Origin of the sequence: Aquimarina sp. EL_43 (assembly GCF_943422735.1) — a bacterium.
Classification (GTDB): Bacteria; Bacteroidota; Bacteroidia; order Flavobacteriales; family Flavobacteriaceae; genus Aquimarina; species Aquimarina megaterium.
In genome coordinates, this window is record NZ_CALSBR010000001.1 from 1,614,801 (window position 1) to 1,672,471 (window position 57,671).

43 protein-coding genes and 1 tRNA gene (2 of these 44 cut by a window edge) are annotated in these 57,671 nt (G+C 32.6%); 21 read left to right on the forward strand and 23 right to left on the reverse strand.

Going from position 1 to position 57,671, the window contains the following annotated elements:
- On the reverse strand, window positions 1–189 hold the start of the coding sequence (locus NNL09_RS07425; RefSeq protein WP_025666162.1) for an N-acetyltransferase. Its footprint begins 255 nt before the window's first position; 189 of the gene's 444 nt are visible here — the first part of the coding sequence; the start codon lies at window positions 187–189; its stop codon lies off the left edge, out of view.
- Window positions 190–332: 143 nt separating this feature from the next.
- Entirely contained in the window at window positions 333–3,593 is a 3,261-nt protein-coding gene (locus tag NNL09_RS07430; RefSeq protein ID WP_196911636.1) for a S41 family peptidase, read from the reverse strand.
- Window positions 3,594–3,966: 373 nt separating this feature from the next.
- Here NNL09_RS07430 and NNL09_RS07435 point away from each other — a divergent pair, with 373 nt between their 5' ends.
- A complete protein-coding gene (locus tag NNL09_RS07435) occupies window positions 3,967–4,992 on the forward strand; it encodes a DUF3078 domain-containing protein (protein ID WP_025666160.1) in 1,026 nt (341 codons plus the stop codon).
- A gap of 2 nt (window positions 4,993–4,994) precedes the next feature.
- On the opposite strand, the gene hflX is transcribed toward NNL09_RS07435, so the two are convergent.
- Window positions 4,995–6,203: a GTPase HflX gene (gene hflX / locus NNL09_RS07440; protein ID WP_025666159.1), complete on the reverse strand. Its 1,209-nt coding sequence runs from the start codon at window positions 6,201–6,203 to the stop codon at window positions 4,995–4,997.
- A 122-nt stretch (window positions 6,204–6,325) separates the two neighbouring features.
- On the opposite strand from hflX, the gene NNL09_RS07445 reads away from it, so the two are divergent.
- Window positions 6,326–7,309 carry an endonuclease gene (locus NNL09_RS07445; RefSeq protein ID WP_196911635.1) on the forward strand — a complete coding sequence of 328 codons (984 nt, stop codon included), beginning with the start codon at window positions 6,326–6,328 and terminating at the stop codon, window positions 7,307–7,309.
- Window positions 7,310–7,356: 47 nt separating this feature from the next.
- On the opposite strand, the gene NNL09_RS07450 is transcribed toward NNL09_RS07445, so the two are convergent.
- Window positions 7,357–8,094, reverse strand: a complete 738-nt coding sequence (locus tag NNL09_RS07450; protein ID WP_196911634.1) for a hypothetical protein — start codon at window positions 8,092–8,094, stop codon at window positions 7,357–7,359.
- Between the two features lie 344 nt (window positions 8,095–8,438).
- A complete protein-coding gene (locus tag NNL09_RS07455; RefSeq protein ID WP_035096342.1) occupies window positions 8,439–9,188 on the reverse strand; it encodes a hypothetical protein in 750 nt (249 codons plus the stop codon).
- A 269-nt stretch (window positions 9,189–9,457) separates the two neighbouring features.
- Between NNL09_RS07455 and NNL09_RS07460 the strand changes: the two genes are divergently transcribed.
- Complete coding sequence (locus NNL09_RS07460) at window positions 9,458–14,068, forward strand: DUF5689 domain-containing protein (RefSeq protein WP_196911633.1); 4,611 nt, start codon at window positions 9,458–9,460, stop codon at window positions 14,066–14,068.
- Between the two features lie 78 nt (window positions 14,069–14,146).
- Here the strand turns inward: NNL09_RS07460 and NNL09_RS07465 are convergent, their stop codons facing one another.
- Entirely contained in the window at window positions 14,147–15,544 is a 1,398-nt protein-coding gene (locus NNL09_RS07465; protein WP_196911632.1) for a metallophosphoesterase, read from the reverse strand.
- 815 nt (window positions 15,545–16,359) lie between these two features.
- Between NNL09_RS07465 and NNL09_RS07470 the strand changes: the two genes are divergently transcribed.
- Window positions 16,360–17,196, forward strand: a complete 837-nt coding sequence (locus tag NNL09_RS07470; RefSeq protein WP_025666153.1) for a M57 family metalloprotease — start codon at window positions 16,360–16,362, stop codon at window positions 17,194–17,196.
- 123 nt (window positions 17,197–17,319) lie between these two features.
- Window positions 17,320–18,159, forward strand: a complete 840-nt coding sequence (locus NNL09_RS07475; RefSeq protein WP_025666152.1) for a M57 family metalloprotease — start codon at window positions 17,320–17,322, stop codon at window positions 18,157–18,159.
- 178 nt (window positions 18,160–18,337) lie between these two features.
- Here the strand turns inward: NNL09_RS07475 and NNL09_RS07480 are convergent, their stop codons facing one another.
- The 4 genes from NNL09_RS07480 to NNL09_RS07495 form a co-directional block, all read right to left on the reverse strand.
- Window positions 18,338–19,417 (reverse strand): methyltransferase domain-containing protein, encoded by a 1,080-nt coding sequence (locus NNL09_RS07480; RefSeq protein ID WP_196926511.1) that lies wholly within the window; start codon window positions 19,415–19,417, stop codon window positions 18,338–18,340.
- Window positions 19,418–19,584: 167 nt separating this feature from the next.
- Window positions 19,585–20,154, reverse strand: a complete 570-nt coding sequence (locus NNL09_RS07485; RefSeq protein WP_025666150.1) for a transposase — start codon at window positions 20,152–20,154, stop codon at window positions 19,585–19,587.
- 74 nt (window positions 20,155–20,228) lie between these two features.
- Window positions 20,229–21,623, reverse strand: coding sequence for a DUF5689 domain-containing protein (locus NNL09_RS07490; protein WP_196911631.1), 1,395 nt, complete (start codon window positions 21,621–21,623; stop codon window positions 20,229–20,231).
- A gap of 83 nt (window positions 21,624–21,706) precedes the next feature.
- Window positions 21,707–24,592, reverse strand: a complete 2,886-nt coding sequence (locus tag NNL09_RS07495; RefSeq protein WP_196911630.1) for a carboxypeptidase-like regulatory domain-containing protein — start codon at window positions 24,590–24,592, stop codon at window positions 21,707–21,709.
- Window positions 24,593–24,830: 238 nt separating this feature from the next.
- Between NNL09_RS07495 and NNL09_RS07500 the strand changes: the two genes are divergently transcribed.
- Window positions 24,831–25,886, forward strand: coding sequence for an endonuclease/exonuclease/phosphatase family protein (locus tag NNL09_RS07500; RefSeq protein WP_196911629.1), 1,056 nt, complete (start codon window positions 24,831–24,833; stop codon window positions 25,884–25,886).
- 49 nt (window positions 25,887–25,935) lie between these two features.
- On the opposite strand, the gene NNL09_RS07505 is transcribed toward NNL09_RS07500, so the two are convergent.
- Together NNL09_RS07505 and NNL09_RS07510 are read right to left on the reverse strand one after the other, a co-directional pair.
- Window positions 25,936–26,364: a hypothetical protein gene (locus NNL09_RS07505; RefSeq protein ID WP_025666146.1), complete on the reverse strand. Its 429-nt coding sequence runs from the start codon at window positions 26,362–26,364 to the stop codon at window positions 25,936–25,938.
- A 118-nt stretch (window positions 26,365–26,482) separates the two neighbouring features.
- Window positions 26,483–28,318 (reverse strand): sodium:proton antiporter, encoded by a 1,836-nt coding sequence (locus tag NNL09_RS07510; RefSeq protein ID WP_196911628.1) that lies wholly within the window; start codon window positions 28,316–28,318, stop codon window positions 26,483–26,485.
- Window positions 28,319–28,450: 132 nt separating this feature from the next.
- Here NNL09_RS07510 and NNL09_RS07515 point away from each other — a divergent pair, with 132 nt between their 5' ends.
- The 7 genes from NNL09_RS07515 to NNL09_RS07545 all read left to right on the forward strand — a co-directional run bounded on the left by NNL09_RS07515 (window position 28,451) and on the right by NNL09_RS07545 (window position 38,310).
- The gene (locus NNL09_RS07515) at window positions 28,451–29,311 is read left to right on the forward strand and encodes a universal stress protein (protein ID WP_231389268.1); all 861 of its coding nucleotides are present in this window, start codon (window positions 28,451–28,453) and stop codon (window positions 29,309–29,311) included.
- Window positions 29,312–31,576 (forward strand): SulP family inorganic anion transporter, encoded by a 2,265-nt coding sequence (locus NNL09_RS07520; protein ID WP_025666143.1) that lies wholly within the window; start codon window positions 29,312–29,314, stop codon window positions 31,574–31,576. It begins immediately after the preceding gene.
- A 187-nt stretch (window positions 31,577–31,763) separates the two neighbouring features.
- On the forward strand, window positions 31,764–32,624 hold the full coding sequence (locus tag NNL09_RS07525) for an MBL fold metallo-hydrolase (protein WP_196911627.1): 861 nt from the start codon (window positions 31,764–31,766) through the stop codon (window positions 32,622–32,624).
- Window positions 32,608–34,314 (forward strand): S8 family peptidase, encoded by a 1,707-nt coding sequence (locus tag NNL09_RS07530; protein WP_025666141.1) that lies wholly within the window; start codon window positions 32,608–32,610, stop codon window positions 34,312–34,314. The genes NNL09_RS07525 and NNL09_RS07530 overlap by 17 nt, the downstream gene beginning before the upstream one ends.
- Window positions 34,315–34,324: 10 nt before the next feature.
- The gene (locus NNL09_RS07535) at window positions 34,325–36,154 is read left to right on the forward strand and encodes a M1 family metallopeptidase (RefSeq protein WP_196911626.1); all 1,830 of its coding nucleotides are present in this window, start codon (window positions 34,325–34,327) and stop codon (window positions 36,152–36,154) included.
- A gap of 109 nt (window positions 36,155–36,263) precedes the next feature.
- Window positions 36,264–36,641, forward strand: a complete 378-nt coding sequence (gene rnpA / locus NNL09_RS07540; protein ID WP_196911625.1) for a ribonuclease P protein component — start codon at window positions 36,264–36,266, stop codon at window positions 36,639–36,641.
- A 46-nt stretch (window positions 36,642–36,687) separates the two neighbouring features.
- Window positions 36,688–38,310: a S41 family peptidase gene (locus tag NNL09_RS07545; protein ID WP_196911624.1), complete on the forward strand. Its 1,623-nt coding sequence runs from the start codon at window positions 36,688–36,690 to the stop codon at window positions 38,308–38,310.
- A gap of 34 nt (window positions 38,311–38,344) precedes the next feature.
- On the opposite strand, the gene NNL09_RS07550 is transcribed toward NNL09_RS07545, so the two are convergent.
- The 4 genes from NNL09_RS07550 to NNL09_RS07565 all read right to left on the reverse strand — a co-directional run bounded on the left by NNL09_RS07550 (window position 38,345) and on the right by NNL09_RS07565 (window position 40,944).
- Window positions 38,345–38,785, reverse strand: coding sequence for a GNAT family N-acetyltransferase (locus NNL09_RS07550; protein ID WP_370540766.1), 441 nt, complete (start codon window positions 38,783–38,785; stop codon window positions 38,345–38,347).
- An 11-nt stretch (window positions 38,786–38,796) separates the two neighbouring features.
- Window positions 38,797–39,714 (reverse strand): cation diffusion facilitator family transporter, encoded by a 918-nt coding sequence (locus NNL09_RS07555; RefSeq protein ID WP_196911622.1) that lies wholly within the window; start codon window positions 39,712–39,714, stop codon window positions 38,797–38,799.
- 3 nt (window positions 39,715–39,717) lie between these two features.
- Window positions 39,718–40,152, reverse strand: coding sequence for a ribose 5-phosphate isomerase B (gene rpiB / locus NNL09_RS07560; RefSeq protein ID WP_025666135.1), 435 nt, complete (start codon window positions 40,150–40,152; stop codon window positions 39,718–39,720).
- A gap of 552 nt (window positions 40,153–40,704) precedes the next feature.
- A complete protein-coding gene (locus tag NNL09_RS07565; RefSeq protein WP_025666134.1) occupies window positions 40,705–40,944 on the reverse strand; it encodes a hypothetical protein in 240 nt (79 codons plus the stop codon).
- Window positions 40,945–41,491: 547 nt separating this feature from the next.
- On the opposite strand from NNL09_RS07565, the gene rnr reads away from it, so the two are divergent.
- The 3 genes from rnr (at window position 41,492) to NNL09_RS07580 (ending at window position 45,171) form a co-directional block, all read left to right on the forward strand.
- Window positions 41,492–43,693, forward strand: a complete 2,202-nt coding sequence (gene rnr / locus NNL09_RS07570; protein WP_196911621.1) for a ribonuclease R — start codon at window positions 41,492–41,494, stop codon at window positions 43,691–43,693.
- Between the two features lie 67 nt (window positions 43,694–43,760).
- Complete coding sequence (locus tag NNL09_RS07575; protein ID WP_025666133.1) at window positions 43,761–44,438, forward strand: head GIN domain-containing protein; 678 nt, start codon at window positions 43,761–43,763, stop codon at window positions 44,436–44,438.
- A 37-nt stretch (window positions 44,439–44,475) separates the two neighbouring features.
- Window positions 44,476–45,171: a LysE family translocator gene (locus NNL09_RS07580; RefSeq protein WP_025666132.1), complete on the forward strand. Its 696-nt coding sequence runs from the start codon at window positions 44,476–44,478 to the stop codon at window positions 45,169–45,171.
- A gap of 30 nt (window positions 45,172–45,201) precedes the next feature.
- Here the strand turns inward: NNL09_RS07580 and NNL09_RS07585 are convergent.
- A tRNA-Cys gene (locus NNL09_RS07585) sits at window positions 45,202–45,272 on the reverse strand.
- 95 nt (window positions 45,273–45,367) lie between these two features.
- Window positions 45,368–45,724, reverse strand: a complete 357-nt coding sequence (gene folB / locus NNL09_RS07590; protein ID WP_025666131.1) for a dihydroneopterin aldolase — start codon at window positions 45,722–45,724, stop codon at window positions 45,368–45,370.
- Window positions 45,725–45,885: 161 nt separating this feature from the next.
- Here folB and NNL09_RS07595 point away from each other — a divergent pair, with 161 nt between their 5' ends.
- Window positions 45,886–47,928 (forward strand): glutamine--tRNA ligase/YqeY domain fusion protein, encoded by a 2,043-nt coding sequence (locus tag NNL09_RS07595; RefSeq protein WP_196911620.1) that lies wholly within the window; start codon window positions 45,886–45,888, stop codon window positions 47,926–47,928.
- A gap of 53 nt (window positions 47,929–47,981) precedes the next feature.
- On the opposite strand, the gene NNL09_RS07600 is transcribed toward NNL09_RS07595, so the two are convergent.
- The 3 genes from NNL09_RS07600 to NNL09_RS07610 form a co-directional block, all read right to left on the reverse strand.
- On the reverse strand, window positions 47,982–48,491 hold the full coding sequence (locus tag NNL09_RS07600; RefSeq protein WP_206539218.1) for a hypothetical protein: 510 nt from the start codon (window positions 48,489–48,491) through the stop codon (window positions 47,982–47,984).
- 283 nt (window positions 48,492–48,774) lie between these two features.
- Window positions 48,775–49,719: an SPFH domain-containing protein gene (locus NNL09_RS07605; RefSeq protein WP_025666128.1), complete on the reverse strand. Its 945-nt coding sequence runs from the start codon at window positions 49,717–49,719 to the stop codon at window positions 48,775–48,777.
- A 70-nt stretch (window positions 49,720–49,789) separates the two neighbouring features.
- The gene (locus NNL09_RS07610) at window positions 49,790–49,957 is read right to left on the reverse strand and encodes a DUF4177 domain-containing protein (RefSeq protein ID WP_081748282.1); all 168 of its coding nucleotides are present in this window, start codon (window positions 49,955–49,957) and stop codon (window positions 49,790–49,792) included.
- Between the two features lie 191 nt (window positions 49,958–50,148).
- Here NNL09_RS07610 and NNL09_RS07615 point away from each other — a divergent pair, with 191 nt between their 5' ends.
- Complete coding sequence (locus NNL09_RS07615) at window positions 50,149–50,706, forward strand: hypothetical protein (RefSeq protein ID WP_196911619.1); 558 nt, start codon at window positions 50,149–50,151, stop codon at window positions 50,704–50,706.
- Between the two features lie 58 nt (window positions 50,707–50,764).
- On the opposite strand, the gene gltX is transcribed toward NNL09_RS07615, so the two are convergent.
- A complete protein-coding gene (gene gltX, locus NNL09_RS07620; RefSeq protein WP_196911618.1) occupies window positions 50,765–52,276 on the reverse strand; it encodes a glutamate--tRNA ligase in 1,512 nt (503 codons plus the stop codon).
- Window positions 52,277–52,388: 112 nt separating this feature from the next.
- The gene (locus NNL09_RS07625; protein ID WP_196911617.1) at window positions 52,389–53,429 is read right to left on the reverse strand and encodes an alkane 1-monooxygenase; all 1,041 of its coding nucleotides are present in this window, start codon (window positions 53,427–53,429) and stop codon (window positions 52,389–52,391) included.
- A 101-nt stretch (window positions 53,430–53,530) separates the two neighbouring features.
- Between NNL09_RS07625 and NNL09_RS07630 the strand changes: the two genes are divergently transcribed.
- The 3 genes from NNL09_RS07630 to mnmG all read left to right on the forward strand — a co-directional run.
- On the forward strand, window positions 53,531–56,920 hold the full coding sequence (locus tag NNL09_RS07630; protein WP_196911616.1) for a DUF4175 family protein: 3,390 nt from the start codon (window positions 53,531–53,533) through the stop codon (window positions 56,918–56,920).
- Window positions 56,913–57,332 (forward strand): rRNA maturation RNase YbeY, encoded by a 420-nt coding sequence (gene ybeY / locus NNL09_RS07635; RefSeq protein ID WP_196911615.1) that lies wholly within the window; start codon window positions 56,913–56,915, stop codon window positions 57,330–57,332. The genes NNL09_RS07630 and ybeY overlap by 8 nt, the downstream gene beginning before the upstream one ends.
- Window positions 57,333–57,432: 100 nt before the next feature.
- On the forward strand, window positions 57,433–57,671 hold the start of the coding sequence (mnmG, locus tag NNL09_RS07640; protein WP_196911614.1) for a tRNA uridine-5-carboxymethylaminomethyl(34) synthesis enzyme MnmG. The gene runs 1,633 nt beyond the window's last position; only the first 239 of its 1,872 coding nucleotides appear in the window; it begins with the start codon at window positions 57,433–57,435; its stop codon lies beyond the right edge, outside the window.

Below are 57,671 nucleotides of genomic sequence, written 5' to 3' on the forward strand. Positions count from 1 at the left end.
ACCTGCTCTTTGATTAGATTTTAATATCACATAAGCATTATCATATTGAAAATCTATTCTGGATAAATGTTCTTCATCTGACAAGAAAATTCCCATTTCCTCTAAGTGTTCGACCATTGTCGCTTTTCTTAATTTAAATAAGAAATCCTTATCCGATTCTTGTGCTTTAATCAATTCTAATTTTTCCATAGCAAATCATATAATACAATATCACGAATATACTTTAATTTATGAAACACATTTTTGATAATACAATACATATCATATAAAAAATAAAAGCGAGAGTAAAGAAAATACTCTCGCTTTGATTATGTATCTCTTTTGCAAGCAAATTACTTAGAACGATCCTCTGCCGCAGGCACTTTATTCTTTGGATTTTTATCACTTTCTTTAAGTGTTTTCAGCACTTCATTGATAGCTCGATCCAGTTGCACATCTATACCTTGAGCATCTTTTCCTGGGTTCTCTGGAACATGGATATCAGGTTCTACACCATGCCCTTCTGCAAACCAGGTTCCATCGGGGTTATACATCCTAAATGTAGGTACTGTTACATATCCACCGTCTATTAATTCTGGTGATCCCGAAATTCCTATTAGTCCTCCCCAGGTTCTTGTACCGATAAGCGGCCCTATTTTTCTTTTCTTAAAATAATCGGGAAAAGCATCACCTCCACTACCACTCCATCCATTGATAAGCATCGCTTTAGGACCATAATGCCCTCTTGGAGGCCAAGCCCAGTCTTTTCCTTCTCTTACTTTGTAATAGCTCAATAATGGTCTGTTTAATAATTCTACAAATCTATCAGGTATTTGTCCTCCATTATTAAATCTTTCATCAATGATTAATCCATCTTTATGATGTTGAGCATAAAACATTCTAACTAATTCTTCTTGCCCATCTATTCCTGTACTTGGTACATAAATATATCCTATTCTTCCTCCAGATTTTTCATCTACATATTTTCGCATTTTTTCAATCCAGGCAAGATTTCTCAGCCTCGCTTCACTTCTTATAGGTTGTACAAGATATTGCTTGCTATTTTTGCCATCAGGAGTTTTGCTAACTGTAATTTCTATTGTTTCATTTGCTTTTCCTTCTAATGCTACATAAGGATCTGCATATTCTGTTAATTCGATTCCATTAATACGTAATATATAATCACCTTCTTCAACTACAACTCCTGGCTTTCTAAGAGGAGATTTAACCTCTGTATCCCAGGGAGCTGGTGTAATGATTTTTTTTATTCTGTATTTTCCCTGGTGTATCTCCCAGTCAACACCCAGATAGCCTGTAGCTTTATTAGAGCTTGATACTACGTCTCCACCACCTCTATATGTATGAGAAGCATTTAGTTCTGCAATTAATGCTCCGGTAATTTTATTTAGGTCATTTCTACTTGCTGCATATTCGATCAATGGCTCATATTTCTTTTTCATAGCTTCCCAATCCAATCCGTGTAGATTTTTATCATAGAAGAAATCTCTTTCTAAACGCCATATATCTGTAAAGATTTGTCTCCATTCTTCTTTTGGGTTAACGGTCATTTCCATTTTAGAAGTGTCTATATGACCTTCTAGTGATTGATCTTTTGCGACTTCTATAATTCCCATTTTTTCTTCGCTAAACACTAAAATATTATTGTTATCAAACGAAAGTTTATAATCATCTACATTTTCAAGGATTGTATTTTCTTCATCTTCTTCAAAATCATAATATTTTAAAACCGATTTTTCGTCTTTTGATCCTGTTCTGGGGTGTTTCAAGAAAATGACTTTACCCTTGGCTGCACTTATTCCTCCTGTATTCCCTAGTTCTACAGGTAAAATAATCATTCTGGATTCTATACCATCAAAATCTATGCGTATTGGTTTTATCTTCTGATCTTCCTTTTCTTCTTCTTTCTTCTTGTCTTTGGTATCCTCTTTCTTATTATCACCTTCATTTATGGATACTTTATCATTTTTTAATTCAATAGGATGTACTGCATCTTTTGTAAGTGGAATGATTCCTATTTTGGTGGCATTAGGGTATGTCCAGCTATTATCATAATCACTATATACCGGATCAAAGGTTCTATTCGTCGTACAATAGATATACTTATTGTCGACAGAAAAAACAGGGCTGCCATCATCATAAAAAGCAGAAGTGATAGTGTGTTTTTTCTTTTTATCTATATCATAAATAATGATATGCTGATTTCCATTTTCATGAGAATTTGCATAAGTAATATATTTACTGTCATTTGACCAACTCACAGAAAAACCAGATAACCCTCCTTGAAACAATTGTATTTCCTGATCTATTTTGGTAATCGTATTGTTAGTAATATTTGCCAGTTTTATATGCATTTTCTGATCTACAAAAATTAACTTTTTACTATCAGGAGACCAAAATAACTGGTATCTAAATCCCGGACCTTGCTTTGAGATTTGTTTCTCTGAATTATTTTTAAGATCTCTCACCATTAATTCATATTCGCCTGTTTTATCACTCCAATATGCAATATATCTTCCATCTGGTGACCAACTGGGATAACGCTCTGCAATGCCACTCGTACGTGTTAGGTTTTTAGTAATCCCATCTTTTTTAGGTACAGAAAAAATATCTCCTCTGGCACCTACAATAATTCTATTGCCATCTGGGGCAATACCAACACTGTGAATGTATTTTTCTGCTTTCTTTACCTGAGGTTTTAATCCAGTAAAATCACCAATAGCACTTATAGATATTTCTTTTGTTGTTTTTGTTGCTACATCTAAAAGATATAATGTTCCTCCAGCTTCAAAAACAATTTCAGATTTTCCTATAGATGGGCGTTCAATATCAAATTCTTTAAAAAATGTAATTTGCTCGTGTTCTTTCGATTGTAAGTTATATTTCCAGATATTGAACTTTTTTGAAGCGTCTTTATCCGAAAGATAATAAAGGTCATCATTATTCCACATGGGTAGTTCATCATTACCATCGTTATTGGTAATGTTTTCAGAAGTTAAGGTTTTAAGGTTAAAAAGATAGATGTCAGACGCCATTCCCCCTCGATACCGTTTCCAGTTTCTGCTTAGCCTTGATTTATCTGTCATAGCAACAAGATCACCGTTTACATGCAGATCTAATTCTTCGACTTTGCTTATCGGTATTCTTATTGGTAATCCTCCATTAACAGATATCTTAAATGCTTTAGAAAAACGTTGTTTACCGCTTTCCATTCTAGAGGTGTAGATTAAAAATTTTCCGTCTTTGGTCCATGCTTTAATATTATCAGACATTCCGTGAGTTGTAATCCGTTTAGGAATACCTCCGGTTACCGGGATTGTATATATATCATGGTTTCCATCATAATTAGCATTAAACGCGATAGTTTTTCCATCTGGAGAAAATTTTCCCATTGTTTCTCGACCGGGCTTAGTTGTTAATCGATGTGCAGTGCCTCCCCGCTTATTTACAATCCATAAATCATCTGCATAAGTAAAACAGATATTAGAATCGGAAACATCGGGATATTGAATCATTTTTGCAGGTAGTTGGCCATAATTTATGTTTGGCAGCCAATACAATAAAAACAGTGTAATAATCTTTGTGAGATTTTTCATGACATAAAAGTTTTTTGATTGATATATGTTGTTTTTACTATGACCTATGAGTATTTAATATGTTACATCAAATTATCTAATTATTTACTTGATTTATTCACGTGTCATGATATCAAAAGTATTCTAAATGACTTTTCTTTTTATATGATTTTGACACATTAACCTACTGTTAACGTTAATATAGTATGTAATTATCAAATAATAAGGGCTTGACTTATCTATGTTAATAGATCAGTAAATGCAAATTAAAACCGGTATAAGACTAATGAGGAAGTAATTTTCTACAAGTTGTTTTTTGATAGAAATATCATTGATTTGAAAAAACTAAAGGCATACCGTATCTTTGTATTCTACCCTTGCAACAAAAGATCAAATGAGTAGATTTTTTTTAGCTATTTTTCTGCTTTTGTTAGTAACAAAAATTTCAGGTCAGGAAAAAGAAAAAACAAAATATCTGGATTCAATTCAAGTTAATTTAAAACGTTCTCTTGATAGTATTTTAAAAAACACCACAAATGACCTAAATATCATAGTTTTAAAACAGAAGCTAAAAGAAATTACTCCCAAAAAACAAAAAAAAGAACATATCGGGTGGAAAGATAAGGCAAACTTTGCCTTGCTTTTTAATCAATCTGCATTTAATTACGACTGGCAAGGTGGAGGAACATCTAACATTGCAGGAAATGTTACGTTAAACTATGAATTTAACTACAAAAAAAATAGTTTAACCTGGGATAATAAAATTATTGCAGATTACGGACTTACTTTTTTAAGAGGAGAAGATTTTCCTCGTAAAACCAATGACAGGATTGAATTTAATACTCGATTAGGGCAAAAAATTGGTCAAGGTTTCTGGAATTATTCTTTGTTTATCAATTTTAGATCTCAATTTGATAAAGGATATAGATTTACCAAAGATCCTGATACAGAAGAGACCATTCGTACAGAAGAAACTCATTTCTTTTCTCCGGCTTTTATACAGATCGGACCAGGATTGTTATGGAAAAAAAGTGATAACCTGCACATAAATATAGCTCCAGTCACATCTCGTATGATATTTGTAGACAAAGAATTTACCAATGTTGCAGATTATGTAGATGGTGATTATTTTGGTGTAGATGCTGGTGAAAGCTCTCGATTTGAGTTTGGTGGATCTCTTGCAGCTTATTCTAAATACACTTTGGCAAAAAATATAACTCTAGAGCAACTCTTAAACCTGTACTCTAACTATATTGAAGATCCGGCCAATGTAGATATTGATTATACACTAAATATTAACTTACTTGTAAACAAATACATTACGGGTAGTTTTGTGTTTCAAGCAATTTATGATGACAATGCTACCAGTGGATTTCAGATACGTGAGGTAATTGGATTAGGGCTTAAATATAAGTTTTAAGCTTATTCTTCGATAATCTCAGGATATAAAAAGTTATTATAAGGGAAACGAGTTACATGTATATTTCGTGTTTCTTTATATACTCGTTTTCTAAAATCATCAATATTCTCTTTCTTGATAGCAGAAATAAATAAGGCATTATCTCCTATTCTACTCATCCAGGTTTGTTTCCATTCTTCTAGAGTATAATGAGCTTTGGTTCTTTCTGTAGTTAAATCATCACTATCTATTGTTTCATGTTGATAAGCATCAATTTTATTAAAAACCATCATAGTAGGTTTATCTCTACAATCAATTTCATCAAGAATTTTATTCACCGATTCGATATGATCTTCGAACTGTGGATGAGAAATATCTACGACATGTAATAATAAATCGGCTTCTCTTACTTCGTCTAATGTACTTTTAAAGCTCTCTACAAGTTGGGTAGGTAGTTTTCTAATAAAACCTACAGTGTCACTAAGTAAAAATGGAAGGTTACCAATAACTACTTTTCTTACTGTAGTATCCAAGGTAGCAAAAAGTTTATTTTCTGCAAAAACCTCACTTTTGGCAATAACATTCATCAATGTAGATTTACCTACATTGGTATATCCTACTAAAGCTACTCTAACCAGTTTTCCACGATTACCGCGCTGTGTTGCCATTTGCTTATCGATGGTAAGCAGTTTCTTTTTAAGCAAAGAAATCCGATCTCTAACAATACGACGATCTGTCTCGATCTCTGTTTCTCCCGGACCTCTCATCCCGATACCCCCACGTTGTCTTTCTAAGTGAGTCCACAATCCTGTTAATCTAGGCAATAAATACTGATACTGTGCTAATTCTACCTGGGTACGGGCATAGCTGGTTTGAGCGCGTTGGGCAAAAATATCAAGGATCAGATTCGTTCGATCTATAATTTTAGCCTTCAGAATACGTTCTATATTACGTAGTTGCCCTGGTGATAATTCATCATCAAAAATGACAGTACCTATATCATGTTGTTCTACATAAATTCGTACGTCCTCCATTTTTCCCGATCCTATAAACGTTTTAGAATTAGGCATATCCATCTTTTGAGTAAATCGTTTTACCACTTCACCTCCAGCTGTATACGTAAGAAATTCTAATTCATCCAAAAACTCTTCGAGCTTCTCTTCATCCTGGTTCTTGGTTATGATTCCTATCAAAACCGTTTTCTCGTATGCTATTTTTTCTCTTTCTAACATTAGCTACCTAATCTTCTATATCTTAATTTATTATATTGTGCTTTTAAACAAATGTACAAAAGTACAACATTTATGTACTCAGGAACCAACATTATAGCTGGTTTCTTATAAAATTAAATGCGATGGCCAATAAATTTTATTTCAGCAAAAAAAACACAAATCACTTTACCATAGCATTTTATAATCTAGAGAATTTATTCGACATCAAAGATGATCCAAAAACCTTAGACAATGATTTCTTGCCTGATTCTGAAAAAAAATGGAATCGGAAACGATATGAAAAAAAAATATTCAAACTTGGTACTGCCATTTCAAATATTGGATTTTCAAAAACAAGAAAAGCTCCTGTTTTGGTTGGTGTTGCAGAAGTAGAAAATAAAACAGTTCTCAAAGACCTTATTAACTCTAAACACTTAAAACAAAAAGAGTACGGTCTTGTGCATTATGATTCTCCAGATGAACGAGGTATTGATGTAGGGTTACTATATCAAAAACAATATTTTGAAGTAAAAAACTCTAAAACTATTACTGTTTTGGTGAATAATGAAATGGGAGAGCGAGATTATACTCGCGATATTCTATGGGTGACCGGTGCTTTAAATCAAGAAGAAGTGCATATCTTAATAAATCATTGGCCATCGAGAAGAGATGGTGCAGAAAGTACAGCTTATAAACGTATTGCGGCAGCAGAAAAAAACCGTGAGATTATTAACCAGATTACTGATCAAAACCCTAATGCGAAAATTATCATTATGGGAGACTTTAATGACGACCCCTCTAGCGAAAGCATAAAAAACTTGGTGCGGCAAGATCTTTTTAATCCAATGGAACGTCTCCTTACCAGATATAGGGGTAGTACCAGCTACAGAAGCCAGTGGAATCTGTTTGACCAAATAATCTTTAGTCATAACTTTCATCAATATGAAAAAGGAAAGCATAGTTTTTCTGATGCAGCTATTTTTGATCCGGATTTTTTAAAAATATATAAAGGTCGGTATAAAGGAACTCCTTTTAGAACCTACGCAAGAGGAAAATATAAAGGAGGATACAGTGATCATTTTCCTGTATCGGTACGATTAAAGCTAAACGAAAAGGCAGAAAAATAATATTATTTTTCTGCCTTTTAATGGCAACTTATCTATTTGATAACGGATTAAAAATCGTATCTCCCTGATTTGTTTGTAGTTTCATGACCATTAGTATCGAAACTATCCCAAAGATTATTCGCACTACTGTCTAACCATAATTTGGGCTGTGAACTCAAACCTGTATAATCCTCGCCCGAAGTAGAAACTATAGCAATCTCTTTTAAGAACCAACCATCTGTTCCTTTTAATCTAATTAAAGCTGAATCAACCTCTATCCAATCAATAGTTAAAGGATTGGGTAAATCCAATTCTAGATAATAGATATCCCAAGAACCTTCTTCTCTATCATTTCCTGGGTTGTCTAATACAATATTATGTTTAGTTATTATTCCTAAATCAGTTAGAAAACTAACATCAAGTCTTACAGATCCATTAGTACCACAATGATTTGAGCCAGAATCTTCATATGTACCTGTTATAGTAGTCACTTTGTAATACCATTTTGTAATCCTACCTGATAAAATTGGTCCCCTTTTACTATGATATTTTGCAATAGCTTCATCAAATTTGATAGAAGCTTCATCTTTACTCACATCTGCTCCAAACTTCATATGCATAATAGGCTTTATTATTGGTTGAGTATCATCTATTATAGTGTTAATATTACCTGTAGTACTCATAAAACCTTCTTTCTCATTAGCATTTATGGCCTCGGCATCTACTGTAGATTTTTCGCAAGAAGCGGTCATCAAAATACATGCTGCTACAAACATGTATTTTTTAAGTTTTATTACTGTTTTCATTTTGCTTTTAAAAGTTTAGTTATAAAATATTTATCTATTATGCAGCAAATGTAAACTCAAGTACCTTATATAATAACTTGTAGTTGATGATCCGTAATTTTGAATTGATCAAAAATAAATTTCAATTGATAGTTTGTAATCTTTACCTACTCATTTACGGCAAAATCATAGAGTCTAAGCGATACTCTATAACTAAGTGAGCTATAATGTTTTCGAACAAACCATTGATTAATAAAAAAATTTATTATTACTCAACTCATCTATAGTTTTCTCTTGGTTAGATTCTATATAATAAAAACCCTCGATAGCTCTGGGCAAAGCTATCAAGGGTTTTTGTAGATTAATTAAAGATTATATCTTCCCGTTTCCACGGTAGTATCAGATGAATTAGTATAGAAAAAATCCCATCCATTATTTGTATTATTATCTAACCACATTTCGGGTCTTGAATGCAAAGCTGCAAAATTACTGCTTGAATTAATATAACTTCCAAGAAATACATTAACTGTTCTTAAATACCAACCATCCTTACCTTTTAAACTAATCCCGGCTGATGGGATCTCTATCCAATTAACTAGATTTCCATTTTTTGTTGGTTTTAATCTTAGGTAATAAACATCCCAACCTCCTTCTCTATCATTACCTGGATTATTTAATACAATATTATTTTGATGAATATACCCTAAATCAGTTCGAAAATCTATATGAATTCTTACCGAACCATCTGTACCACAATGGTGTGAGCCAGAATCTTCGTAAGTACCGGTTCTTGTTTGAACTATATAATTCAAAAATGTTGTACCAGTCCCATCTACATCTAATTTTGAGTTATTATTAAAGTATTTGGCAATTGCTTTATCAAATTTTGCATGTCCTTCTTCTTCACTTACTTCTGGTCCAAAATGCATATGAAACATTGGTTGTATTACTTTTGATTGATCATCTGCTACAGTAGTATCACTATTTCCTGTAGTACTCATAAAATTTTCTTGCTTTTCTATGTTTTGTATCTCGGTATCTGTTTCTGCTTTTTCACATGATACAATCCCCAGAATACATAATGCTAGCACTACATTCTTTTTTAAATTTTTCATTGTTATTTTAATTTTAGAATTAATTATCAAATGTATGTGCTGAAATATTGTTTTGTGATAATGAATATATAGAACACCATTGGGGATTGATGGATCATACGTTTCTCTTGATAATGCTATAACACTCTTAAACAAAACATTGGCTAATAGGTTATTATAAAAAAACACGTGTTTTTGTTAAACTTTTTTTAACATCTCTGCTCAACAATAATCATTCTAATCCCCTAACTTGCATTACGCAAAAAAATCACACAAATAAACTAATAGTCATGAAATTAAAATTACTCTTAATTCCATTCGTCATTTCCTGCCTTTTAGGGGCTCAGAATGGATTTACTCAATCCGTATTTATTAATGAAATACACTATGATAATGCAAGTACAGATGTAGAAGAAGCAATTGAAATTGCTGGAACAGCAGGAACCGATCTTTCTGGTTGGAGTATTGTTTTATATAACGGATCAAATGGTACCGTTTATAATACAATTTCTATTTCGGGAGTGATTCCTGATCAACAAAATGGTTTCGGAACAATAGTAGAAATTCTTCCTACCAATGGATTACAAAATGGTGCCCCCGATGGGATAGCATTAATTGATAACAACAATGCAGTTGTTCAGTTTTTAAGCTATGAAGGTGTTATTACAGCAACAAATGGTCCTGCATCTGGATTAACAAGTACCGATATAGGTGTGTCAGAATCCAGTAGCACTCCCGTTGGAGCTTCTTTACAGCTATCAGGAACAGGAACATCGGCAACAGAATTTACATGGGAAATATCTACAACCAACTCATATGGTGCCGTAAATATTAATCAGATTTTGGGAACACCCGTTATCATACCCATGATTAACGAATTTGTATTTAATCATACCGGATCTGATACAGATGAATTTGTAGAAATATTAGCTGGTATAGAAACAGATTTAAGCGAATATTGGTTACTAGAAATTGAAGGAGATAGCAATGCATCTGGAGTTATTGACGAGGTAATACAATTAGGTACTACAGATGTTAATGGGTATTTCACTACTACTTTTGGTAGTAATGTATACGAAAATGGTACAGTCACTCTCCTCTTGGTAAAGAATTTTACAGGTAGCTTAGGGCAAGACCTTGACACCAATGATGATGGTGTTTTTGATATCACTCCCTGGGAAGAACGTATTGATGATGTTGGGGTTAACGATGGTGGTGCATCTGATCTTAACTATGCCAATGTTACCTTACTACAATCTTTTGATGGAAGCTCATTTACTGTAGGAGGAGCATCAAGATTTCCGAATGGTCAAGATACCGATGCTGTCACCGATTGGAAAAGAAACGATTTTGATGGAAGTGGATTACCAAGTTTCCCTACAGTTATAGCAGAACCGGGAGAAGCTGTTAATACGCCTAATCGAGAAAATGTAGTTATCGATGATACTAATCCAACAGCGGTAATAGTAATTAATGAAATTGATGCAGATACCGATGGATCTGATGTTTTAGAGTTTGTAGAACTGTTTGATGGTGGAACAGGAAACACATCTCTGGATGGATACACATTAGTATTCTTTAACGGATCTAATAATCAAAGTTATGCTGCCTATGATTTAACAGGTTCTACCACAAATACTAATGGATATTTTGTTATTGGTAATGCAGATGTTGCTAATGTCGGGATTACATTTCCTGGTAATGGGTTACAAAATGGAGCCGATGCCGTAGCACTTTATAAAACTGCTGCCTCTAATTTTCCTAACGGAAGTGCTGTTACAACAGAAAATCTGGTAGATGCAATTGTATACGATACCAATGATAGTGATGATGCAGAATTATTGGTGTTACTAAATAGTGGTGAGTCACAAATAAATGAAGACGAAAAAAATGATAAGAACTTCCATTCCTTACAACGTTTTCCTAATGGATCTGGAGGATTAAGAAATACCTCAACATATACGCAGGCAATTCCTACACCAGGAAGTGCAAATACAAATGCAACAGAAATAGTTAACCTTATTATTAACGAACTGGATGCAGATACTCAAGGTTCTGATGCTTTAGAATTTGTCGAACTCTATGATGGTGGAACAGGAAACACCTCACTTAATGGTTACGTTTTGGTAAATTATAACGGAAGTAATAATACCAGTTACAATGCCTTTGATTTAGATGGTTTTACTACCAATGCAGAAGGATATTTTGTTATTGGTAATGCAGATGTTGCCAATGTAGATCTTGTTGTTCCCGGAAATACATTCCAGAATGGTGCTGATGCTGTAGTCTTATATTTTGGTGATGCGACAAGTTTCCCTAACGGAACAGCGGTTACTACCGAAAATATCATTGATGCTATTGTATATGATACTGATGATGCAGATGATGTAGAATTATTGGTGCTTCTAAATACAGATCAGCCACAGGTAAACGAAAACTCAAACGGAAACAAAGACGGAGAATCCTTACAACGAAGTCCTAATGGACAAGGAGGGGCTCGAAATACTACTTCATATGTTGCTAAAGCTCCAACACCAGGGGCAGATAACGATGGTGTAATAGTAACACCTGGTGATCCAATCAGTATTGCAGAAGCAAGGGCAACCGCCGAGGGTACACCAGTTACTATTGCCGGAGTATTAACCGTTACCGATAGTTTTAATGGTCCTGCATTTATACAAGATGCCACAGGTGGTATCGCTGTTTTTGATGATCAGGTGCAAGCTAATGCTGCTTTAAAAGTTGGTGATTCTATTACCATAACAGGGATCAGAGCTGCTTTTAATGATCAAATACAGATCAGTTCTGTAACAGATGTAGTAAATAATGGTCTGCCTCAAAATCCAATTACACCTCTAGATATTACACTTGCAGAACTTGCAGATCATCCAGGAGAATTGGTTCGAGTACTTAATACCACATTCCCTAATCCGGGAGATCTTTTATTTGGTAACTCTAACTTCACTCTTACCGATGCTAGTGGAAATGGAGAACTGCGTGTTGATAATGATGTAGCTTCTATAGTAGGTAAAGCACAGCCTGTTACTTGCACAGAAATCACAGGTGTGATAGGTCGTTTTAGAGAATTCTTCCAGTTACTTCCGAGGCAAGCTTCAGATATTCCTTGTGCAGAAGAATTTATTCCACCAGGAGATACAGTAGGCTTTCCTAAAGAAGATACTTTTGATGTAGTAACCTGGAATATCGAATGGTTTGGTGATGAAAACAACTCGCCCGTAGGTCAAAACCCAATGTCTGATGAAATTCAAAGGGATAGTACCGCTACGGTACTTAAAAAACTAAAAGCAGATGTATATGCTGTAGAAGAAATTGCCGATGATGTATTGTTTGAAGAATTAGTAAATCTGTTACCAGGTTATGAGTATATTTTATCTGATGCTGTTTCTCGCCCCGGTTCTGGAGGAGTATCACAAAAAGTAGGGTTTATTTATAATACTGAAACCGTTTCTGTGGTAGAAACAAGAGCAATGTTTACATCAATTCATCCGCTATACAACGGTGGTGATGCATCTGCACTTGTAGATTACCCTAGCGAAACAGATCGTTTCTACGCTAGTGGAAGATTGCCTTTTTTAATGACCGCAGATGTAACTATTAATGGAGTTACAGAACGTATTGATTTGATCGCATTACATGCCAGAGCAAATAGTAGCAATGGTCCTCAAAATCGATATGATATGCGTAAATATGATGTAGAAGTATTAAAAGATTCGCTAGATGCTAATTTTGTAAACAATAAGGTTATTCTTTTGGGAGATTATAATGACGATGTAGATGAAACTGTAGCAGACATCCCATCAACCATTTCTAGTTTTCAAGAATATGTAGATGACACTGCTAATTACACGATTGTATCTTCTGCATTAAGCGAAGCGGGATTGCGATCATTCGTTTTTAGAGAAAATATGATTGATCATATTATGGTAACCAATGAACTTAATGAGGCCTATATTGAGAATTCTGTAACTGTTCATTACGACGTATATGATAATGATTATGCATTCACTACGTCTGATCATTTACCTGTTTCTGCACGATTCTTACTAGAACCAGAATTTGTAAACAATGATTGTTCGGGTGCATCTGTTGTAGCCTTTAATCAAGGTAAGAGAAAAGATGGTGGAAGAATATCCCGACTTAGAAGTAAGACTAAACGTGCCTTAGGAACTCCTAGAGAAAAAAGGTATTTTAATTTTGTGAGTTTAGGGTTTGGTGGATCGATCACTATAGAATTAAACAACGAAATTTTTGATAACGTTGATACTAATGAATTTGCAGTATTCGAATCTACAGGATTCTTTGATAACATCCCTTGTAATTACTATCCAGAATCGGCAGAAGTCTTTGCTTCACAAGATGGTATCGAGTTTGTTTCTTTAGGAACAACTTGCCAGGATGGTGAATTTGATCTTGCAACGGGTAACTTGCGTTCTGCAAAATATATCAAAGTTGTGGATACAAGTGATAAAGCTAGTTTTCCTTGGTTTGCAGATGGTTATGATCTGGATGCTATTGTATGCCTTGAAAATGGTGAGCGTATAGCTACAAAAAATGCCATGGTCTATGCAGAAAACCCTACTGCTTTAGAAAGTGAGTTACTCCCCGAAGATTTTGGATTAGAAGAAACAAGTGTTTTTGTTTCTCCAAATCCATTTAAAAATCAATTATCTATAGATTTTAATACTCTTGTTGAAGGAAATGTAGATGTTATAATTACTGATGTAACTGGTAAAACTGTATATACTCAAACGATACGGCTTAATGCCGGGCAATCCAAATTATCTATTGATATGAATCGTTACCCAAAAGGGTTTTATGTTCTACATGCTTCTGGTACAAATGGAAAACTTAATATAACTAAAAAGATAATTAAAAAATAATTGTTAAATACAAAATATCAACCCTGCGAAGTCATCTTTGCAGGGTTTTTCATTTATAAGAGTCAAAACATATATCGTCTAATATGATAATTCTGGAGCCTTTGATGTCCATGAAAGAGTTCCATCCTGATCATACCAGGTTTCTGTTAATTTTCCATCTTTTATCTCTAAAATAGCAAATCCATTTTTCACTCTTAATTTGTTATTTGGAGAAGGGTTCTCTAATGGAGTATGGGCATAATAATCAATGGTACTAATATTTCCATTATGGTTACCCTCTAACCATTCTGCATTACCAAATGGAATGCCAGAATGTCCTAGGCACCTAGCTAAAGTAGAGCGGCTTGCCGCAGTATTGTTATATACGACTCCATTATGAATATGACCCCAATACCACACTTCGGGATGTCTTCCCATAAGAGAATCTTTAACAACATCATTCCATAACGAATTTGTATACTTTCCTTGTACATCCATTGGGTTATGGTGAGTAAGCAGTATTATTTTTTTACCCTTAGACTGTGTAGCTATAAATCCTTCTGGTCCTGATTGATATGTATCATTGATTACTCCATCCATATACATATCTGTTGCATTATAAGCAGAATCCAGACCTATAATTACCCAATCCTCATAGGTAATAGAAAAATAGGTTGCTCCTTTTTGCTTCTCAAAAACTGGAGATGCAAGTGCTGTTTTATATAAGCCATTTGCACCATCATACATTTCGTGATTAGAATTAAGAGTAAAGTTGCCAAGAGGAGCAGGTTTCCAACAGTTTAGTAAATTATTTTGTTCTTCAGATTCAAGACCGGCATAATATACATCTCCCAGATGAATCATAATATCCGGATTCTGTTTCGTAATCTGCTGCATCACCATTTGCGATGGGCTATCTGGTAAATTTCCATCCTTGTATTTTCCTGTTCCCCAATCTCCAAATAATGCAATTTTTAATGACGGTTGGGAAGAAGGAGTTATTTTAATTGTAGTTGGAGGATCATTATGAACAAATGGATGTATTTTTTTAGGGAAAAGCTTATAGTATAAAAAATTGAGTATTGCCAAGGGCCACCCTGTTCCTTTTGGGTCACCCATATCCAATTCGGCATACTTGGCTGTAGAGACCAGAGAACCATCGCCTGTTAATTTGCCTTCGCCTTCCCAAATTGTCCACCAATCATCCCATTCATTAGTTGTGATTTTTGAAGTAGGCATTTTTAAAAATTTCAAAATAGGCTTTAACCAAGAAGGCGCCTTGTTGTTTAGATAATACAAGACCCATCCAAATTCAATACTCTCGTCGGCGCCAGGAGGTAGCGGCGGAGGTGGTATTTCAGTGTTCATTAATTGAATAAGAAGGTCTTCTGATTTCTGAAAAGTAACCCAGAAATGAGTTTCTACTACAACTCCTTTTTGTACGGCCTCTTGCAATTCTTTTTGGATCTGTTCTAATGTTTTTTGTGAAGATTCCATTTTAGTTTTGTTTTAGATAGTATTAATGAAAAGTTTAATAACCCAGAAGAGATACTAAAAATCTAATCAGGGTTTAACGAGGTATAATATGAGATATTCAAATACTAAAACATCTGATCAAGAGAGGTGCTCACCAGATATTGTTACAGAGTAGTATCAAGTAGTTTTCTACTATAAAAACCTCATAACAAAATTCTGTAAAATCTTGATTATGAGGCAATTTTATCTAAATGTAAAGAAAATAATTTAATTAGAAGGAGGTTTTCTAGAAAACCTCCTGAAATTATAATAGATCAAAAAAGCTTAATTATTAGATTCGGTCTTTTTATTATTTACCTTTTTTTCTCAAAACATATGTAACATATTGTTTTTCAGCAATATAACATTACGGATTCTCCTCAAAAAAAAACATCCAAATACCTGTTTTTATCCAGAGTTTATGACTAGTCTATATATAGTTAATTAACCCATTTTTATATAGTGATTTTCCTGAAAACCGAATCTAAGCAATTGATAATCAACAAACTATAATTTAACAACATTAAGAATGCTATTATGTGTTTTTATAGGTAGATAGATTTGAATACTTTTAAAATTGAAATCAATAGAGATTAAATATTTCTTTATTTGATACTACTCCACTCTAATGGTTAGAATCCCACAATGATTATAGTATCATTAGGACAAAACCATCCAATAGGTAAGAAACAAAAATATATCTGGCGCCGAAAGTAACTGTTTCTAAAAGAATGATCTCATGAATCCTTGTAGGCTTCAAAAGCTAACTTATTTAATAATCTTAAAACTAAATCAAAATGAAAAAATGGAAATTATTAGCGCTTTGCGCTATTATTACTGGATTTATTTCGTCTTGCCAAAAAGATGAAGTTACAAATGAAGCACCAGAACAGGTAAAAATAGAGCCCACAAAAGCACAACTCGAGAAGTTGCACAATATGGGGGTGAATACTGATAATGTTACGATTGAAGATTTTACCTTTTTAGACGGCTCTTCTGCAAAACACTTGGTTTCAGGAGATATTACAGTTCCTATAGCAGATTTAAACAAATATCCGGAACTAGAGTCTCGTGATGATGATAGTAAACAATACCGAACACCAAACCTAGTATCTCCACCTAATAGAAATATTAAAATTCTTGGGTATACCGGAGGTGGTTTTGCATTAACTCCTAAGATGAAAACAGCTTTATCATGGGCAGTTTTCAACTATAATGTGTTACCCAACACCCTTAATTTTACGCTTAGTTATGGTACTAATGTTGCGGCTGCAGATATTGTAGTTTATAAAATCGCAGGAGCTGCAGGTGGAATAGCTGGATTTCCTACTCCCGCAGGAAAACCATACAAATGGGTTAGAATCAGAGCAGGAACAGATGCATATAGTACTAATGTAAATGAACATGTAATCGGTCATGAGATTGGACACTGCATTGGATTTAGACATCAAGATTGGTATAACCGTCAAAGTTGCGGATATACTGGCACTCTACCTGCCGAGTCTACTGCTATTTGGATACCGGGAACTCCTTGGTCTCCCAATGCAGATTCTATTATGTTGGCATGTTTTGGTGCTGGAGAAGATGGAGAATTAACTCCTACAGATAAAACAGCATTAAATATACTATACTAATGGTATCCTTTTGAGAGATAACAATAAATCTCCAGAGCAAAACTCTGGAGATTTTTCATAACAGATACCATTCAGAAATTTTGAAAAATTAAACGACTTAAATATTCTTAAAACTAAAACAAAATGGAAAAGTTTAAACTATTAGTACTTTGCATTATTATTGCTGGATTTTTTTGGTCTTGTGATAAAGATGAGGTTGCTAATGAAATACCCGAACATGTAACTTTGAAGCCTACAAAAGCACAACTTGATAAGTTATCTGCCATGTTTATAAACACAGATAATGTTGTTATTAAAGATATTACCACCTTAGACGGAATCAAAAAAAAGTATTTGGTTTCAGGAGATATTTTAATCCCTGTACTTGATTTAAAAAATTATAGCAAATTAAAACCTAAAACAACTAACCAAAAGCAATTCAGATTTCCGCACATAGTATCACCACCTTATAGGGTTATTGATATTCTTGGGTATACGGGTTCTGGATATGCTCTCACTAGTAAAATGCAAACAGGTTTGCGATGGGCTGTAAATAACTATAATAGCTTAGGTAATTCACTACGTTTCAGATTAACCTTTGGTACTGATTTTAGTTCGGCAGATATGGTAGTTTATAATAATAATCAACCAGGTGGTGGTGGAGCCGCTTCAACCCCTAACCCAGCGGGTAGACCCGGTAAGTATATCCAAATTAATGCCGGCACAAATAGTTTTAGTACTAATGTGGTAGAGCATGTAATGACTCATGAAATAGGACATGCTATAGGACTAGCTCATCAAGATTGGTATAACCTTCAGAGTTGCGGGTATACTGGTCCTGTGCCTGCCGGACCTGCACCTATTTGGATACCGGGAACTCCTTGGTCTCCATATACAGATTCGGTTATGTTAGCCTGTTTTAGTGCTTCTGCAGATGGTGAATTAACAGCTACTGATATTCTGGCATTAAATATATTATACTAATGAGAATATTCTTATGACCGAAAAATAATAAGCTATAATCTGGCACAGAAGAGTCGAGGTAAAACATATAAACAAATCCATTATGAAGGATTTTAGATTCGGCTCCTATCTAACACCAAGATTATAGCTTAACTACTAATTCTATCTGAATAGATAAGAAGTTTAATGACCTAAAACACTAATCTTTAATCGCTATTCCTTTAAAAAAAGTATAACAAAATGTGCCTCCTCCTTCGGCAGTCTTATACAAATCATTAATACCTCTGTTCATTTCTTCTTTGCTAATAATTTTTTTTGCTAATGCTTCTTCTGTAATCCCTCTGACCATTGCGGTAAAGGTATTTTTAATAAACCCATCTAGTAATTCAGGTTTAGAATCATCAACATATACCTGCCTGGGAGAAATAGTGATATTCTTAAATCCCGAATCAAGTAACAACGGATATAGCGCTCTACCAATATTAGCATTCCCTCCTTTTTGTTGTTGTAAAGTTACTTGTGCCTGGACCACTTTTTGCGCACATAGACTATCTGGGTAAAAATATGCAGAACCATGATCTCCTTCAATTATCATAAGTGTTCCCCCGGGTTTAAGAACTCTCTTTAGTTCCTGCATAGCTTCTTTTGGGTGGGACATATGTTCTAAAACAAAGCAAACAAAAATGTGATCAAAATGATCATCTTTAAAAGGTAAGTTTAACAAATCTGCAACCTTAAATTCTACATTCTTGATGTCGTGCTCTTTGATTGATTCCTCTGCTTTTTCTAATGAGGCAGTAGACAGGTCTACAGAAACAAAAGTCGAATCTAAGTTCTTTTTTGCTATAATTTTGGTTTGTGCCCCAACGCCACAACCAGCCTCAAGAATTAGAGAGCTTTCTTTCCATTTTGAGTCCCAGTGCAAAAGCTCTGCAATAGAATTAGCCTGATCATTTAATCGAGTTGTTTCTTCCTGAGAATATCCATGGATATAATTTTTCATATGATCTTGACTTATTTCCTGGATAGTACTTTCTGCCTGTTTCAAGCGTTCGAGTATTTCTTTACTGGCATCTCGCAACTCTTTACCAGACGTAGTAAACACCAATTGATTATTAACTCTATAAAAGATTTGGGTACCTAAGCGAGATTCTAATTCTTTAAGTTGATGACTTAATGCCGATTGTGTAAGAAAAAGTTTTTCTGCTGCATTTTTTAAGGTTCCTACCTCTGCAACAGTATCAATAAGTTTTAAATGACGGATTTCTATACTAGCCATTATTTCTGCTTTTTTATGCAAAATACAACGCTTAGCTAAAAGCCAACGACAAAAGAATATGAAAAAAAATAATAGGGTACCTGAATAGAATTCAACCGTTTACAAAAATTATCTTTAATCAGACCTCACAGGTCTTAGAGACCTGTGAGGTCTGTAATAACTATATTCTAACTAATCAATTCTAAAGTATAACGTTCTTCAATTTTTACTTTTCCATTTAAGTGTGCATACTCAAAATTAGATATGTCACCAAACAAAGAGAGTATAAACTCTCTACTGAGCTTGGAATGTTTAGAAGATAAAAAACTTTGATATGAAGAGAATGGATATGCTCTGAAATCTGAAGCCATCCTGTGGTGTTCTGGATTTAAATGTACATAGATGATAAGTTGTTTCAAATATATTTCATTATCTATTTTCTTTCTTGAAAATCTATCTTTGAACAAACTTCCATTTCTATCATAAGCTTTGTTGATCGCTTTAGCATAGGTATTAAACATATTCGAAAATTTCTGTGAAATCAGCCTTCCTTCAACATCGGTATTTGTCTTAATTACTAAATGAAAATGATTCTTCAGTAAGCAATATGCATAAACTTCGCAGATATCGTTACAATACTTCTCAAGAAGGCTCAAAAAATACTTATAGTTGCGCTCTTCTTTAAAAATATCTTCTTTATTGTTTCCTCTATTGTATATATGAAAATAAGTATCAGGTACTAATGGTTCGTATTTCATTTTTCTATTTTTTAATTTAGACCTCACAGGTCTTAGAGACCTGTGAGGTCTGATTAGGTCTTGATCATTACATCTTATTTTCCGGTAATTTTTATATCATCAATATGGTATCGTGTAGTGGCTCTGGGGTCACCACCAATATATCGAAAACCTATGCGAATGGTTCCCTCCAAACAAGATAACCCAATAGGCCCCGCAGGTGTAGAATTGCCAAAAGCATTTAATGGCCCTCTTGGGATCATAGCATCAAGCTTTGTCCACGATGTAGTTGTAGGGTCTCCTGTAAAATTATCGGCCGCAAAAACCTCAAGGATATTTCCGTTATCATATCCCGCCTGAAGATCAAAATATAAAACCTCATCTAGTGAGGTGCTTATATCAATATCAGGAGTAATAAACCATACTTCATAGAAACTTTCTTTTGACCTATATCCTGTTATTTGTGCATATTGATTTTCACCAAAATTACCTATCTTATATTTTAACTTTCCTCCTGTGATATTACTATTCATCCATCCAGAATCTTCTAGGTCACCAATTTTGAGATCGCTAAAATCTTCTTCAAATAATATCATAACTCCTTCAGAAATTGCCGGGCATTCTAAAACTGTAGGGTCACATCTCGTTTCATTATCAAATACTAACCCTCGCGGATCATTAAGTACTAAGTTATATGTGTTTCCTAAAAAGTTTTTAGTTAATATTCCTTCAAAACTTCCTTGTTGACTTGGTAGTTTAAGGCCTTTAAAGTCTGAAAAAGTACTCGTGCTAATTATCGTGTTTCTTCCTGTTGCACAACTCTCTACAATACGTTCTCCATCAAACTTATCATAATTTTCTGCTGCAAAAGTAAAGGTGTTATCTTCTAAAACCAGATTTTTAGTAAACTGAATATTGTTTACTTTGATGTATACGTTTACTAGTTTATCAGTAAAATCTTCAATTGTGATTTCTAGCGGAGTTATGGCAGCCGTTTCTGTAGACCTTATCACAACTTCTTCTATAAAAAAAGAAGGGATTGCACCAATAGTATTTCCTTCTGAAATTCCAAGAGTTGGAATCCCATTTTCTATCCCAAGAGACAAACCATCTAGTTTGATATATACTTTACGTCCAAATTCATAGGTAGTAAATAATGGATTATCATCTATTAATACCCGAATACCTGCAGAAGGATTAGTATGTTTATCCTGAAGCACCAATTCTTTATAAAAATTACTGGCTTTATCACTGGATACTACGTAACCCTGGATAAAATTGTTAGTATCTTCAAAAACTACTTTAGCATTTTCTCCATCTTCTACAAGTTTTTGTCCCAGAATACCGAGTATTGCGTCAATTGTAATTAGTGTACCTTCAATTTGTGGTTCGTCTATGGTAACCGGAGATATTTTAAATTCATCTTCTGGTGAGCAAGCCATAATTGTACATGATACAATTAAAATCCAAAAAAAATTCTTTGTGTTCATTTTATATTATATTTTTTGTTGTGTTTATTGTTCTTATTATGAAAGTAGACCTCACAGGTCTTAGAGACCTGTGAGGTCTAGTACTAAAATCTTATATATACATTTAGATAGTAGGAAGTGCCATACCCATAAAAGTACTTTGATCCATAAACAGGAGTATCACGTTGTGATTCTTCTAAAGCTAATCGGTAATTTGCATTTCTGGCTTGTTCGAATCCTCCTGTTTTATATCCTTGATCAAGAATATTATTTATAGAGGCAAAAAAACCAATGTAATATTTCTTGATTCTCCAGGATTTACCACCAATAGCATTTACAAGGAAGTAGTCTTTAAACTGCTCTTGTCGTAAAAGTTGTTTTGCAACATCCTCATCATAATCATTAAAAGGTAGTCCATCTGTATCTCGATAAAAATTCGCGGTTCTTGCAAAAGGACTTATGTTGATATAGGCGTTAGAAAAATAATTGGTGGTAGCTCCAAACCACCAAAAATCTGGGTCACGGTACTCAAAACCTAATTGTCCTGCCCGTTGAGGTCCTCCTGCAATATGATATCCTTTTAATGCTGATTTTCCGAAACTTTGTATCCCTTCAATATCTGAAAATGCTTCACTAGTACTGGTTAAGACCAGGTCTGGATCATTATCAAACACAAAACTACCAACTGCCGCTGCTCCTTTAATTTTAATAGTGGGGGTGATCTGGTATTCGACCCCAAATTCTCCTCCGATATACCGTTTATCTATGTCGGTAAGTATTTCCTGAACAAACCCCACATCTGATCCTGAAATAGCTTCGGTAAAAAAGAAAGAAATATTCGTAGCATCCAAAATCTTAGAATAATATCCTGTTAATCTGGCTTTGATCTTGGGAGAACGAAATATATAACTACCATCTACAGATTGGATTTTTTCACTTTCCTGATCTTCTCCTATTAATTTTGCTATGGTGCTATTATTATATCTTGCATTTGCAAAAGCGTTACGAATTGTAGGTGGTTTATTGAAATAGACACTTTGTAGTTTAATAAAATGATGCCCGTTGATCGCAATGGTAGCCCCTCCTTTTACTCCATAATTCATAAAACTTAAAGCTTCACTTTTTCCAAAGGAATCGTTTCCAGGAAAATATCCATTTTCAAACAAACCATTTCTTTGATATATTGTTTGCGAAATTGTTCCACCTAAAAAGAAATTAACTCTTTTCAACTTAAATTGTCCTTGAAGAAATCCATTAATCGCAGAGGCCTCAATCTCATAATTATAATCATAGCGATCTCCTACTCCCACAATACGATTCGGGTTGCGTAAATCACTCTGCGCTCTACTAGTTAATTCGGAAGAAGTTAATCCTGTTGAAGATAACGCAAATACATCAACATCCAGAAAACCTGTACCACCCAAAAGATCTGTTACCTCAGCAAAATTTTGACTCTTTAAATTCTTGTACCCAATCGCCGCATTTAATGTAATGTATGTATTGAATTGACTATTTAGTATCATATTGCTACTCAACAAGGCATCATCTGTTCTATCCTCATATAAGATATATGTTGAGTTATTACCTTTTTGCGCATTTTGTTGATTGGTTTGTAATATATCACGCCAGTTTAATTGCCCATTATTGATGAGGTTTTGTTGCGCCAAAAAGGCATTTTGATAATCTAGAGGAGTTGGATTAGGACCTTCTAAAAAAGAACTTGGCATATTATCCGGATGCACAGGATTGGTGTTTGCGCTTCTTCCTCCTCCAATATAAGTTTGTTGCCCATTTGGACCAATTAGTAAATCACTTCCTCCATTATCTATTCTACTATTAGCAATTTTACCAGTTTGAAAAGCGATATTAGTTTGTAAATGAGTTTTCTTTGATATGCTCCAATAGTGGTTTAACATAAAGACTGGTTCTTCTATTTTTCGCTCTTTAGAGTTCCTTATTTCTCCGTTCAGGTATCCCCAGTTAGGATTATAATTGTTTCCTTTAAGATTAAATACTTCATCGGTAATTGCTGTAGATCTTCCTCTACGATTTGGAGTATAAAAACTCGTTAGGTTTAAGCTGTGTTTCTTCCCTAATTTTTTTTCAATCGAAACAAAAAATGAATTTGAGTCGTATAAGGTTCCTTCAACAAAACCTTCTTTTCCATATCTTCTGGATAAAGACACAGAGAAAGCCCATCCTTTTGCGGTAACTCCAGAATTATACGTTCCTATTACTCTCCCCTGGTAACTACGGTTAGAAAAGGCATAAGATATTTTGCCTCCTTTGCGGTACTTAGAAGCTCTCATAATGATGTTAGAAGTTCCCAAAAGATCTCCAAATGTATAGTCGTTTTCTGAAATTCCTAATGAAAATTCCTGATTACGTTGTACATCATTTAATCCTCCCCAATTGCTCCATTGTGGTCTTCCATTAGAAAATTTGTTCATTTCAATCCCATTGATCAGGATTTTTCCGTTCTCATTTCCTAAACCTCTGGGACGAAAAAAAGTTGAGCTAAAATCAAATGCTGCTGCAGTAAGAAATACATCTCGGGTAGATTGAAGTAATCCCGAAACACTAAAAGATATATCATTATCTTCATCCAATTCATGATCCGAAAGGCTAATCGTACCTATTTGTTGTTGTTCGGTATTAAAATCAAATTGTAAGTCTATTTTTTTAAGGTCCAGGACATTTCCTTCATTAATTGTAATAGGAAAACGCTTAGTTACATATCCGTCCTTAGATATTATTAATACTTGCTCTCCCAAAGGAAGTTTGGTGTCTCTAAAATCAAATTCACCAAAAGTAGTAGTAAGCACACTAACTTTTGTTTTTTTAATGGATACTGTAACTTTTTCAAGATTTGCACCAGAAATGGCGTCAATAATTTTTCCTTTTAACTCAGTTTGTTGTGCATTAACACTAGAGATACTACAAAAGAAAATCAATAGTATATATTTTGGATCAAAAGAATAATATGTCATTTTATTAGATGTGTGAGGTTAAACAACTCGAAACCATACTGATTTATAGGTTAATAAAGGCAAGTATATAATATCCCAGTTTCATTTTTCGAAACTGGAAAAACCAATATTTGTAATTGATTTATAAATAATATTAGCTCCAGGATAATCTCGAGATTCAAATCGAGTGTATGCCGAGGACATTAATCCTAGACCTCACAGGTTCTAAAATCTATGAAGTCTCACAAAAAGCAATCTTATGTTTTCAAAAGACATCTTCGTAACACTCGCTTTCATATTATTATTCACCTCATTTCTTTGTGCACAAGAAAAAAAGGAGTATGTGATCCATACTATAGCATTTTATAATCTCGAAAATCTCTTTGATCCCGAAGATGACCCTATAACTTTTGATGATGACAGAACTCCTAAGGGAAAAGATCATTGGACCTATAAATTATATACTCATAAAGTGAAAAATATGGCCAGAACAATCTCTGAAATAGGCAAAGGTTTAGCTATCAACTCTCCTGCCATTTTAGGTGTTGCAGAAATAGAAAATAGAAAAGTGCTCGAAGATCTTGTTAATGATCCAAATCTTAGATCTAAAGATTATAGTATTGTACATTTTGACTCACCGGATAGAAGAGGTATAGATGTGGCTTTACTCTATCAAAATGCACTGTTTAAAGTGAAAAACTACAATAAGCATGAATTGATAATTTACGACAAAGATACTGCTAAACGAGTGTTTACAAGGGATCAATTATTAGTAAGTGGTTATCTGGATGGAGATCTAATCCATATTATTGTAAACCATTGGCCATCAAGAAGAGGAGGAGAAGCCAGAAGTAGATATAAGAGAGAAAAAGCAGCAGCACTAAATAAAAAGATAATGGATTCTCTATTCGCTACTGATCCGTATGCAAAAATTATCACAATGGGTGATCTTAATGATAACCCTAATGACTTGAGTGTAAAAAAAATACTGAAAGCAAAACAACATAGAAAAAATATCGAAATTAAAGGACTTTACAATCCTATGGCAAAATTGGCAAAAAAAGGGTTGGGGTCTCTTGCATGGAGAGACCAATGGAGCCTGTTTGATCAAATTATTATTTCTAAAAGTTTTTTAGACTCAGATTATTCTTCTTATCGGTATTATAAAGCAGGAGTATTTAATCCAGAATATTTGATTACACCAACAGGAAAGTATAAAGGATACCCTTTTCGCAGTTATACCAATAATGCATATACAGGAGGGTATAGTGATCATTTTCCGGTATACATATATCTTATTAAACAAAAAAGATGATCAAAAATGATCACCTTTTTATCTGTTCTTTTATAAAGATACTATCCAATTATTTACAATCTGAAAGTTCTACATATTTGTCAAAAGGAACACCAGTATCTCTAGGAGTTAATACTCCTTGACGAAATTCTTGTATAAATGCATTTCCGTTTTCTCCTCTACATACCCGCAGAGTAATATCATTATTAGTACAATTCAGGCAAGTTTGTCCTCCAAACTTACAATCTCCTAATATTTTTAATTGTTCTTCATACACTTTAATGGTTTCATCATCGGCAGCGCAACCATTATTTAAAACTACTTCTATTGCTGTTTTATATGCAGTACAAGCTTCTGTAGAACCAATGTTTTGACTATATGTAGCTGCAGCTTCTGATAAATCGACATTAGCTTTAACACAATCTACATCATCATCGCTTCCACATGCTGCAAATCCCAGGGCAAGGATATAGGCAACGACATACACAAGTTTTTTCATTTCGATTCTTGATTTTTAGGTTAAGTGAGTTCAAAAATAAGAAAATTAAACTGGACTCAGTAATATCACTATATAATCAAGTCGTGTTACTACCTTATAAATATGCAATAGCAAGTAATTATTTTACCTCTTCGATATCTATAGGCTTACCAATATAGGCCAGAAAACTTCCTTCTTCTACTTGTTCTATTTCCTCACTAAACGAGGATATGATTCTAATATTTTTATGTGTGTCTTTTATAAACAGTGGAATAATATCTTTATCCTCTTTGGTTAACTCAATTAATGCTCTATACTGCTTTTTATCCTTGATTTTTATTTCCTGTATTCCCGGATATTTTTCGGCAAGTTCAATAAGTTTATAGTAATCATCGGTATGAGAAAATAATCCTTCATGAGGGGTTTTTTTAGGGTCTAACATTTCTTCAGAAGTAATTAGTCTAAAAGCTCCATGTTCCCCAAATTGATCTTTAAACTTATCAATTACGTATTTATTTATATCATTGTTACCGGTAAGCGCCATTAAATACCCTATATCATTTAATTCGATATTGTCTTTAAGCTGATCACCATAAATATTGCCTTCGATCGCTTCTAGTCCAAGGTCTTTGGCTTTATTGATGTTATCTCTATTACTATCTACCAAAACGACATGACGATTGTTATTTTTTATATACGCTGCAATCAATCTCGAAATTTTGGAAGCGCCAATAATCAAGATTCCTTCAGATTTTTTAAGAAATACACCTACCAATTTGGCAAAAAGACGTGCTGTTGTAGCATTAAGTAAAACAGTACCCAGTACAATCATAAACACAAGAGGTGTAATATACTCTGCCCCCGGAATTCCTTCTTTATATAGCTTTAATCCAAATAATGATGCAATACCTGCTGCTACGATCCCTCTTGGTCCTACCCAGCTAATAAATAATTTTTCGTTGGTTTTAAGTCCAGAATTAAGAGAACTCAAGAACACACCTGCCGGTCTTACTATAAAAACAACAATAACAAAAAGTAAAACAGCTTGCCAATTATAGATTAGTTGTAAATCTTCGATATTGATATTTGCTGCCAGAAGGATAAATAATATCGAGATCAAAAGTACACTTAGAGATTCTTTAAAATATAGAATCTCATCAATATGAGGAAGATTTATATTTCCTAATACCATACCCATAATTACTACAGAAAGTAATCCAGATTCATGAGCAAAAGTATCTGATAATACAAAAACACCTAATACCAATGCAAGGGTTACTACATTAAGCAGATAATGAGGGATAATTTTTTTCTTTAGAGAAAATGCCAATGCATGAGCAAATGTAAAACCAAATGTAAAACCAACAAGTATAATTTTTCCAAATTCGATTAAAGCTGTTAGTGTAAATTCTTCACCACCACCTACTCTTATAAACTCAAATACCAAAACGGCTACCAAAGCACCAATAGGATCAATCAAAATACCCTCCCATTTTAATACAGCAGATACATCTTTTTTAAGAGGAATATTTCTAAGAATTGGAGTTATTACTGTAGGGCCAGTTACAATAATCAATGAAGAAAATAAGAACGAGATGGGCCAGCTTAGATCAAAAATATAGTGTGCTGCCAATCCTGCACCAAAAAAAGTAACAATAACAGCAATCGTGATTAATTTTATAATCACCGGACCTACATTAAGAATTTCACTTCTTCTTAAGGTAAGGCCACCTTCAAAAAGAATAATACTTATCGCTAAAGAAACAAAATAAAATAAACTCTCACCAGGAAAAAGACCTTCTGTCCCATTCCAGATAGGTTGTATCAATTTAGTGCCGTCACTAGTAAATAATGTAGCGAAAGGACCAACCAAAAGTCCTATAAGAATTAACGGTAAAATTGCGGGTATTTTAAATTTCCATGCCACCCATTGGGCCAAAATCCCTAATATAATTATTCCTGCAAGTTCTAACATGTTTTGTTCTTAAATCAGATTAATGTGAGAAAGATCGGGATTTTTTTAAAAATAACAGAAATAAGTGCTGTTTTCTGATTTTAAAAAATTAAGTTTATATTTCGCGATTTAAAATTATTACAAAATAAATCTTTGAACGAATTACCTAATCATAAATTTAATACTATCCTTATTGGTGTAGCTTTTTCTCCAAACCTTAAAAATAATATTTTTGAGGCTATGCGAATGGTCGATTTTTTTGATTCTAAAATGATCATTGTTCATGTAGGCGAAAAAACGAATGAGAAAGAAAATAATATAAAAAAGCTAATTTCAGGATTTTCTGACGATGATGATGAAAAAGTAAATGTTATTTGGAAACAAGGAGATCCCGTTACAGTAATTATTGAAACAGCCAGAGAAAATAATGCTGATCTTATTATGCTTGGTGCTATCCCCAGAGAAGATTTTCTTAAATTTTATATTGGGTCAATTGCACGAAAAATTACAAGAAATGCACATTGTTCTGTTTTGCTGTTAATAAAACCATCAGAAGATTTACGCCCTTGTAATCATATTGTAGTAAATGGTCTTAAAGATGAAAAAACTAGGCAAACAATTCTTGATTCGTTTGAAGTAGCCCAGAATCTTGGTGCACAAAAACTCACTATTGTAGAAGAGATTTCTCGTCAAGAAGTTAAGGTTATTGTAGAAGACGATCAATCTTTGCTTAAAGACACATTAATAAAAGAACAATTAGCCCAAAAAGAAGATCTTAGAGTACAGCATATCTTAAGCGATGTTCCTGAAGATCTTAAAACTGGTATTTTAATAAAAACACAATCTATATTTGGAAAAAGAGGATATTCTATTGGTCATTACGCAAAAGTGGTCGCCGCAGACCTTCTTATTATGAATGCTCCTAAAAGAACTACGTTCTTAGATCGTATTTTTCTTCATGATCTTGAGCATATTTTATCAGAATTACCAACAGATGTTTTAATTATGAGATAAATGAAGAAAACGAATAACGCTACATCTGAATTTTTATCTCAACTGCCTAAGAATATTTTTTCGGGTTTTGTGGTTTCACTAATTGCATTACCATTGGGTTTAGGATTGGCTTTAGCTTCTGAAGCTCCACCTATCTCTGGAGTAATTGCTTCTGTTGTTGGAGGGATCATTGTAAGCATTTTTGGAGGATCTAAAGTTACAATTACAGGTCCCGGTAATGGATTAGTTGTTGTTTTATTAGGAGCAATAACAACACTTGCTAATGGAGATCTTTATCAAGGTTATATCTTTACATTAGCTGCCATTATATGCTCGGGAGCATTAATGATCATTATTGGTCAATTGCGATTGGGGATTCTGAGTGACTTTTTCCCTTCTTCGGCAATTCAGGGAATGCTTGCCGCTATAGGAATAAGTATTTTTGCAAAACAGTTTCATGTTATGCTTGCTAATACAAGTATTAAAGGAGATACTATTTCCTTGTTAACAGATATTCCTCATAGTATTTCGTTACTATTTAAACCTGAATATAGTGCCATTGCTATTGCTGCATTAGTTGGAGTTTTGAGCTTATTGATTATGTTTTTTTATGGTAAAATCAGAAATAAATATTTTCAATTGGTACCAGCTCCCATGTGGATCGTTCTTATTGCTGTTGGTTTAAGCTATTATTACGAATTCTTTTCAAGTGCTCCTTACCCTATAGATGACTCCTTATTGGTACAAATACCCAATGATGTTTTTTCAAACTTCCCTACTCCAGATTTTTCATTAATTCTTGACTTTAAATTTATAGGAGTAGTTATTGCAATAACTTTAATTTCGAGTATTGAATCTCTATTAAGTATTAAGGCCGTAGATAAGCTAGACCCGTTAAAAAGAAGATCAAATATTAACAAAGATCTTACTGCATTAGGTATTGCATCGATTGTTAGTGGTTTTATAGGAGGACTTAATGTAGTTACTGTAATCGCCCGTAGTTCTGTAAATGTTAATAACGGAGGTACCAACCGATCTTCTAATTTCTTTCACTCTGTGTTCTTAATATTATTTGTAGTTTTATTTCAAGATCAACTTAAAAGAATTCCACTTACAGCACTGGCTGCTATTTTGGTGTATACAGGATATAAGCTGGCTGCTCCAAGAAACTTAAAAATTGTTGCCAAAATTGGTAAAGAACAACTTATTATTTTCTTTGCCACAATTATAGCAACGATAACAACAAACTTAATCACAGGAATCCTTATCGGAATCCTAACAACGATTATTATACATTTTATCCTTAATAAAAGCGTACTCTTTTTTATCAGAAATCTTTTTAAACCTAATGTGCTTATGTTTAAAGAAGGTTTCAACGATACTTATTTTGTTAGTGTAAAGAGTTTTTCAAGCTTTCTTAATTATTCTCGATTAAAAAGAAAATTAGATACAATTCCTGAGAACCAGGATACTATAATAGATTTTTCTCTTTGTGATTTTGTAGATTATACTGTACAGGAGAGTTTATTAGGATATCAGGAAACTTTTAAGAGAAAAGGAGGATCTTTTGAGATTACAGGACTAGATATTCATGGTACTTCTTCAGAACACCCTTTAGCCATAAGAAGTTTGATTCCTTTTTCTAAAAAAATTAAAATAGGAGCAAAATCGAATCTTACCAAAAGACAAAAAGATTTACAAAATATTGCAAATGACTTTTCCTGGCAATATGCCCCTAAAAAAGGTCATGATGTCTCTGGTTTGCATGATTTTGTGTTCTTTAAAACTAAAAAAATCAATTATCTAAATAATTCTATTTATGACTCAAAGTCTATTTTTAGAATTTCTGATACCGAATTTTCTGAAGGTGAGTTTATTGCCCGTACTTTGGTGAGAACCACGATCATGACTATAAAATTAAAAACTGAAGTTCCTAAATTTACTTTAGACAAAGAGGGGTTACTTGAGTTTATATATAAGTTCTCAGGGTTTAAAGATATTTTAATTTCTGGCCATCCCGATTTTTCTAAACGGTTCTTCCTTTTAGGAGAAAAACCAAAAAAAATTAAGTTGTTCTTTACTGATGAATTAGTACTGTTTTTAGAGAGTAATCCATATTATCATATTGAATGTAATGGTAACTCTTTGTTGGTGATGAGAAAAGAACGTTTGGCTAGTATTAAAGAGATCAAAGCTTTATTAGATTACGGAACTCGCTTAGAAAAAGTGATAACAAGTATACAATATGATGAATTATTGTTAAAAAGTCCAAAAATTAAATCTTGATCCCTGCCATTTTTTCTATTTTGCAAAGATTTTTAATTAGTACCGAAATAAGCCATTGGATCAGATATATAGAAAATGTCTTAAAAACATTTTTGACCCCAGAAAATAATTTGTGCTTTAGACGTGTAGATCTAAATAACTTTTGGCGACAATCATATTAATTAAAGACAGAATTAAAAATAAACAAATGAATCTACATCCCATAAAAGCAGGAAATTTTAAACTTGATGGAGGCGCTATGTTTGGAGTGGTTCCAAAAGTTTTATGGAACAAAACCAACCCTGCAGATGAAAAAAACCTAATTGATATTGCAGCAAGATGCTTACTAATTGAAGAGGGTGATAGGTTAATTCTTATTGACTCTGGAATGGGAGATAAACAGTCCGAAAAATTTTTCAGTCATTATTCACTTTGGGGAAATGATAGCTTAGATACCTCTCTAAAAGCAAAAGGATTTCACAGAGATGATGTTACCGATGTTTTTATTACTCATCTTCACTTTGATCATTGTGGTGGTGTAGTGCAATGGAATAAAGCCCGAACAGGATATGAATTAGCTTTTAAAAATGCTCGAATATGGAGCAATGAAGAACATTGGCAATGGGCTACACAGCCTAATGCTCGAGAAAAAGCTTCTTTTTTAAGTGAAAACATCATACCGATACAAGAAAGTGGTCAATTAAATTTTATTTCCAGGTCAGGTACATCGTTCCAAAAAAACACTGAATTAGGTTTTGGCGTACTATTTGTTAATGGACATACTGAAAAACAAATGATTCCGCATATAGAATATAAAGGTAAAACGATTGTGTTTATGGCAGATCTTCTGCCTACAGCCGGTCATGTTCCTTTACCATATGTAATGGGTTATGACACCAGGCCCTTATTAACCTTGGATGAAAAAAAACTGTTTCTTGATAATGCCGCTACTAATGGATGGTATTTATTCCTGCAACATGATGCCCATAATGAAATAATAACAGTACAACACACCCAAAAAGGGGTGCGATTAAAAGAAGTCTTTACTTGTCATGAAATATTTAATTAAAATAAAAGATCAAATGATTCCCTCATCTAATAAAATTATTGCCACCATTGCCTCATCTATGATTTTGGTAAGCTGTGGTGCTCCAACCATTGTTTCTACACCTATAGAGAATATCGATACAATTCCTTTAAAAAATATAGATCTTACCGATGCTCAACTTAAAGGTTGGAATTCGCTTGATTTGGTTTCTGATACGGTTCCCGGGATGAGCGTAAATAAAGCTTATAATACTCTTATTAAAAACAAAAAAGGTAAGACTGTTATTGTTGGTGTTATCGATAGTGGTGTAGATATTGAGCATGAGGATCTGGATGGGGTGATCTGGACAAATCCAAAAGAGATTAAGGGGAATGGAAAAGATGATGATAACAATGGATATATTGATGATATTCACGGCTGGAATTTTTTAGGGGATTCTGAAGACGAAAATCTTGAATATGTGAGAATCATAAAAAAGTTTAAACCAAAATATGCTGGTAAAACTCTTGCTTCTATACCAGAAAATGATCGAGGTGAATACCAAAATTATATTGCAGCCAAAGCAGAATTCGAAAAAGAATATCAGGAAAACTCTGCTCAAAAAGTACAATACGAACAAATACTTCAGCAATCTAAGGTTTCGCACAAAGCAATTACAGATGCACTGGGAAAAGAAGACTATTCTCGAGACGAACTTTTAAAAGTAGAAGCAAAGACTCAAGAGATGCAACAACATGTCGCTTTTCTTGCTCAAATGTTTGGGTTTATGGATCCAGGTGATACGATACCAGACTTTATCAAAAACCTTAAAGAAGGTGTTGATCATTTCACTGATCAGTTAAATTATAATTTAAATCCCGAATTTGATGGTAGAACTGTAGTGGGTGATAACGTAGATGATATCACAGATGTCAAATATGGGAATAATAATGTAATGGGACCAGATCCAAAAAAAGAAGGTATAAAACACGGGACCCACGTTGCTGGTATAATCGCTGCAGAGAGAAATAATGGAAAAGGAATGAATGGTATAGCACAAAATGTAAAAATAATGGCAGTTAGAGCGGTTCCTAATGGAGACGAATACGACAAAGATATTGCACTTGCAATACGATATGTTGTAGATAACGGAGCCAAAGTAATTAACACTAGTTTTGGTAAGTACTACAGTACACATCCAGAATGGGTTAGGGAAGCTATTACCTATGCGGCCTCAAAAGATGTATTGATTGTAAATGCAGCAGGAAATGAAGGAACAGATTTAGATAAAAAAGCAGTATACCCTAATGATCAAACTAATAATGGTTCTGAAATTGCTGATAATTTTATTACCATTGGTGCTTTAAATTATGCTTATGGCTCTAATTTGGTAGCAGATTTCTCTAATTACGGTAAAAACAATGTTGATGCATTTGCTCCTGGAGTTAAAATATGGTCAACAACACCCAATAATTCATACGAATACCTGCAAGGAACCTCTATGGCAGCTCCGGCTGTAGCAGGAGTTGCTGCGTTAATTAGATCGTATTACCCTAATTTAAAAGCTCCTCAGGTAAAAAAGATACTTATGGATAGTGGATTAAGTACTAAGTCCTCTGTAGTTATTGGTGGGGAGCAAACTAATGTAGGAAGCTTTTCTGGGTTATCTAAATCGGGTAAAATGGTTAATTTGTATAATGCCCTTATTATGGCAGATAAATTGTCTAAATAATTCATTTATTATGTTTAAAAAAATTGGTTTTGGCTTTTTAGTTGGTGTTTTTTGCGTTACAGCACAAAACAATACTTCGTATTGGCAACAACAGGTAGATTATACGATGAATGTGGATATGAATGTTGAAAATTTTCAATATGAGGGGACACAAGAACTCATCTATTCTAACAATTCTCCTGATACGTTATATCAAGTATTTTATCACTTATATTTTAATGCATTTCAACCAGGAAGTGAAATGGACATACGTTCTCGCAATCTTCCTGATCCTGACCCCAGAGTTGGAAACAGAATAAGTAAACTTACTCCCGAAGAAATTGGGTATTTAAAGGTTTCTTCCCTAACACAAAATGGAAAACCATTAACATATAAAACTGCAGGGACTGTTTTAGAAGTATCACTAGATAAGCCTATTGCTCCAGGAGAAAAGGTTACTTTTTCTATGAAATTTAACGGTCAGGTACCTGTACAAATACGCCGTTCAGGAAGAAATAACAAAGAGGGTGTTGCATTATCAATGACACAGTGGTATCCAAAAATGGCAGAATATGACTTTGAAGGGTGGCATGCAGACCCTTATATCGCAAGAGAGTTTCACGGAGTATGGGGTGATTTTGATGTAACCATAACTATTGATAAAGATTATATTTTGGGTGGTACTGGATATTTGCAAAACCCGCAAGAAATAGGGCATGGATATGAAGAGCCCGGTACAAAAGTAAGTAGAAAAGGCAAGAAGCTTTCATGGCACTTTAAAGCTCCTAATGTACATGATTTTGCATGGGTTGCAGATCCAGAATATTTGCACGATACTGTAAAGGTGCCTAATGGCCCAACGCTTCATTTTTTGTATAAAAACAAGAAAGAAATTATAGAAAACTGGAAAGATCTACAGCCCAAAACCGTAGAGTTGATGAAGTATTTTAGTGAAAAAATAGGAAAGTACCCATATGATCAATACTCTGTATTACAAGGGGGTGATGGCGGTATGGAATATGCCATGTCGACTCTAATCACAGGAGAAAGAAATTTTGGTAGCCTTGTTGGCGTTACAGCACACGAAATGGCACATTCATGGTTTCAACATATTCTCGCTACTAACGAAGCTAAACACGAGTGGATGGATGAAGGGTTTACCAGCTATATTTCTACTCTGGCGATGAATGATGTAATGAAACAGAATAATCCTAATTCGCTAAGAGGTATGTACCAGGGATATTACCAATTAGCTACTTCTGGTATAGAACAACCACAGACAACTCAAGCAGATCACTATTCGCATAATGCTGCTTATGGAGCTTCTGCGTACACTAAGGGAGCTGTTTTTCTCTCACAATTAGGATATATTATTGGAGAAGATAATCTTGCAAAAACGATTAAAAGATATTTTGATGAATGGAAATTTAAGCACCCTACTCCTAATGATTTTAAAAGGGTAGCAGAAAAAGTGTCTGGAATACAATTAGATTGGTATCTAACAGATTGGACGCAAACAACAAATACAATAGATTACGGAATTAAAGATGTTGTTGAAGATAATAACACTACCAAAGTCACTTTAGAACGTATTGGATTAATGCCAATGCCTATTGATCTTTATGTAGAATATAAAGATAGTACTATAGAGTCATTTTATATTCCTTTAAGAGTGATGCGTAATGAAAAGGAAAACCCAATCCCATCAATGAAAAGAACTATATTGCCTGATTGGCCTTGGACAAACCCAACGTATTCTTTAGATCTTTCTAAACCAAAATCTGAAATAAAATCGATTGGAATCGATATCACAAAAACTATGGCTGATGTAAATCCTAAAAATAATAGTTTTTCAGAATAGTTGTTATTAAGAAGACAAATCACATAGACTAAAGTCTTATTAAAAACCGGTTTTAGTGCCGGTTTTTTTATTGCTTCCATAAAAAATCTATTCACTACATTTAATGCCAATGAAGGCTACTTTTAATAAAAAAGAACGATTAAAAAGCAAAAAAGAAATAGAATTACTTTTTTCTGAAGGAAAATCTATATCCAAATACCCCATTAGATTAGTATATAGAAAATCAAACTTTGATGAGAGTATTAAAATTAGGGCTGGCGTATCGGTTAGCAAACGTAACTTTAAAAAAGCAGTAGATCGTAATTGTATAAAGCGTTTAATGCGTGAAAGTTATAGAAAAAATAAGTATATTGTACCCAACACTACTCATCAATTCACTTTTATGTTTTTATTTTCAGGTAAAGAAATGCCTGAATATTCATTAATAGAATCTAAAATAAAAGGAATATTACAAAAATTTGTCGAACAAGAAATAAAATCAAAATAACAACATCACATGTTTACTTGATTTGCAATATTTAAAGAAAACATCAATGAAGAAGAGAATTATCTACCCCGTAGCTGCCGTGATTATCTTACTATCTACAGTAAGTTTTAAGTCAGATTTTTTTGAAATCGCTAAGCAGATTGAAATTTTCACTACTATGTTCAAAGAATTAAATATGAATTATGTAGATGAAACAAATCCAGCAGAATTAATGGATACGGCAATCAAAGCCATGTTAGATGATTTGGATCCCTATACTAAATATTGGAACGAGCAGGATGTTGAAGCTTCAAAAATACGTAACGCAGGAGAATACACAGGTATTGGATCTTCTGTAAAAACAATAAAAGATAAAATCATCATTATAGAGCCTTATAAAGGGTATCCTGCTGATAAAGCTGGTCTTAAAGCTGGTGATGAGATTATACAAATAGGAGATGTAAAAGTAGCTGATTTTAAAGATGATGCAGGAGAACTCCTTAAAGGAGCCAGCGGAACTAAAGTGAACATTATTTATAAAAGACAGGGAGTAAATAAAACTACAGTATTAACACGAGAAGAAATAGAAGTAGATGCTGTTCCTTTTTATACTTTGCTAAATGATAATACTGGATATATTGTATTATCAAAATTTAATAACAAAGCCTCTAGTGAAACTATTGATGCTTTAAAAGATTTAAAAGCCAAGGGAGCCGATAAAGTAATTTTAGATTTAAGAGGTAACCCTGGCGGTTTATTAAGTGAAGCTATAAACGTTACTAATATTTTTGTGCCAAAAGGAGAGTTAATCACCACTACAAAATCGGTGGTTAAAAAATATAATAAAGAATATTTTACAAAGAGAGAACCTATAGATATCCAGATTCCCTTGGTTGTATTAGTAAACGGAAGAAGTGCATCTGCAAGTGAAATTGTTGCAGGTAGTATTCAGGATCTTGATAGAGGAGTAGTTATTGGTGCCAGAAGTTTTGGTAAAGGATTAGTACAGCGACCAAAAAAACTAACTTATGGTACTCAATTAAAAATTACTATTTCTAGATATTATACCCCAAGCGGAAGATGTATTCAGGCATTAGATTATTGGAATCGTGATAAAAATAATAATGCTGTACGCATCAATGAGCAAGATTTTAAAGCCTTTAAAACCAAAAACGGAAGAACAGTATATGATGGTGGTGGTATACAGCCTGATATTGAATTAGAGACCTCTAAATTCAGTAAAATTACTACCGCTTTATTACGATCTGATGCTATTTTTGAGTATGGAACAAAATATTATTATTCTCATCAATTAAAAAAATCCTCTGATTTTAAATTTACAGATAAAGATTATGAAGATTTTAAAAATTTTGTAAAACAAAGTGAGTTTAATTTTGAGACCGAAACCGAAAAATCATTTAAAAAATCATTAGAAATAGCAAAAAAGGAAAAGTTCGATAAAGATATAATCTCTACTTATAATACTCTTGTTGCTTCTATAAACACTTCTAAACAAGCAGCTTTAGACACCTATAAGACCGAAATTGTTAATTTACTAACAGATGAGATTATTAAACGTTATTTCTATCGCGAAGGATTATATAATTATTATGTAACACATAACCCAGAAGTAGCTAAAAGTCAGGAAATACTAGGTAATAAAAATAAGTACGAAGAGCTTTTAAAATAAAACGAAAGACTCATTAAGATTTAATGAGTCTTTTTTATTCTCTAATCATACCAATATGAGGAATACCATCTTCGAGGTACTCCTCTCCTATTTGCTTAAAACCGTGTGTTTCATAGAATTTTTTTAAATATGTCTGGGCAGATATTTTAATTGCTTTAGTTTTAAAAAATGTTTCTATAGCATTTACACATTCTTTAATTAGTTTGTGACCATATCCATATTGCCTTTCTTTTTTAGGTATGACCACTCTTCCAAAGCTAGTATCCTTAAAATAATCACCTGCATCGAATAATCGTGTATAAGCAACAATTTCTTCATTTTTGTATCCTATTACATGAAGTGCTTTTTGATCTTTATCATCAATATCTTGATAGATACACTCCTGCTCTACTATAAAGACCTCTGCGCGTAAGCGCAAAATTTTATATACTTCTAATGCAGAGAGCTCGTCAAAACGTTTAACTTTAAATTTGATATCCATATTTTTTAATCCTGTACAATAATATCTTTATTATCCTTATTTCCATATTCTGGCTGTAGCGTAACATGGTTGATTTTAAATTCTTTATGAAGTATGTTTTCAATAGTGTTGAGTATTTCTCCAAATTCTGAAACCAAAATATCACTATCAAAATCTACATGCGCTTCTAAATGTGTTTCTTCTTCGTTAAGTTGCCACACATGTATGTGATGTATACTTTTAACTTTTGGTAAAGCATTAATTACTCTTACTATTTTTTTTAACTCAATAGTATCGGGAGTATACAACATTAATACTTTGAATGATTTTTTTAAGAGATCATAACCTACAATAATCAGATAGATTGCAATTACAAAAGTTAACAGGCTATCTACCCAAAATAGTTTATAAAATTTCATTAACAATCCCCCTATCAAAACTGCAAAAGATGCCATTAAGTCTGTTACCAAGTGCAAATATGCCGACCTCATATTCATATTTACCTTACTATCTCTTCTTAAAAGCAAAACGCTTAGTCCATTTCCAAAAATTGCTACTACTGAAAGAATAATTACAACACGTGCACTTATTTCCTGTGGATTTAGTAATCGCTCTATGGCTTCAAACACAAGAATAAATGCTATTATAACTAATGAAATAGCATTTATAAACGCTGCCATGATTTCTGCTCTTTTGAAACCAAAAGTTCTTTTAATAGAAGCTTCTCTTTTTGCTAATCGATTAGCAAAAAAGCTAACTATCAAAGAAAGTACATCACTAAAATTATGTAATGCATCTGATAATAGAGAAAGACTACCAGAAATCAAACCACCAACTACCTGGGCAACTGTAATTCCAATATTTAAGAGAATAGAAAATAATAAATTACGCCCAGTAAGTTTATCATGAGAATATGATTGATTATGAGCGTGAATTTTTACCATAGGCTAAATACACATTGGTATCTTATGTACTCTGTTTAAATGTCTGCCTCCTTCAAATTTTGTTGCTAAGAATGTTTTTACCATTTCAACAGCTTGAGGTAGAGATGTAAATCTTGCAGGAATACATATGATATTAGCATCATTATGAAGTCTGGTTAATTCTGTAATTTCTTTTGTCCAACAAAGTCCAGCCCTAACATTACTGTATTTATTAGCTGTCATAGCAACACCATTTCCGCTTCCACAAACCAAAATCCCAAAACTAACTTTTTCAGTGTTTACATCTTTTGCTACAGGATGTACAAAATCAGGATAATCAACACTATTGTTTTCATTAGTGCCGTAGTTAGTAATTTCAATACCTTCAGATTCTAAATATTCTGCAATTGCAAATTTGTATTCAGTTCCTGCGTGATCATTTCCAATAGCTATTTTCATTTTTTTGTTCGTTTCATTAGTTAAGCAAAGATAATTTAATCTAAAAAAAGTAAACTCCAAAAAACCAATAATTTAACCCAATATTACGGTAATGTTAATAACTCATAACCTTCTGTTAACACTGAGTGTGAATAAACAGTTCTTAAAATTCATAAAGTTTTTTTGGTGGTTTTGATTTTTATTAGAATACAAGTATAGTAGTAAGAAATCAAAATTTTAAACTCTCTTTTTTTGGCTAAGTTTTCAAGTATTAAGTTAATGTTATAAACTACGGTTTTGCCGTAATAATATTAAAAAATTAAGCTGTTGATTAACTATTAACAGTTGTTAATTAAATTTCATTTTTAGAACATTTTCAAGCAATTAGAATAATGATATCCTGTTCATATATTTTTCAAAATTCAGTTTAACTTAAAAAACAAATAAAACTTAAAAAAGTTATACCGCTATCCACACTATATTATAATCATCATTATTAATTTTAAATTTAAAAAAAAGAAAAAGATATATTTAATATATGTTGAAAACTATAAAGAAAATATGAATACTAGATTATACAATTCTAAGATGAGAATTAGTGTTAAGATCACTTATGATCTGAAGTACTTTGTTTTTGTCTTTTTGATGAACTTTTAAATTAATACCTCCCAGTGCGTTTGAGTAGAAAGGAAAAACACCGACCATTGTTTCATTTTCGAAGAAATAAGAAATACCTTCTTGATCTAGAAGTAGTTTAAGTATAGCATACTCAAAAGGATATGTATATGTTTTAATAGTAATAAAATCTTTCATTTCTTAAAATTATTCCTTGATAATCTTATTTCTACAAGATACAAAATAAGCGTAACAATCAAATTGATACTAATTAAAATGAATATCAATTTCTCCTAGATTGATAAATAATTTTTTATAGTAAAAGGTTAATTGATTTGACTGGCTTCACGATCTGTTTTTACAGAACTATTTATTTCTGAGCCTTCTAAAGTATCTTGTTTATGATCTATTGTATTATTAATGTATAGGGTAAACGCATATATGCCCAATAGAAATATGAGTATGAAGAGTAATATGATCTTATGTATTTTTTTGATTTTGTGCATATCGAATTAAATACTAAACGAATAAAATCGAATCCTAGTGTACTAAAATTAAGTAAATTTTAAGAAAAATAGCTGTAATTATTTACTTTTTTTTGATGTAATATCTTGATTTACAGATAATGGATTTTAGAGCTATTTGATGATAATATGATTTAAGTATTAATAAAAGTTTAAAGTTAAAATTATAGATGTTAAAAGATAAGCTGTACTTTTATCATAAATATATAGAATAGACATTAATGAAAAGAAAGAGTAGAAGAAGAAAAAAGAAGTCACCAAAAATAGAAAATATTACCCAGGAAATACTCAAAATATTAAAAGCTGAATCAAATAAAAGTTTTAATTATAAGCAAATTGCATCAAAACTAGGAGTAGATGATGCAAGTAGTAGAAACCAGATTATAAAAAAATTATCTCAGCTCGCTGCTAAAAAACAGATAGAAGAGGTAGATAGAGGGAAATTTAAAATCATACCTAATATTAATACCTATACAGGTATTTTAGAAATCACTTCAAAAGGTACAGGGTATGTAATTGTAAAAGATCTTGAAGATGATATTTTTGTCCCAAATAATAATCTTAATAAAGCACTGAATGGAGATGAGGTAGAAGTTTATGTGTATCGTAGAAAACGAAGAGGAAAGAGTGAAGGAGAGATTTCTAGAATTATTTCTCGTAAAAGGAGTGAGTTTGTTGGTGTAATAGATATTCAAAAAAATTATGCCTTTGTAAATATGCAAGATGGCAAAATGTATACCGATATTTTTATTCCTAAGAATAAAATAGCCGATGCAGAGAACGGAGATAAGGTCTTAGTAAAACTAGAAGACTGGCCAGAAAAAGCAGATTCACCTTTTGGAAAAATAATTAAAGTATTAGGAAAACCAGGAGAACACAATACCGAGATACATGCTATTTTGGCTCAGTATGGTTTGCCCTATGAGTTTCCTGAGGAGGTAGAGAATTATGCTAATACTTTAGATACATCTATTCAGGAATCAGAAATCAAGAGTCGTAGGGATATGAGAAAAATTCTTACGTTTACTATTGATCCTAAAGATGCCAAGGACTTTGATGATGCATTATCATTTCAGGTTTTAGAAAATGGTAATTACGAAATCGGAATTCATATTGCAGATGTATCACATTATGTAAAACCAGGAACAATACTTGATGATGAAGCTTATGAAAGAGCAACATCTGTATATCTGGTAGATAGAGTAGTACCTATGTTACCCGAGGTTTTATCTAATAATGCCTGTTCATTAAGACCAAACGAAGAGAAATATACATTTTCTGCAGTGTTTGAATTAAATAATAAAGCAGAAATTAAAAACCAATGGTTTGGAAGAACAGTAACCTATTCTGATGCAAGATTTGCATATGAAGAAGCACAGCATATTATAGAAACTCGTGATAATGTAATTCCTGCAGAGATCTCACTTACCAGAAAAGAGTATAAGGCTGATCAAAAAATAGCCGATGCAATACTTAAATTAGATGAACTTGCCAAAGTTATGCGAGGTAAACGAATGGGTGAAGGAGCTATTTCTTTTGATAAAGTAGAAGTGAAATTTAGTCTAAACGAAAATAACGAACCCGTAGGAGTGTTTTTTAAGACTTCTAAAGACGCTAATAAACTTATTGAGGAATTTATGTTATTAGCTAATAAAAAGGTCGCAGAATTCATAGGAAAGCAAAATCCTAAAAAAACATTTATTTATCGGGTTCATGATGAACCTAATGACGAAAAATTAGCTGCACTACAAAATATTATTGGAAGATTTGGATATAAATTAGATCTTAGAGATCGAAAGACAACTACCAAATCATTAAATGGATTATTAAAAGATGTTCAAGGTAAAAAAGAACAAAATTTAGTTGATACTTTAGCTATACGTAGTATGAGTAAGGCAGAATATACTACTCATAATATTGGTCATTATGGATTAGCATTTGATTATTATTCACATTTTACTTCGCCAATACGAAGATATCCAGATGTTATGGCACACCGTTTGTTACAGCATTATTTAGATAAAGGAAAATCTGTTGCAGAAGATGAATATGAAGAAAAATGTAATCATAGTAGCAGTATGGAAAATCTAGCTGCCAGTGCAGAACGTGATTCTATAAAGTTTATGCAGATAAAATTTATGAAAGATCACGAAGATGAACAGTTTTTGGGAGTTATCTCTGGAGTTACCGAGTGGGGAATTTATGTAGAAATAATTAATAATAAATGCGAAGGTATGATTCGTCTACGAGACATGAGTGATGATCACTATGTTTTTGATCAAGATGAATATGCCATTATAGGAGAACAAACCAAAAAAGTATACCAATTAGGAGATGAGGTATATGTAAAAGTAAAAAATGCTGATCTGATAAAACGACACTTAGATTTTACCTTGTTAGGAAACAAGGAAGAAATAGAATAATCAAAAAATTAGTGTCGTTTATTTTTTGTAAGATCAGAGTTGAAATATAAATCTTAAAAACAGGGCGATGAAAAAATTGATATTTCTTTTTATGTTTTTATGGGTTGCATTAGGGCAAGCTCAAGAAGACGTTAAAACTAAAAATCTAGATTATTTTACAGAAGTAAAAGTTTTTGATAAAATAAAAGTAACTCTTGTTAAAAGTGATAAACATAAAGTTATAATCACTGGTTATAAAAGATACGACGTAGAAATTATTCAAGAAGGTCTTATTTTAAAAATTAGAATGTCTTTGGATAATCTGTGGGATAAAAGTAATACCGAAGTTTTAGTTCATTATGAAGAGCTTAGAAAAATTGATGCTAATGAAGGATCAACAGTAGAAGTAAAAGATGTTCTTAACAGAAATAAACTGGATCTTAGAGCTCAGGAAGGAGCAGTTATACAAGCAAAAGCTGAAACAGAAACATTATTTATTAAAGCAGTCACAGGCGGAGAAGTACATTTAGAAGGTATAGCTAAAGAACAGGAAGTCGTTATTAATTCTGGAGGAAAGTATTTTGGTAGTGAACTTGAAACAAAAAGAACACAAGTAAAAATTAGTGCTGGCGGAGTAGCAGAAGTAAATGCTAAAGATTATATCAAAGCAAATACTAATGCAGGAGGGAGTATAAGGATTTATGGAGATCCGAAACAAAAGGATACTAAAAAATTTTTAGGCGGAAAAATTGTTGAAGTTAACTAAGTAGTTTTTAACTTTGTAATAAATACGCTTAGACCCTATGCTTCAAGATGCTCAAGCAGCTATACCATTAGGTTTTTTATTAGCCTTTCTAATTGGACCCGTTTTTTTTGTACTTCTGGAAACAGCGGCTATTAAAGGGTTTAGAGCAGCTTTAGCTGTAGATTTAGGAGTTATCTTTGCAGATATAGTATTTATTCTTATCGCTTATTTTAGTACCAATCAGATTTTAGAAAAAATAAAAGATGATCCTGCCTTATTTATATTTGGAGGGATGTTATTATCTACTTATGGTGTAATTTCTTTTATTCAGGAAAGAAAAAACTATAATAAACTTAGAGATACTACGGTAGAAATTATCAATAAGCATAACTACTTTATGTTATTTATAAAAGGTTTTTTGCTCAATTTTATAAATATTGGAGTATTGGGATTTTGGTTAAGTGTTATTATTGTTATAGGACCACAGTTAGATATGAATACCAATAGAATTCTACGTTTTTTTACAATAGTTTTAGGTACATATCTTTTTATTGATTTCTTTAAAATGTTGCTAGCAAAGAGATTGAAGAGAAAATTAACTCCAAAAAGAACCTATATTATCAAAAGGGTCATTAGTATTATTATGATTGTATTTGGTGTATTTCTTATTTTAAAAGGTGTTTTACCAGATACAATGGAGAAACGAATTCAGGACGAAATTGAAAAAATAACACCAGAATCCAGATTTAAATAAAAAATCCTGCACGTAAGTACAGGATTTTTGAGGTGTCGAGCGGATTCGAACCGCTGTAGATGGTGTTGCAGACCACTGCCTAGCCACTCGGCCACGACACCCAATTTTTGGTTGGAAGGCAAATGTAAAAAAATTTATGATTACTTCTTAAATGATTTTACAATAAAACGCTTTTCATACAATTTTAACACTATAGTTATCGGTTTTTGCTTCTTGTGATAGTAACCATTTCTACATTTCCACCAATAGGTGGGTTAATTTTAGAAACATCTACAACAACTTTATCAACCAATGGTAATTCATCTAATATACGAACTAAAATTCGCTCTGCGGCATGTTCTAATAATTTAGAACGAATAGCCATCTCTTCTTTTACAATATGATTAAGATGAACATAATCTACAGTTTCTGCTAAACGATCAGATATTGCAGATTTTGATAAATCGGCCTTAATCTTTAGATCTACTCTGTAATCCGATCCTATTTTTTTCTCTTCGACAAGGCATCCATGATAAGCATAAACCTTGATATTTTTTAACTTTATTAGTCCCACGGGGTTTTTAAGCAAATGTAAAAAGAATCTTTATGATTTGAGTAGGGAGAATACCCCTTTTCTAATGAATTTTGATATTAATAAAATAATTGCATTAAAGATTTTTATACAATAGCAAGGCAGGATTAGAATTTGTAGTTTTGTGTTTTATTAGATTACAGATGTCAGAAGAAAAAAAACCGCTTAATTTTATAGAGCATATTGTAGAGGAGGACCTTACAACCGGAATGAGTAAAGAAAATTTACGTTTTCGTTTCCCTCCAGAACCCAATGGGTATTTGCATATAGGACATACCAAAGCAATAGGTATTAGTTTTGGTCTTGGTCTTAAGTATAATGCACCGGTAAACCTACGTTTTGATGATACTAATCCTGCCAAAGAAGAACAGGAATATGTAGATGCAATTAAAGAAGATATAACATGGTTAGGATATCAATGGGATAAAGAATGTTATTCGTCTGACTATTTTCAGCAGTTATACGATTGGACTGTTGAACTTATTAAAGATGGTAAAGCCTATGTAGATTCTCAATCTGCAGAAACTATTGCTTCTCAAAAAGGAACTACCACAGAACCTGGAACCAATAGTCCATACAGAGATCGTTCTGTTGAAGAAAATTTAGAGCTTTTTCAGAAAATGAAAGAAGGTAAGTTTGATGAAGGCGATCATGTAGTGAGAGCAAAGATCGATATGGCAGACCCAAATATGCTAATGCGAGATCCTTTGATGTATAGAATATTAAAAAAATCACATCATAGAACCGGTGATGATTGGTGTATTTATCCAATGTATGACTGGACACATGGCGAAAGTGATTATATAGAAAACATCTCACATTCTTTATGTTCCTTAGAATTTAAACCACATAGAAAATTGTATGACTGGTTCCTTGATCAAGTATATAGTACCAATATACGTCCAAAACAAAGAGAGTTTGCAAGACTTAATTTAAGTTATACGATCATGAGTAAGCGTAAATTACTCAAGCTAGTGGAAGAAGGAGTAGTATCTGGATGGGATGACCCCAGGATGCCTACAATCTCGGCATTAAGAAGACGTGGATATACTCCGGCATCAATACGAAAGTTTGTCGAAACTGTTGGTGTTGCAAAACGTGAAAATGTAATTGATGTATCATTATTAGAGTTCTGTGTACGAGAAGATCTTAATAAAACAGCACCAAGAGTAATGGCAGTTTTGGACCCTGTTAAGCTTGTTATTACCAATTACCCAAAAGGAGAAGAAGAGTGGTTAGAAGCAGAAAACAATCCAGAAGATGAAGCTGCGGGTTCTAGAAAAATACCATTTTCTGGCGAATTATATATTGAAAGAGAAGATTTTAAAGAAGAGGCAGGTAGAAAGTTTTTCAGGTTGACTTTAGGAAAAGAGGTACGCCTTAAAAATGCATATATCATCAAAGGAGAACGGGTGATAAAAGATGCCGAAGGAAATATTACAGAAATCCAATGTGCATATGATCCAAAGAGCAAGTCGGGAAGTGGTACCGAAGAATCAAAACGTAATGTAAAAGGTACGTTACATTGGGTATCAATAAGTCATGCTATTCCTTCAGAAGTTAGGATTTATGATCGATTATTTAATGATGAAGCTCCAGATAGTCATAAAGACAAAGATTTTGTTGAGTTTTTAAACCCAGATTCTTTAAAAATAATAACAGGTTATGTAGAACCTAGTCTAAAGGATGTTAAACTATTAGACCAGTTTCAGTTTCAAAGATTGGGGTATTTTAATGTGGATATTGATAGTGCCCCTGGTGCTTTGGTATTTAACAAAACAGTTGGTTTACGAGATACGTGGGCAAAGGTAAAACCAGTTCCTACAAATCAAGATATTAAAAAACAACCTCAGAATCAGCAAAAAGCGATACTTCCAATCGAAGAAATAAAAAGAGCAGGGAAGAAGTATACAAATGTACCAGATATTAAAAGAGAAGGGCTTAAAATCAAAATTATAGAAGCTGCCAAAACTGTAGAAATAGAAGAGCTTGTACCTCTTTATGAAACAGCTGTAAAAAAAGCAGGAACTCGTATTGCTACTATGATTGCCTTGAGCGAAATCCTTAAAAATAAAGGAATTCAACCTGATCAGTTAGCAAAAGATTTTATTACCAAAGCTCTTGAGGATAAGAATGAGTTATTGCAATTAGAAGCCCAAAAAGTGGCTTCTGACTATGATATATAAAGGAAAAACTTGTAGATACAGAAAATGTTTTGTGTCTATAAGTTTTTTAATTTTTAATTATCTGCAATGTGCTCATCTAAAGGAATTTCGATATCTGTTTTAAAATTTGGGAAGAGCTTTTTGGTTTGCGGATCATCAAGAAGCTTATTAGATTCTACAAAATACCATTGAGATTTTTTCTTGTTATAAAAACCAAATAATGAACTTTTTAAGGTAATTAATCTACCATTAAAGTCCATTTTCACTGTGTTTTTAACTAAACAATGATATTCTCTGTTTTCTTTTTTTATCTCTGTTACTTCATCTACTTCAGAACTAAGGATTTTTATTTTTTGAGCATCCATGGTTCTGTAAATTTCATCCATAGTATCCATTAGTTGTTTTTCCCCATACGCTTTGTAAACTTCTGGATGAGTATATTTGAGTATGGTACTTAAATTTCTATCCATTGATGCTTTAGAAGTTGCTTTTGCATCTCGTAATGCAAATTCTTTTAGTGTAGTCATGTTTTGACAAAAAACACTTCCGGAAATAAGAAGGAAAATAAATAAGTAATTTTTCATGGGGGAAAATTTTTTATAAAGATAATAATTTTTTGTGGTATAAGTAATTTTTATAGTTTTTAAGAAATCATTAATTTTTCTTATCAAAAATAGCTTAATATAAAATGATATAAGAGGAGAAAAAAAAAAGGTAATATAATATTATCACTTTTATGTGTTGGTTGTATAAAAACGCGTTATTTTAAGTTTTTTAGAAAAATAGCAATAATTTTAAATCATTGTAGAAAAAAACAAACCCGATCATAAAATTTGATCGGGTTTGGGAATTAAAATTATATTCTTATTACTTGTTGTCTGGTTTTTTGCCAAGGCCTTTTTTAGCATTTTGTTTTTTCATTTCTTCTCCTATTTGATTTGAAGCTGTAAATGATGCAATCATATTATTTAACATATCACTTCCCGCTTGTGGAGAATTAGGTAGTAAAATTAAATTACTATTGGTTTCCTCTCCAATAGATTGTAAAGTATCATAATGTTGTGTTACTACAATTAATGCAGAAGCTTCCTGAGAATTAATACCTACATTATTTAAAACATCAACACTCTCTTCTAGACCTCTGGCAATTTCTCTACGTTGATCTGCAATACCTTGCCCCTGTAATCTTTTACTTTCAGCTTCGGCACGCGCTTTTGCAACAATTTTAATTCTTTCAGCTTCAGCTTCATATTCTGCGGCAACTTTTTCACGTTCGGCAGCATTAATCCTGTTCATCGCTTCTTTAACTTGCATATCCGGATCAATATCGGTTACCAGCGTTTTAATGATATCGTATCCATAATTTACCATTGCCTCATTAAGTTCTTGTTTTACTGCTATAGCAATATCATCTTTACGTTCAAAAACATCGTCTAGTTTCATTTTTGGTACTTCGGCACGAACCACATCAAAAACATAAGATGTAATTTGATCATGTGGATTTTCTAATTTATAAAAAGCATCATATACTTTTTCTTTAATTACCTGAAATTGAACAGAGATTTTAAGACGTACAAATACATCATCTTTTGTTTTGGTTTCAACAAGAACATCAAGCTGTTGGATTTTTAGATTGATTCGCCCAGCGATTCTATCAAAAATCGGAATTTTAAAATGTAATCCTGAGTTTCTTATACTTAAAAACTTACCAAATCGCTCAACCACTGCAGAGGTTTGTTGTTTTACAGTAAATATCCCTGAAAACAGAATGATAAATCCGAGAATTACTATTGGAATTAAATATAGCCCCATTGTTTTATATATTAAGAGTTAAAAGTTTTTCTGAAAATCAATGTACTAATAAATTGTAAATGATTGATTGTTATTTTGAAATTGTTATCATAGCGATATATGTATTTGCTAAAAAAGAAATATCTACAACTTCCCAGCCTTCTTTAGAGAACTTATTCATAGCGTTTTCTACCTTTTCTCTAAGTTTTTCTGAAGACCAATTTTCTGATATACGTATAACTTTATATTGTTTCCCCATAGTTGAATAGTTTTAGTGTAGTTACTATATCAGTATAGTAATTTTGATATATGTTACATTTTCGGAGAAAAGAATTATAGATAAGTAAACCGTCACTTTTTTGGGCATAATCATCACAATCTTTTTTTAGAATACTAATTTGTTTTATGATTCTGGTATGTTAGCACCCTTTAATTTAAAAAGGTAAAATAATGAAAAAAATAAAAAAATTATTACTTGTAGTATTAATAACAACTCTTATTTCTTCTTGTAACAGTAAGCTTTCGTTCGATGCAAAAGGATTTAAAGGAGTAGAGGAGAACTTAAAAAATAAATTTGGAGATGATGCTTTTTATACCGAATTATCAATTACATATGTTAAGCAAGTAGGAACAATAATTACTACAACAGTAACTAAAGATCCGTCATCATTAAAAATGGGGAGTTGGAATTTTAGTAACAGCTCATGGTCGCAAACAGCAGATGTTACTCTCGAATTATCTGGCGGTAAGGCTCAAGATTTTATGTTTAATTTAAATGAAGAAGTAGACTTAAGTAAACTGGGAGAACTTATAGAAAGTTCTATAAAAAAACTTAAAGAAGAGAAAGATATTAGTGCAGCTGTTTTAAGTATTGCTTCTATCATGGCACCTGATGATGGAGACAACTCAAAGATGAATTATTTTATTCAATTAAAACCAGAAAATGGAGGAACTGATTTTACTTTCGTTTATAATTTGGATGGAACATTAGAAAAGTTCGATTATTAAAAGTAACTGGTAATATATACAGGTCACTACTTCATATCAATAGTGACCTGTATTTTTTCTAGTTTTTCTCAATGGCGTTTTCTATTCTTTTTATGGTTTCTTTTTTACCAATCATAGATGCAATTTGAAATAAATCGGGCCCTTGAAGTGAGCCTACTAAAGCTATACGAAGTGGCATCATGATTTTACCAAAACCAATTTCTTTTCCTGTAATCCACCCTTTTACAATGGTTGAAACATTATCTTCCGAGAAATCCGAAATGTCATTTAATATTCTTGTTAACTCGTGCATTAAACCTGGCGTATCTTGTTTCCAGGCTTTTTTAATGGCTTTTTCGTCATATTCACTGGGTGATAAAAAATAAAAATGACTAAGGTCCCAAAAATCTTTGGTGAATGTAGCCCGTTCTTTTATTGTATCTATAATAACATTAAGATCTAAGGTTGTAGAAATGTTTTTTTTAGATAAAATGCCTTCAAATTGTTGAGACAATATAGTACTATCGATTTTTTGTAACTGTTGTTGTTGAAACCATTTGGTTTTTTCTGGATCGAATTTGGCACCTGCTTTATTAACGCGTTTTAAGTCAAATTCTTTAATTAACTCCTGTAAAGAAAATAATTCTTGTTCTGTACCTGGATTCCACCCTAAAAAGGCAAGCATATTAACAACAGCTTCGGGTAAGTAACCATCTTCACGATATCCAGAAGAGATACTTTGACTTTTTGGATCTACCCATTGCAACGGGAATACCGGAAATCCCATTTTATCACCATCTCTTTTGCTTAGTTTCCCTTTACCTACAGGTTTAAGAATGAGAGGTAAATGTGCAAAACTTGGAGCTTCCCAATTAAATGAACGATACAAAAGAACATGAAGAGCTAGGGATGGTAACCATTCTTCTCCTCGAATCACATGTGTAATTTTCATTAAGTGATCATCTACAATATTGGCAAGATGATATGTAGGCATCCCATCACTTTTAAATAAGATTTTATCATCTAGAATATTAGTGTCTATACTTATGTCTCCACGAATTTCATCTGTAAATTTTAAAATCTCATCTTTAGGAGATTTAAACCTAATAACGTAAGGTTCTCCAGAGTTAATTTTTGCAGATACTTCATCTTCAGATAAGGATAAAGAATTAGTAAGTTTTTCTCTATTATGCCAATTATAAATAAATGTCTTACCATTAGCTTCGTGATCTTTTCTATGACTATCAAGAGCTTCTGTAGTATCAAAAGCAAAATATGCGTGGCCATCTTTTATTAATTGATCTGCATATTGCTTGTATAAATGTTTACGTTCACTTTGTCTATATGGACCAAATCCTCCATCTTTTCCCGGTCCTTCATCGAATGGAATACTACACCAATCGAGCGCTTCTTTAATATAATCTTCAGCTCCAGGAACGTATCTGTTTTGATCGGTGTCTTCTATTCTAAGAACAAAGGTTCCATTATGTTGCTTGGCGAAGAGATAATTAAATAATGCAGTTCTCACACCCCCTATATGTAAGGGTCCGGTAGGACTTGGTGCAAATCGTACCCTAATGTCTTTTGTCATGATTGTGTTTTTTAAACTTTAAAAAGTCTTACAAATAAATAGCAAAGATACAATCTTAAATATGCTATGGAAATGATTTTTCGGGATAAGCGATGAAATTCTTATTACCTTTTTAAATACTTTTCATTTCACGTGGAACGCGTTTATTCATAATCAAAAACCATAGGGGAGGGAGTAATGATAATACCATAGATGTAGGATAACCAAAAGGTAATTGAGGGCTTTTATCATGATGGTCTAAAATTTGATATTTTTTTGATGCTCTGTGATGATGATCACTATGTCGTGTTAGTTCATACAACATAATTCTTCCCAAAGTATGATTCGAATTCCATGAATGAATTTCTCTTACACGTTCATAGCGACCAGAGCTAGTTTTTCTTCTTACTAAACCATAATGCTCGATATAGTTAATAGTTTCAGGTAATAAGAAGCCTGTAACTCCACTTAAAAATGCAACTAGCAATCCTAAAAAACCAAAGAAATATGTAAGTATTGTTAGATATAAAAGAGTAATAACAAAATAGCAAAGCATATCATTTTTTACAGAGAGGAAAGCTTGATTATTTTGTTTTAGCAATTTGAATTGTATTTTCCAGGCATTTATGTATTGCCGTATAGTAGAAGTTATCCAGAAAAAGTAGACGGGTTGATTATATCTAGCTGTGGCGGGATCTTCTTTAGTAGCCACGTTTAAGTGATGACCAAAATTATGCTCTATATAAAAATGCATATACAGGGATGGGAGAAGAAGAGCTTTGCCAATATATCTTTCTTTTGTATACCGATGACCTAATTCGTGTCCGACATTTATTCCATTTGATCCCAAAACAATACCTAATGAAATAATGATACCTATAATTTCATAAGTATCTAGATTAGATGTAGTACTGGTAAAAACTCCAAGGAGTAAAATACCATAAACGATAGGCAAGTTGATATAAAGCATCCAGTCGAATATCTTTTTTTTGGATTGTAATATTTTGTGTTTATCGTCTAAGTTTTTAGTTGATGAATTTGTAAATAATTCTAGTATAGGAATCAATCCAAAGGCGTATATAGGTGTTAGATAGGTATAAATTCCTTGTAACCAAATACCAATAATTGCCATAAAAGGTATTGTGTATGCACAAATATATTTAAGATCTTTCATAACAACTTATATTCTAGACGATTGAATTATCATAAATATAACAATTCTATTAAAAATAAAATTGTAGATTTAGTGGTTAATGAAAAAGGAAGGTATAAAATATGGATAATTTTCAGTTCATAAAAAGCAAGTTAGAGCAGTTTACAAGAAAATATTATGTCAATGAACTTATAAAAGGTATTATTCTTTTTTTCGCTATTGGTGTTCTATATTTTTTAATAACACTGCTTGTTGAGAATTTTTTGTGGCTTAGTACACTAGGAAGAACTATATTGTTTTGGTTATTTATTGCAGTAGAGTTTGGTCTGTTTGTTAAGTTTATACTAGTACCAATTGCTAAACTATTTAAGCTTACAAGAGGAATTGATTATGAAAAAGCATCTGGTATAATTGGAAATCATTTCCCCGAAGTAAGTGATAGACTTTTAAATCTGTTACAATTAAGTGAAAACGAAAATTCATCTGCTTTGTTGCTAGCAAGTATAGAACAGAAGTCAAATGAACTAAAGCCGATCCCTTTTAAGCTAGCTATTAACTTACAAAAGAATGCTAAATATCTTAAATATGCGGCGATTCCTGTAGCTATATTCCTACTATTATTTCTTTTTAATAAAACAGGTTGGATTTCTGATAGTTATAAAAGAGTAGTAAATTATGAAGTTGCTTACGAGCCACCTGCACCTTTTCAATTTTTTATAGTTAATAAAAATTTAAACGCTTTTGAAAATAAGGATTTTGTTCTTAAGGTAAAAACAGCTGGTGATATAGTTCCTGATAATGCTACAATTACATATAATGATGAAATTTATTTTTTAAAAAATGTAGGCTTGGGTGAGTTTGAATATAGGTTTATTCAACCAAAAGAATCTTTAGAATTTGTTATAAGTGCGAACGAAGTAAATTCGATACCATATCGTTTATCAGTGGTTCCGATTCCAGCTTTACTTAATTTTGAAATGAAATTGGACTATCCGAGTTATACTAAGAAAGTAGATGAAATTCTAAAAAGTTCTGGTAATGCAACTATTCCAGAAGGAACAAAAGTTAATTGGGTTGTTTACACAAGAAACACAGATAAAGTTGAATTAAAAACTAAGGATTCTGTTATTCCTTTGGCAAAAAATGGAACAGATTTTTCTTATCAGAAACAGGTGTATTCTAATTTGGATTACCAAATCACTACGTCTAACCAGAATGTAAAAGATTATGATAATTTGGCGTTTAATCTTAATGTGATTAAAGATCAATATCCAGAGTTGAATTTAAAATCTGAAAAAGATTCTGTAGATAATCAAACCATTTATTTCTTCGGTAGAATAAGTGATGACTATGGATTAAATAAACTGCGATTGGTATATTACGACCAGGATAATGCATCCGATATTAAGATTAAAAATATAGCAATTAATAAAGCTATTTTTGATGAATTTATTTATGCTTTTCCGGCTGGAATTGATTTAATAGAAGGGCATAATTATGAGTTTTATTTTGAGGTTTTTGATAACGATGTAATTCATAATTATAAGAGTACAAAAAGCCAGGTGTTCAATTTTAGACAGCTGACAAAAGAAGAGAGAGAAGATGATTTATTAAAAAAACAGAATGAAACAATTTCTGGATTGAATAAGTCATTAGACAAGTTTAAGGAGCAGGAACAGGAATTAAAAAGTTTGAGTAAAACGCAAAAAGAGAAAAAGAATTTAGATTTTAATGACAAGAAAAAACTTGAGAATTTTTTGAAAAGACAAAAAGAGCAGGAGAAAATGATGCAGGATTTTTCTAAAAAATTAAAAGATAATCTTGATCAGTTAGAGAATAAAGAAAAAGAAGAACCTTTTAAAGATGCATTAAAAGAAAGGCTAGAAAGAAACGAGGAAAAACTAAAAAAGAACGAAAAACTGCTGGAAGAAATTGAACGTTTAGCAGATAAAATTAAAAAGGAAGAACTAACAAAAAAACTAGAAGAGCTAGGTAAAGAAAATAAAAGCTTGAAGAAAAACCTGGAACAATTATTAGAATTAACCAAACGGTATTATGTAATAGAAAAACACGAAAAATTGGTTAAAGAGTTAGAAGATTTATCCAAAAGACAAGAAGAATTGTCTGAGAAAAAAGAAGAGGAAAACACAAAAGAAAAACAGGATGAATTGAATAAAGAGTTTGAAAATTTCCAAAAGGAAATGGGAAAACTTAGGAAGGAAAATGAGGATTTAAAAAAGCCAATGAGCCTGGATCAGAAAAAGGATGATGAAAATGAAATAAAAAAAGAACAACAAAAGGCAAGTGAAAATCTTGAAAAAGAAAATAAATCAGATGCTAAGAAGAACCAGAAAAGTGCTGCTCAGAAAATGAAACAGATGAGCAATGGTATGATGATGCAAATGCAAATGGCGGGAGGAGAACAGCAGCAAGAAGATATGGAGATGTTAAGACAGATTTTAGACAATCTGGTTGATTTTTCTATTGGACAAGAAGGTTTAATGAAGAAGTTTAGGGGTATAGATATTAATAACCCAAGCTATTCTTCCAAGCTAAGAAAACAAAGTATATTAAGAGAGAATTTTATACACATAGATGATAGTCTTTATGCTTTAGCGTTACGTACTCCACAGATAACTGAAGTGGTAACACAAAAATTAACTGATATAGAATTTAATATAGATAAATCATTAGAGAGGTTGGCAGAAAACCAGGTTGTTCAGGGTTCGGCTAATCAACAGTATACCGTTACTGGCTCGAATGATTTAGCATATTTACTAAGCAGAACTTTGGATCAGATGCAAAACAGCATGTCAGCATCAGGAAGCAAAGGTAAAAGTGGCTCTAACGAATTTCAATTACCAGACATTATAAAAAAACAAGAAGAATTAAACAAGAAGATGGAAGAGGGGGCAGAAAAAGGAAAGAAGAAAGGCGATAAGGAAGGAGAACAAAAAGGAGGTAAAAAAGGAGAAAAACAAGGTAAAGAAAATAAAGGTAGTGGTAAACAAGGAAATGAAAAGGGAGGGAAAGAAGGCAATAAAAAGGATGGTAATGATAAAAATGGAGAGGGAGAATCGCAGATGCAGAAAGAAGATATGAATGGTGAATTATATGAAATATATAAACAACAGCAACAGCTTAGAAATGCTTTACAGGATAAGATAAGAAAAGAAGGAAAAGGCAATAAGATAGGAAGTAGTTTGTTGCGTAAAATGGAAGAGGTTGAGCAGGAACTGTTGGAAAAAGGATTTAATGAAAGAACATTGTCAAAAATGCTTAATTTAAAACATGAGTTATTGAAACTAGAAGATGCTACTTTAGAACAAGGTGAAGAAGAAAAAAGAGAAAGCAAAACAAATCAAGTACAGTTTGGCAATCAAAACTCACAGCAATTAGAGAAGGCAAAACAATATTTTAATACTACTGAAATATTAAACAGACAAGTATTACCTTTGCGACAAAATTATAAACAAAAGGTACAAGAGTATTTCAAGAAAGATAATGATTAATTTTTTTTACGAGACAAATATAGAGCTACCAAATGAGACTGCATTATCTTCTTGGATTAGTGCTGTTATTTCGTCAGAGAACAAGATAGAAGGAGAGATAAATTTTATCTTATGTGATGATGAGTATCTACTTAAAATTAATCAAGATTTTTTGAATCATGATACATTCACTGATATTATAAGTTTTGATAACACAATGGGTAATCAATTGAATGGTGATATATTTATTTCTGAAGAAAGAGTAGTAGAGAATGCAAAGGAATTTATGGTTTCTGTTGAGGAAGAAATGAGAAGGGTTTTGATACATGGTATATTGCATTTTTGCGGTTATAAGGATAAGCTGGAAAAAGAGAAAAAGCTTATGAGACAAAAGGAAAACGAAAAACTACTAATGTTCCACGTGGAACATTAGTGTAGAATAAGTGGTAATAAAGCAACAGTTGTTCCACGTGGAACAACTGTTTTTTTGAATAATAAAATGGTGTTCCACGTGGAACAATTGAATAGAAATTATGTTTGATAAGGAGTATGATGTTATTGTGGTGGGTGCAGGTCATGCCGGAAGTGAGGCGGCAGCGTCAGCTGCCAATTTAGGATGTAGCACTTTGCTTATTACAATGAATTTGCAAAACATTGCGCAAATGAGTTGTAATCCTGCTATGGGAGGAATTGCAAAAGGGCAAATCGTAAGAGAGATAGATGCACTTGGTGGATACAGTGGAATCGTGAGTGATCGTACTGCGATACAGTT

What these genes read in the sequence shown, in the direction of transcription:
- NNL09_RS07430 (WP_196911636.1), bottom strand. Translation starts at nt 3,593, where the DNA reads ATGAAAAATCTCACAAAGATTATTACACTGTTTTTATTGTATTGGCTG.
- NNL09_RS07435 (WP_025666160.1), top strand. Translation starts at nt 3,967, where the DNA reads ATGAGTAGATTTTTTTTAGCTATTTTTCTGCTTTTGTTAGTAACAAAA.
- hflX (WP_025666159.1), bottom strand. Translation starts at nt 6,203, where the DNA reads ATGTTAGAAAGAGAAAAAATAGCATACGAGAAAACGGTTTTGATAGGA.
- NNL09_RS07445 (WP_196911635.1), top strand. Translation starts at nt 6,326, where the DNA reads ATGGCCAATAAATTTTATTTCAGCAAAAAAAACACAAATCACTTTACC.
- NNL09_RS07450 (WP_196911634.1), bottom strand. Translation starts at nt 8,094, where the DNA reads ATGAAAACAGTAATAAAACTTAAAAAATACATGTTTGTAGCAGCATGT.
- NNL09_RS07455 (WP_035096342.1), bottom strand. Translation starts at nt 9,188, where the DNA reads ATGAAAAATTTAAAAAAGAATGTAGTGCTAGCATTATGTATTCTGGGG.
- NNL09_RS07460 (WP_196911633.1), top strand. Translation starts at nt 9,458, where the DNA reads ATGAAATTAAAATTACTCTTAATTCCATTCGTCATTTCCTGCCTTTTA.
- NNL09_RS07465 (WP_196911632.1), bottom strand. Translation starts at nt 15,544, where the DNA reads ATGGAATCTTCACAAAAAACATTAGAACAGATCCAAAAAGAATTGCAA.
- NNL09_RS07470 (WP_025666153.1), top strand. Translation starts at nt 16,360, where the DNA reads ATGAAAAAATGGAAATTATTAGCGCTTTGCGCTATTATTACTGGATTT.
- NNL09_RS07475 (WP_025666152.1), top strand. Translation starts at nt 17,320, where the DNA reads ATGGAAAAGTTTAAACTATTAGTACTTTGCATTATTATTGCTGGATTT.
- NNL09_RS07480 (WP_196926511.1), bottom strand. Translation starts at nt 19,417, where the DNA reads ATGGCTAGTATAGAAATCCGTCATTTAAAACTTATTGATACTGTTGCA.
- NNL09_RS07485 (WP_025666150.1), bottom strand. Translation starts at nt 20,154, where the DNA reads ATGAAATACGAACCATTAGTACCTGATACTTATTTTCATATATACAAT.
- NNL09_RS07490 (WP_196911631.1), bottom strand. Translation starts at nt 21,623, where the DNA reads ATGAACACAAAGAATTTTTTTTGGATTTTAATTGTATCATGTACAATT.
- NNL09_RS07495 (WP_196911630.1), bottom strand. Translation starts at nt 24,592, where the DNA reads ATGACATATTATTCTTTTGATCCAAAATATATACTATTGATTTTCTTT.
- NNL09_RS07500 (WP_196911629.1), top strand. Translation starts at nt 24,831, where the DNA reads ATGTTTTCAAAAGACATCTTCGTAACACTCGCTTTCATATTATTATTC.
- NNL09_RS07505 (WP_025666146.1), bottom strand. Translation starts at nt 26,364, where the DNA reads ATGAAAAAACTTGTGTATGTCGTTGCCTATATCCTTGCCCTGGGATTT.
- NNL09_RS07510 (WP_196911628.1), bottom strand. Translation starts at nt 28,318, where the DNA reads ATGTTAGAACTTGCAGGAATAATTATATTAGGGATTTTGGCCCAATGG.
- NNL09_RS07520 (WP_025666143.1), top strand. Translation starts at nt 29,312, where the DNA reads ATGAAGAAAACGAATAACGCTACATCTGAATTTTTATCTCAACTGCCT.
- NNL09_RS07525 (WP_196911627.1), top strand. Translation starts at nt 31,764, where the DNA reads ATGAATCTACATCCCATAAAAGCAGGAAATTTTAAACTTGATGGAGGC.
- NNL09_RS07530 (WP_025666141.1), top strand. Translation starts at nt 32,608, where the DNA reads ATGAAATATTTAATTAAAATAAAAGATCAAATGATTCCCTCATCTAAT.
- NNL09_RS07535 (WP_196911626.1), top strand. Translation starts at nt 34,325, where the DNA reads ATGTTTAAAAAAATTGGTTTTGGCTTTTTAGTTGGTGTTTTTTGCGTT.
- rnpA (WP_196911625.1), top strand. Translation starts at nt 36,264, where the DNA reads ATGAAGGCTACTTTTAATAAAAAAGAACGATTAAAAAGCAAAAAAGAA.
- NNL09_RS07545 (WP_196911624.1), top strand. Translation starts at nt 36,688, where the DNA reads ATGAAGAAGAGAATTATCTACCCCGTAGCTGCCGTGATTATCTTACTA.
- NNL09_RS07555 (WP_196911622.1), bottom strand. Translation starts at nt 39,714, where the DNA reads ATGGTAAAAATTCACGCTCATAATCAATCATATTCTCATGATAAACTT.
- rpiB (WP_025666135.1), bottom strand. Translation starts at nt 40,152, where the DNA reads ATGAAAATAGCTATTGGAAATGATCACGCAGGAACTGAATACAAATTT.
- NNL09_RS07565 (WP_025666134.1), bottom strand. Translation starts at nt 40,944, where the DNA reads ATGAAAGATTTTATTACTATTAAAACATATACATATCCTTTTGAGTAT.
- rnr (WP_196911621.1), top strand. Translation starts at nt 41,492, where the DNA reads ATGAAAAGAAAGAGTAGAAGAAGAAAAAAGAAGTCACCAAAAATAGAA.
- NNL09_RS07575 (WP_025666133.1), top strand. Translation starts at nt 43,761, where the DNA reads ATGAAAAAATTGATATTTCTTTTTATGTTTTTATGGGTTGCATTAGGG.
- NNL09_RS07580 (WP_025666132.1), top strand. Translation starts at nt 44,476, where the DNA reads ATGCTTCAAGATGCTCAAGCAGCTATACCATTAGGTTTTTTATTAGCC.
- NNL09_RS07595 (WP_196911620.1), top strand. Translation starts at nt 45,886, where the DNA reads ATGTCAGAAGAAAAAAAACCGCTTAATTTTATAGAGCATATTGTAGAG.
- NNL09_RS07600 (WP_206539218.1), bottom strand. Translation starts at nt 48,491, where the DNA reads ATGAAAAATTACTTATTTATTTTCCTTCTTATTTCCGGAAGTGTTTTT.
- NNL09_RS07605 (WP_025666128.1), bottom strand. Translation starts at nt 49,719, where the DNA reads ATGGGGCTATATTTAATTCCAATAGTAATTCTCGGATTTATCATTCTG.
- NNL09_RS07610 (WP_081748282.1), bottom strand. Translation starts at nt 49,957, where the DNA reads ATGGGGAAACAATATAAAGTTATACGTATATCAGAAAATTGGTCTTCA.
- NNL09_RS07615 (WP_196911619.1), top strand. Translation starts at nt 50,149, where the DNA reads ATGAAAAAAATAAAAAAATTATTACTTGTAGTATTAATAACAACTCTT.
- gltX (WP_196911618.1), bottom strand. Translation starts at nt 52,276, where the DNA reads ATGACAAAAGACATTAGGGTACGATTTGCACCAAGTCCTACCGGACCC.
- NNL09_RS07625 (WP_196911617.1), bottom strand. Translation starts at nt 53,429, where the DNA reads ATGAAAGATCTTAAATATATTTGTGCATACACAATACCTTTTATGGCA.
- NNL09_RS07630 (WP_196911616.1), top strand. Translation starts at nt 53,531, where the DNA reads ATGGATAATTTTCAGTTCATAAAAAGCAAGTTAGAGCAGTTTACAAGA.
- ybeY (WP_196911615.1), top strand. Translation starts at nt 56,913, where the DNA reads ATGATTAATTTTTTTTACGAGACAAATATAGAGCTACCAAATGAGACT.